The organism is Pseudomonas sp. IPO3774 (assembly GCF_013386835.1).
In the GTDB taxonomy this organism is placed as follows: Bacteria; Pseudomonadota; Gammaproteobacteria; order Pseudomonadales; family Pseudomonadaceae; genus Aquipseudomonas.
Genome location: NZ_JACAQY010000066.1, coordinates 54,448 through 109,237, shown reverse-complemented (window position 1 = coordinate 109,237; position 54,790 = coordinate 54,448). Strand labels below are relative to the sequence as shown.

At 61.0% G+C, this 54,790-nt stretch carries 56 protein-coding genes, 1 tRNA gene and 1 pseudogene (2 of these 58 running past the window's edge); 29 read left to right on the top strand and 29 right to left on the bottom strand.

The genetic code is table 11. The features are described 5' to 3' along the window. A protein-coding gene (locus HYE77_RS29400; protein WP_008437512.1) for a short-chain fatty acid transporter crosses the window boundary here: on the bottom strand, positions 1 to 1,049 show its 5' portion. It extends 370 nt beyond the left edge of the window; the window shows 1,049 of its 1,419 coding nt (coding positions 1–1,049); its start codon is at positions 1,047 to 1,049; the stop codon falls past the left edge of the window. 187 nt (positions 1,050 to 1,236) lie between these two features. On the opposite strand from HYE77_RS29400, the gene HYE77_RS29395 reads away from it, so the two are divergent. Next, the gene (locus tag HYE77_RS29395; protein WP_177070219.1) at positions 1,237 to 2,520 is read left to right on the top strand and encodes an MFS transporter; all 1,284 of its coding nucleotides are present in this window, start codon (positions 1,237 to 1,239) and stop codon (positions 2,518 to 2,520) included. A gap of 106 nt (positions 2,521 to 2,626) precedes the next feature. Here the strand turns inward: HYE77_RS29395 and HYE77_RS29390 are convergent, their stop codons facing one another. Beyond that, positions 2,627 to 3,997: a gluconate:H+ symporter gene (locus HYE77_RS29390; protein ID WP_177039573.1), complete on the bottom strand. Its 1,371-nt coding sequence runs from the start codon at positions 3,995 to 3,997 to the stop codon at positions 2,627 to 2,629. A gap of 217 nt (positions 3,998 to 4,214) precedes the next feature. Between HYE77_RS29390 and HYE77_RS29385 the strand changes: the two genes are divergently transcribed. After that, positions 4,215 to 5,120 (top strand): cation diffusion facilitator family transporter, encoded by a 906-nt coding sequence (locus HYE77_RS29385; RefSeq protein ID WP_003214407.1) that lies wholly within the window; start codon positions 4,215 to 4,217, stop codon positions 5,118 to 5,120. 3 nt (positions 5,121 to 5,123) lie between these two features. On the opposite strand, the gene HYE77_RS29380 is transcribed toward HYE77_RS29385, so the two are convergent. Beyond that, complete coding sequence (locus HYE77_RS29380; protein ID WP_102604739.1) at positions 5,124 to 5,798, bottom strand: heavy metal response regulator transcription factor; 675 nt, start codon at positions 5,796 to 5,798, stop codon at positions 5,124 to 5,126. Between the two features lie 161 nt (positions 5,799 to 5,959). On the opposite strand from HYE77_RS29380, the gene HYE77_RS29375 reads away from it, so the two are divergent. From HYE77_RS29375 to HYE77_RS29365, 3 genes are read left to right on the top strand one after another with little or no spacing between them, the layout of a single operon-like run. Then, entirely contained in the window at positions 5,960 to 7,183 is a 1,224-nt protein-coding gene (locus HYE77_RS29375; RefSeq protein ID WP_003214410.1) for a TolC family protein, read from the top strand. 18 nt (positions 7,184 to 7,201) lie between these two features. After that, a complete protein-coding gene (locus tag HYE77_RS29370) occupies positions 7,202 to 8,314 on the top strand; it encodes an efflux RND transporter periplasmic adaptor subunit (protein ID WP_177070218.1) in 1,113 nt (370 codons plus the stop codon). An 18-nt stretch (positions 8,315 to 8,332) separates the two neighbouring features. Continuing rightward, positions 8,333 to 11,494, top strand: coding sequence for a CusA/CzcA family heavy metal efflux RND transporter (locus tag HYE77_RS29365; RefSeq protein WP_177070217.1), 3,162 nt, complete (start codon positions 8,333 to 8,335; stop codon positions 11,492 to 11,494). 37 nt (positions 11,495 to 11,531) lie between these two features. Here HYE77_RS29365 and HYE77_RS29360 read toward each other — a convergent pair whose 3' ends face one another. The 4 genes from HYE77_RS29360 to HYE77_RS29345 form a co-directional block, all read right to left on the bottom strand. Then, positions 11,532 to 12,935: a heavy metal sensor histidine kinase gene (locus tag HYE77_RS29360; RefSeq protein WP_177070216.1), complete on the bottom strand. Its 1,404-nt coding sequence runs from the start codon at positions 12,933 to 12,935 to the stop codon at positions 11,532 to 11,534. Then, positions 12,932 to 13,606 (bottom strand): heavy metal response regulator transcription factor, encoded by a 675-nt coding sequence (locus HYE77_RS29355; RefSeq protein WP_177070215.1) that lies wholly within the window; start codon positions 13,604 to 13,606, stop codon positions 12,932 to 12,934. Before HYE77_RS29355 ends, HYE77_RS29360 begins: the two co-directional genes overlap by 4 nt. A gap of 219 nt (positions 13,607 to 13,825) precedes the next feature. Further along, positions 13,826 to 14,011 carry a hypothetical protein gene (locus tag HYE77_RS29350; protein WP_008437498.1) on the bottom strand — a complete coding sequence of 62 codons (186 nt, stop codon included), beginning with the start codon at positions 14,009 to 14,011 and terminating at the stop codon, positions 13,826 to 13,828. A 160-nt stretch (positions 14,012 to 14,171) separates the two neighbouring features. After that, positions 14,172 to 15,500, bottom strand: coding sequence for an OprD family porin (locus tag HYE77_RS29345; protein WP_177070214.1), 1,329 nt, complete (start codon positions 15,498 to 15,500; stop codon positions 14,172 to 14,174). Between the two features lie 238 nt (positions 15,501 to 15,738). On the opposite strand from HYE77_RS29345, the gene HYE77_RS29340 reads away from it, so the two are divergent. The 4 genes and pseudogenes from HYE77_RS29340 to HYE77_RS29330 all read left to right on the top strand — a co-directional run bounded on the left by HYE77_RS29340 (position 15,739) and on the right by HYE77_RS29330 (position 18,123). Then, on the top strand, positions 15,739 to 16,071 hold the full coding sequence (locus HYE77_RS29340) for a DUF2790 domain-containing protein (RefSeq protein ID WP_177029308.1): 333 nt from the start codon (positions 15,739 to 15,741) through the stop codon (positions 16,069 to 16,071). Between the two features lie 49 nt (positions 16,072 to 16,120). After that, positions 16,121 to 16,954: pseudogene (locus HYE77_RS33075) on the top strand (PAS domain-containing protein); the annotation flags it as partial. A 108-nt stretch (positions 16,955 to 17,062) separates the two neighbouring features. Next, positions 17,063 to 17,494: a methyl-accepting chemotaxis protein gene (locus HYE77_RS33070; RefSeq protein ID WP_371132413.1), complete on the top strand. Its 432-nt coding sequence runs from the start codon at positions 17,063 to 17,065 to the stop codon at positions 17,492 to 17,494. A gap of 53 nt (positions 17,495 to 17,547) precedes the next feature. Then, on the top strand, positions 17,548 to 18,123 hold the full coding sequence (locus HYE77_RS29330) for a flavin reductase family protein (RefSeq protein ID WP_177070212.1): 576 nt from the start codon (positions 17,548 to 17,550) through the stop codon (positions 18,121 to 18,123). 164 nt (positions 18,124 to 18,287) lie between these two features. Here HYE77_RS29330 and HYE77_RS29325 read toward each other — a convergent pair whose 3' ends face one another. Then, positions 18,288 to 19,172 (bottom strand): LysR family transcriptional regulator, encoded by an 885-nt coding sequence (locus tag HYE77_RS29325; protein ID WP_177070210.1) that lies wholly within the window; start codon positions 19,170 to 19,172, stop codon positions 18,288 to 18,290. Positions 19,173 to 19,293: 121 nt separating this feature from the next. On the opposite strand from HYE77_RS29325, the gene HYE77_RS29320 reads away from it, so the two are divergent. After that, the gene (locus tag HYE77_RS29320) at positions 19,294 to 20,664 is read left to right on the top strand and encodes an MFS transporter (RefSeq protein WP_218174619.1); all 1,371 of its coding nucleotides are present in this window, start codon (positions 19,294 to 19,296) and stop codon (positions 20,662 to 20,664) included. 122 nt (positions 20,665 to 20,786) lie between these two features. Here the strand turns inward: HYE77_RS29320 and HYE77_RS29315 are convergent, their stop codons facing one another. Beyond that, positions 20,787 to 21,590, bottom strand: a complete 804-nt coding sequence (locus tag HYE77_RS29315; RefSeq protein ID WP_076014932.1) for an AraC family transcriptional regulator — start codon at positions 21,588 to 21,590, stop codon at positions 20,787 to 20,789. 202 nt (positions 21,591 to 21,792) lie between these two features. On the opposite strand from HYE77_RS29315, the gene HYE77_RS29310 reads away from it, so the two are divergent. Genes HYE77_RS29310 through ddlA form a run of 4 tightly spaced genes read left to right on the top strand, consistent with a single transcriptional unit; the run spans position 21,793 to position 24,387 of the window. Then, complete coding sequence (locus HYE77_RS29310; RefSeq protein WP_087693784.1) at positions 21,793 to 22,347, top strand: DUF2975 domain-containing protein; 555 nt, start codon at positions 21,793 to 21,795, stop codon at positions 22,345 to 22,347. A 7-nt stretch (positions 22,348 to 22,354) separates the two neighbouring features. Next, entirely contained in the window at positions 22,355 to 22,570 is a 216-nt protein-coding gene (locus tag HYE77_RS29305; RefSeq protein WP_010177071.1) for a helix-turn-helix transcriptional regulator, read from the top strand. Between the two features lie 40 nt (positions 22,571 to 22,610). After that, positions 22,611 to 23,249 (top strand): LysE family transporter, encoded by a 639-nt coding sequence (locus tag HYE77_RS29300; protein WP_087693797.1) that lies wholly within the window; start codon positions 22,611 to 22,613, stop codon positions 23,247 to 23,249. Positions 23,250 to 23,292: 43 nt separating this feature from the next. Further along, entirely contained in the window at positions 23,293 to 24,387 is a 1,095-nt protein-coding gene (gene ddlA / locus HYE77_RS29295; RefSeq protein WP_063033162.1) for a D-alanine--D-alanine ligase, read from the top strand. 13 nt (positions 24,388 to 24,400) lie between these two features. On the opposite strand, the gene HYE77_RS29290 is transcribed toward ddlA, so the two are convergent. The 4 genes from HYE77_RS29290 to ggt form a co-directional block, all read right to left on the bottom strand. Then, positions 24,401 to 24,715, bottom strand: a complete 315-nt coding sequence (locus HYE77_RS29290; RefSeq protein WP_087693783.1) for a DNA-binding transcriptional regulator — start codon at positions 24,713 to 24,715, stop codon at positions 24,401 to 24,403. Beyond that, on the bottom strand, positions 24,702 to 25,022 hold the full coding sequence (locus tag HYE77_RS29285) for a transcriptional regulator (RefSeq protein ID WP_087693782.1): 321 nt from the start codon (positions 25,020 to 25,022) through the stop codon (positions 24,702 to 24,704). The genes HYE77_RS29290 and HYE77_RS29285 overlap by 14 nt, the downstream gene beginning before the upstream one ends. A gap of 159 nt (positions 25,023 to 25,181) precedes the next feature. Beyond that, the gene (locus HYE77_RS29280; protein ID WP_087693781.1) at positions 25,182 to 25,904 is read right to left on the bottom strand and encodes a polyphenol oxidase family protein; all 723 of its coding nucleotides are present in this window, start codon (positions 25,902 to 25,904) and stop codon (positions 25,182 to 25,184) included. Between the two features lie 23 nt (positions 25,905 to 25,927). Then, a complete protein-coding gene (gene ggt, locus HYE77_RS29275) occupies positions 25,928 to 27,754 on the bottom strand; it encodes a gamma-glutamyltransferase (RefSeq protein WP_177070206.1) in 1,827 nt (608 codons plus the stop codon). A gap of 198 nt (positions 27,755 to 27,952) precedes the next feature. Between ggt and HYE77_RS29270 the strand changes: the two genes are divergently transcribed. Next, positions 27,953 to 28,843 (top strand): bifunctional helix-turn-helix transcriptional regulator/GNAT family N-acetyltransferase, encoded by an 891-nt coding sequence (locus HYE77_RS29270; RefSeq protein ID WP_177070223.1) that lies wholly within the window; start codon positions 27,953 to 27,955, stop codon positions 28,841 to 28,843. Between the two features lie 42 nt (positions 28,844 to 28,885). On the opposite strand, the gene HYE77_RS29265 is transcribed toward HYE77_RS29270, so the two are convergent. From HYE77_RS29265 to rimJ, 4 genes are all read right to left on the bottom strand, one after another. After that, positions 28,886 to 31,294, bottom strand: coding sequence for a TonB-dependent siderophore receptor (locus HYE77_RS29265; protein WP_177070204.1), 2,409 nt, complete (start codon positions 31,292 to 31,294; stop codon positions 28,886 to 28,888). Between the two features lie 75 nt (positions 31,295 to 31,369). Then, entirely contained in the window at positions 31,370 to 32,314 is a 945-nt protein-coding gene (locus tag HYE77_RS29260; RefSeq protein WP_177070202.1) for a FecR domain-containing protein, read from the bottom strand. After that, the gene (locus tag HYE77_RS29255) at positions 32,311 to 32,826 is read right to left on the bottom strand and encodes a sigma-70 family RNA polymerase sigma factor (RefSeq protein ID WP_087693776.1); all 516 of its coding nucleotides are present in this window, start codon (positions 32,824 to 32,826) and stop codon (positions 32,311 to 32,313) included. The genes HYE77_RS29260 and HYE77_RS29255 overlap by 4 nt, the downstream gene beginning before the upstream one ends. Positions 32,827 to 32,859: 33 nt before the next feature. Continuing rightward, entirely contained in the window at positions 32,860 to 33,444 is a 585-nt protein-coding gene (rimJ, locus tag HYE77_RS29250) for a ribosomal protein S5-alanine N-acetyltransferase (RefSeq protein WP_087693775.1), read from the bottom strand. A gap of 145 nt (positions 33,445 to 33,589) precedes the next feature. Between rimJ and HYE77_RS29245 the strand changes: the two genes are divergently transcribed. Beyond that, positions 33,590 to 34,630: a DMT family transporter gene (locus tag HYE77_RS29245; protein WP_177070200.1), complete on the top strand. Its 1,041-nt coding sequence runs from the start codon at positions 33,590 to 33,592 to the stop codon at positions 34,628 to 34,630. Positions 34,631 to 34,710: 80 nt separating this feature from the next. Here the strand turns inward: HYE77_RS29245 and HYE77_RS29240 are convergent. Together HYE77_RS29240 and HYE77_RS29235 are read right to left on the bottom strand one after the other, a co-directional pair. After that, a tRNA-Met gene (locus tag HYE77_RS29240) sits at positions 34,711 to 34,787 on the bottom strand. 269 nt (positions 34,788 to 35,056) lie between these two features. Beyond that, a complete protein-coding gene (locus tag HYE77_RS29235) occupies positions 35,057 to 35,299 on the bottom strand; it encodes a DUF6124 family protein (RefSeq protein WP_087693773.1) in 243 nt (80 codons plus the stop codon). Positions 35,300 to 35,605: 306 nt separating this feature from the next. Here HYE77_RS29235 and HYE77_RS29230 point away from each other — a divergent pair, with 306 nt between their 5' ends. Then, a complete protein-coding gene (locus tag HYE77_RS29230) occupies positions 35,606 to 36,823 on the top strand; it encodes an MFS transporter (RefSeq protein ID WP_102604723.1) in 1,218 nt (405 codons plus the stop codon). Between the two features lie 114 nt (positions 36,824 to 36,937). Here the strand turns inward: HYE77_RS29230 and HYE77_RS29225 are convergent, their stop codons facing one another. Further along, on the bottom strand, positions 36,938 to 37,483 hold the full coding sequence (locus HYE77_RS29225) for an RNA polymerase sigma factor (RefSeq protein WP_003208348.1): 546 nt from the start codon (positions 37,481 to 37,483) through the stop codon (positions 36,938 to 36,940). Positions 37,484 to 37,746: 263 nt separating this feature from the next. Between HYE77_RS29225 and sctW the strand changes: the two genes are divergently transcribed. The 11 genes from sctW (at position 37,747) to sctU (ending at position 47,967) form a co-directional block, all read left to right on the top strand. Then, complete coding sequence (gene sctW / locus HYE77_RS29220) at positions 37,747 to 38,841, top strand: type III secretion system gatekeeper subunit SctW (RefSeq protein ID WP_008430704.1); 1,095 nt, start codon at positions 37,747 to 37,749, stop codon at positions 38,839 to 38,841. Next, a complete protein-coding gene (gene sctV, locus HYE77_RS29215) occupies positions 38,838 to 40,934 on the top strand; it encodes a type III secretion system export apparatus subunit SctV (protein ID WP_177070198.1) in 2,097 nt (698 codons plus the stop codon). The genes sctW and sctV overlap by 4 nt, the downstream gene beginning before the upstream one ends. 85 nt (positions 40,935 to 41,019) lie before the next feature. Next, complete coding sequence (locus HYE77_RS29210) at positions 41,020 to 41,919, top strand: FHA domain-containing protein (RefSeq protein WP_008430700.1); 900 nt, start codon at positions 41,020 to 41,022, stop codon at positions 41,917 to 41,919. Beyond that, complete coding sequence (locus tag HYE77_RS29205; RefSeq protein WP_177022689.1) at positions 41,916 to 43,274, top strand: FliI/YscN family ATPase; 1,359 nt, start codon at positions 41,916 to 41,918, stop codon at positions 43,272 to 43,274. Before HYE77_RS29210 ends, HYE77_RS29205 begins: the two co-directional genes overlap by 4 nt. Beyond that, positions 43,261 to 43,689: a YscO family type III secretion system apparatus protein gene (locus HYE77_RS29200; RefSeq protein WP_003208357.1), complete on the top strand. Its 429-nt coding sequence runs from the start codon at positions 43,261 to 43,263 to the stop codon at positions 43,687 to 43,689. The genes HYE77_RS29205 and HYE77_RS29200 overlap by 14 nt, the downstream gene beginning before the upstream one ends. Beyond that, positions 43,686 to 44,144, top strand: coding sequence for a type III secretion system HrpP C-terminal domain-containing protein (locus HYE77_RS32740; RefSeq protein WP_256347521.1), 459 nt, complete (start codon positions 43,686 to 43,688; stop codon positions 44,142 to 44,144). The genes HYE77_RS29200 and HYE77_RS32740 overlap by 4 nt, the downstream gene beginning before the upstream one ends. After that, on the top strand, positions 44,141 to 45,154 hold the full coding sequence (locus tag HYE77_RS29190) for a FliM/FliN family flagellar motor switch protein (RefSeq protein WP_008430697.1): 1,014 nt from the start codon (positions 44,141 to 44,143) through the stop codon (positions 45,152 to 45,154). Before HYE77_RS32740 ends, HYE77_RS29190 begins: the two co-directional genes overlap by 4 nt. After that, the gene (sctR, locus tag HYE77_RS29185) at positions 45,151 to 45,804 is read left to right on the top strand and encodes a type III secretion system export apparatus subunit SctR (RefSeq protein ID WP_003208361.1); all 654 of its coding nucleotides are present in this window, start codon (positions 45,151 to 45,153) and stop codon (positions 45,802 to 45,804) included. The genes HYE77_RS29190 and sctR overlap by 4 nt, the downstream gene beginning before the upstream one ends. 7 nt (positions 45,805 to 45,811) lie before the next feature. Then, positions 45,812 to 46,075, top strand: coding sequence for a type III secretion system export apparatus subunit SctS (gene sctS, locus HYE77_RS29180; protein WP_003208363.1), 264 nt, complete (start codon positions 45,812 to 45,814; stop codon positions 46,073 to 46,075). A 10-nt stretch (positions 46,076 to 46,085) separates the two neighbouring features. After that, complete coding sequence (gene sctT, locus HYE77_RS29175) at positions 46,086 to 46,877, top strand: type III secretion system export apparatus subunit SctT (protein WP_003208364.1); 792 nt, start codon at positions 46,086 to 46,088, stop codon at positions 46,875 to 46,877. After that, positions 46,870 to 47,967 carry a type III secretion system export apparatus subunit SctU gene (gene sctU / locus HYE77_RS29170; protein WP_102368119.1) on the top strand — a complete coding sequence of 366 codons (1,098 nt, stop codon included), beginning with the start codon at positions 46,870 to 46,872 and terminating at the stop codon, positions 47,965 to 47,967. Before sctT ends, sctU begins: the two co-directional genes overlap by 8 nt. On the opposite strand, the gene HYE77_RS29165 is transcribed toward sctU, so the two are convergent. From HYE77_RS29165 to sctC, 3 genes are read right to left on the bottom strand one after another with little or no spacing between them, the layout of a single operon-like run. After that, entirely contained in the window at positions 47,964 to 48,323 is a 360-nt protein-coding gene (locus HYE77_RS29165; protein ID WP_003208368.1) for a hypothetical protein, read from the bottom strand. The two genes, sctU and HYE77_RS29165, sit on opposite strands and share 4 nt — an antisense overlap. 5 nt (positions 48,324 to 48,328) lie before the next feature. Then, positions 48,329 to 48,523 (bottom strand): HrpT family type III secretion system protein, encoded by a 195-nt coding sequence (hrpT, locus tag HYE77_RS29160; protein WP_003208370.1) that lies wholly within the window; start codon positions 48,521 to 48,523, stop codon positions 48,329 to 48,331. Beyond that, positions 48,520 to 50,661 carry a type III secretion system outer membrane ring subunit SctC gene (gene sctC / locus HYE77_RS29155; protein WP_177070196.1) on the bottom strand — a complete coding sequence of 714 codons (2,142 nt, stop codon included), beginning with the start codon at positions 50,659 to 50,661 and terminating at the stop codon, positions 48,520 to 48,522. Before sctC ends, hrpT begins: the two co-directional genes overlap by 4 nt. A 72-nt stretch (positions 50,662 to 50,733) precedes the next feature. Here sctC and HYE77_RS29150 point away from each other — a divergent pair, with 72 nt between their 5' ends. Further along, entirely contained in the window at positions 50,734 to 51,060 is a 327-nt protein-coding gene (locus tag HYE77_RS29150; RefSeq protein WP_173406097.1) for a hypothetical protein, read from the top strand. A 9-nt stretch (positions 51,061 to 51,069) separates the two neighbouring features. Here the strand turns inward: HYE77_RS29150 and HYE77_RS29145 are convergent, their stop codons facing one another. The 6 genes from HYE77_RS29145 to HYE77_RS29120 form a co-directional block, all read right to left on the bottom strand. Beyond that, positions 51,070 to 51,288 carry a hypothetical protein gene (locus tag HYE77_RS29145; RefSeq protein WP_003208375.1) on the bottom strand — a complete coding sequence of 73 codons (219 nt, stop codon included), beginning with the start codon at positions 51,286 to 51,288 and terminating at the stop codon, positions 51,070 to 51,072. A 107-nt stretch (positions 51,289 to 51,395) separates the two neighbouring features. Next, positions 51,396 to 51,983 (bottom strand): type III secretion system stator protein SctL, encoded by a 588-nt coding sequence (sctL, locus tag HYE77_RS29140; protein WP_177070194.1) that lies wholly within the window; start codon positions 51,981 to 51,983, stop codon positions 51,396 to 51,398. Between the two features lie 551 nt (positions 51,984 to 52,534). Beyond that, entirely contained in the window at positions 52,535 to 53,341 is an 807-nt protein-coding gene (sctJ, locus tag HYE77_RS29135; protein ID WP_177029280.1) for a type III secretion system inner membrane ring lipoprotein SctJ, read from the bottom strand. 7 nt (positions 53,342 to 53,348) lie between these two features. Beyond that, entirely contained in the window at positions 53,349 to 53,711 is a 363-nt protein-coding gene (locus tag HYE77_RS29130) for a hypothetical protein (protein ID WP_177070192.1), read from the bottom strand. A 131-nt stretch (positions 53,712 to 53,842) separates the two neighbouring features. Continuing rightward, positions 53,843 to 54,013: a hypothetical protein gene (locus HYE77_RS29125; protein ID WP_003208379.1), complete on the bottom strand. Its 171-nt coding sequence runs from the start codon at positions 54,011 to 54,013 to the stop codon at positions 53,843 to 53,845. A 206-nt stretch (positions 54,014 to 54,219) separates the two neighbouring features. Further along, positions 54,220 to 54,790 carry the 3' portion of a sigma 54-interacting transcriptional regulator gene (locus HYE77_RS29120; RefSeq protein ID WP_177070190.1) on the bottom strand. 362 nt of this gene lie beyond the right edge of the window, so only the last 571 of its 933 coding nucleotides appear in the window; its start codon lies off the right edge, out of view; it ends in the stop codon at positions 54,220 to 54,222.

Sequence of the window (54,790 nt, the reverse complement as noted above, 5' to 3'; positions counted from 1 at the left end):
GAGATATGGTGCGCCAGGGTCGCGCCGTCGCTGCCTTTCACCACGGTCATCAGCGCGGCAATCGAGCCATACAGCGGGAACTGGATCAGCACCCCGGTGGTGGTGGGTACCGCACGGGCCACCGCATCGAGAAAGCTGCGCGGGCGCCAGTGCAGCAAGGCACCGACCATCAGGAACAGGAAGTTATAGGTGTTCAGCCCCGAGATCGCGCTGATCGCCGGCTTGGTCGAGAATTCATGGAACAACCAACCGGCGGCCAGCAACGCCAGCAGGATGGTCAGCAACGGGCTGTGCTCCAGCCACTCGCCCGGACGGGTCGGCGGTTGCGGCTTGGGCATGTTGAAGGCCGGGTCGATACCGCAAGCCTTGGCGTCACGGGCGGAGTTCGGCCCGGGCGCGGTGGCGTAGGCGATGATCAGCGACACCACGATCAGCGCCAGCAACAGCACGCCGGACTGCCACAGAAAGATGGTGTCGGTGAACGGGATCATCCCGGTGATCGACAGGATCGACGGCGGCAAACTGGCCGGGTTGGCCTGCAACTGCGCCGCCGACGACGACAGCCCCAGCGCCCAAACGGCACCCAGGCCGAGGTAGGCCGCAGCACCGGCCGCGCGGTAATCCATGCGCAAATCCGTACGCCGGGCCAGCGCACGCACCAGCAAACCACCGAACACCAGGGACAGGCCCCAGTTGAGCAACGAGGCGACCATCGAAATCAGCGCCACCCAGGCCACGGCAGAACGGCCGTTCTTCGGGATGCGCGCCAGGCGGTCGATCAATTTCACGGCGGGCGGGGAGCTGGCGACCACGTAACCGCCAATCACCACAAAGGCCATTTGCATGGTGAACGGGATCAAACTCCAGAAACCGTCACCAAACGCCTTGGCGGCCTCGGTCGGCGCGGCGCCCATGCCCAGGGTCGCCACGGCGACAATGATCACGGCGAGGGCGGCAAACACCCAGGAGTCAGGGAACCAGCGCTCGGCGAAGTTTGAACAACGCAGGGCGAATCGGGCGTAGCGGCTGTCTTCGATAGCATCGGCCACGTTCAGTACCTCTATTTGTATTTATTATGGGGCGGCAGTTTTGCTGCATGTTCCTCTACAGCTATTCATTTGGGAATGTAGTTATCTTCATTGATCAATGAGTAAAGCAAATATATCCGGCGAGATTGCCATCACCGGGCCCAGCTCATAACCTGCAGGCCATTTTGTTTGTCTGCCGAGCTTTTCCATGACTGCCACCTCTTATCCTCAGGCGCAGCGTTTCTCCCGCTCCGACTACAAAACCCTGGGCCTGGCTGCCCTGGGCGGGGCCCTGGAAATCTACGACTTCATCATCTTCGTATTTTTCGCGCTGACCCTCAGCCAGTTGTTCTTCCCGCCGGAAATGCCCGAGTGGCTGCGTCTGCTGCAAAGCTTCGGCATCTTCGTCACGGGCTACCTGGCACGCCCGCTGGGCGGAATCCTGATGGCGCACTTCGCCGATCACCTGGGGCGCAAACGGGTGTTCAGCCTGAGCATCCTGATGATGGCGCTGCCGTGCCTGCTGATCGGGATCATGCCCACCTACGCACAAATCGGTTATTTCGCGCCCTTGATCCTGCTGGCGCTGCGCATCCTCCAGGGCGCGGCAGTGGGCGGGGAAGTGCCCAGCGCCTGGGTGTTTGTCGCCGAACACGCCCCGGACAACCATCGTGGTTATGCCCTGGCCTTCCTCCAGGCCGGGCTGACCTTCGGCTACCTGCTCGGCGCGCTGACGGCGACGCTGCTGGCGCAAGTCTTCACCCCGGCCGAAATCCTCGACTACGCCTGGCGCTTCCCGTTCCTGCTCGGCGGCGTGTTCGGCGTGATCGGTGTCTGGCTGCGGCGCTGGCTCAGCGAAACCCCGGTGTTCCTGCAAATGCAGGCCCGTCGCCAGGCCGGCGCCGAACTGCCGCTGCGTACCGTCCTGCGGGAACATCGCAGCGCGCTGCTGCCGGCGATGATCCTCACCTGCGTGCTCACCTCGGCCGTCGTCGTACTGGTGGTGATCACCCCGACCATGATGCAGAAAACCTTCGGCATGAGCCCCAGCCACACCTTCGCCCTGAGCGCGTTGGGCATCGTGTTCCTGAATATCGGTTGCGTGTTGGCCGGGCTGCTGGTGGACCGCATCGGCGCCTGGCGTGCGGTGTTGGTCTATAGCCTGCTGCTGCCGGTGGGGATTGCCGTGCTCTATGCGAGCCTGATTGCCGGTGGCGTGTGGCTGGGCGCAGCGTATGCAATTGCCGGCTTGAGTTGCGGGGTGGTGGGCGCGGTGCCGTCGGTGATGGTCAACCTGTTCCCGGCGCAGGTGCGGGTGTCGGGGATTTCCTTCACCTACAACATTGCCTATGCGCTGTGGGCGAGTACCACGCCGCTGATGTTGATCGCGTTGATGCCGACCAGCCCGTGGATCTGCGTGGGGTATTGCGTGGTGATGGGCGCGGTGGGCGCAGTGAGTGCGGCGCATTTTGGCAAGCGCCAACCTACCTGATCGTTCCCACGCTCTGCGTGGGAACGCCTCCCTGGACGCTCCGCGTCCGCTTGTGTGACGCGGAGCGTCACGGGATGCATTCCCACGCGGAGCGTGGGAACGATCATTACGTCAGGAAGTGCCACATCAGCAATGTGCCCACCAGGCCCACCACCGACACAATGGTCTGCAACACCGACCACACCCAGATCGTCTGCTTTAACTGCAAGCCGAAGTACTCACGCACCATCCAGAAGCCGGCATCGTTGACGTGGCAGAAGAACACCGAGCCGGCACCAATCGCCAGGGCGACCAGTGAGCTTTGCGTCGCCGCCAATCCCGCCATCATCGGCGCCAGGATGCCCGCCGTTGTCGTGGTGGCGACGGTCGCCGACCCCGTGGCCTGACGCAGCGCCACCGCAATCAACCAGGCCAGCAACAGGTACGGCATGTGCGCGCCTTCGGCCACCTTGCTGATGGTCTGGCTCACGCCGGCATCCAGCAGGGTTTGCTTCAACCCGCCACCGGCGCCGATGGTCAGCAGCAGCACCGCGATCGGCGCCAGCGCCTTGCGCAGGGTGTTGCCGACATCGGCCCGCGGCATGCCGCTGGCCCAGCCCAGGCAAATCACCGCGGCAATCACCGCCAGGCCCAGCGCGATCAACGGCTCACCGAGGAACTTCAAGGTCAGTGCCACCGGGCTTTCCGGCGACATGGCAACCTTGGCCAGGGTGCTGCCGAGCATCAGGATTACCGGCAACAGGATGATCAGCAGCGACACAGCAAAACTCGGCTGGCGCGGCGCCTTGGGCGGTGCGCTGAACAGCGCGCCAATGTCGGCCGGCTCGTCCACGTGCATGCGCTTGGACAGCCAGTTGCCGTACAACGGGCCGGCCAGAATCACGGCCGGTACCGCCAGGCAGAAGCCCAGCAACATGGTCAGGCCCAGGTCGGCGTGCAACGCGCTGACCGCAATCAGCGGCCCCGGATGCGGTGGCATCAAGGCGTGCAGGGTGGTCATCCCCGCCAGCGCCGGAATTGCGATTTTCAGCAGCGGCTGGTTCGAACGCTTGGCCATCACGAAGATGATCGGCACCATCATCACCAGGCCCACTTCGAAGAACAGCGGCAGGCCAATCACCATCGCCACCAGCGCCATCACCCACGGCAATGACTTGCCTTTACCCAACCCCAGCAGGGTGGTGGCGATACGATCGGCAGCGCCGGATTCGGCCATCAACGCGCCGAGCATCGAGCCCAGGGCAATGATGATCCCGGCTTCACCGAGAATCGCCCCGGCGCCTTTGCTGAAGGCCTTGGCCACTTCTTCCGGCGGCAAGCCCGCGCCGACACCTGCGATAAACGTACCGATCAGGATCGACAGGAAGGGCGGCAGCTTGGTCGCGCTGATCAACACAATGATGCTGGCGATGGCCAGTAATACGCAGAACATGAGGCGGGTGTCGTGAACCATCCACGCGGCAGTCGATAACTCCAAAACGGGACTCCTTATCGAACAGGTTGGCTAATATGTTTCTTTTTGTTTCCTGCTCGAAAAGCATACCTGATACAACGGTTCCAGAGCGTTCATGTTCAATTTTGGTGCGCATGGCTTAACGCCCAGCTGACGGCGAGATGACAATTTTGCAACTCGTGCCGGTGGTGTTGGCCTATAGCTCTATGATCAACCGGACGACCACCCACGAGGATATTTCATGAGCGCAGGACACAGCCACGCCCAGGTACGCGCCGGCCACGAACGGCTGTTATGGATCGCATTGGCACTGACCGGCAGCTTTATGATCGCCGAGGTGATCGGCGCCTTTATCACCGGCAGCCTGGCGCTGTTGTCCGATGCCGCGCACATGATGACCGACGCCCTGGCGCTAGGGATTTCCCTGGTGGCGATCCAGGTCGCCAAACGCGCCGCCGACCGCAAGCGCACCTTCGGCTATGCGCGTTTCGAGATCCTGGCGGCAGCGTTTAATGCGCTGCTGCTGTTCGGCGTGGCGTTCTACATCCTGTATGAGGCGTATCAACGCTTGCAGGCGCCCGCCGAGATCCAGTCCACCGGCATGCTGGTGATCGCGGTGCTGGGGCTGATCGTCAACCTTATTTCCATGCGATTGCTGAGTGCGGCCAGCGGCGAAAGCCTGAATGTGAAGGGCGCTTACCTGGAAGTCTGGAGTGACATGCTCGGCTCCATCGGCGTGATCATCGCGGCGCTGGTGATCATGTACACCGGCTGGGGCTGGGTGGATTCGGTGGTGGCGGCAGCGATTGGCTTCTGGGTGTTGCCCCGCACCTGGACGCTGCTCAAGGAAAGCATGAACGTGCTGCTGCAAGGCGTGCCGGACGGCATCGATATCGACAAGGTGGAACAGGCAATTCGCGGCGTTCCCGGGGTCAAGGACGTGCACGACCTGCATATCTGGGCCCTCACCAGCGGCAAGAACGTGCTGAGCACTCACTTGGTGGCGGATTCTGCCCAAGGCAGCGAGCAACAGATCCTCAGCCAGGTGACGGAGTTACTGCATGAACAATTCGATATTTCCCACGCCACGATCCAGATCGAGGGCGAAGGTTTTCAGCATGACGAGCACGACGAGGTGCACGCCTGACCGTCACTCACGGTCTTCCAGCACATAACCCACGCCGCGCAAGGTATGGATCAACTTGCGCTCGAACGGGTCATCGATCTTCGCCCGCAGGCGGCGGATCGACACCTCCACCACATTGGTGTCGCAATCAAAGTTCATGTCCCACACGAACGAGATAATTTGCGTGCGCGACAGCACCACGCCGCTCTGGCGCATCAGCAGGTGCAGCAGGGCGAACTCCTTGGTGGTCAGGTCGATGCGCTGCAAACCGCGAAACGCCCGGTGGCGGCCCTGATCCAATTCCAGGTCGGCCACCCGCAACACATCCGGCACCGGCGAATGCACGCTGCGGCGCATCAAGTTGCGCACCCGCGCGAGTAATTCGGGGAACTCAAACGGCTTGACCAGGTAATCATCGGCGCCCAGGTCCAGGCCCTTGATCCGGTCGGCGAGGCGGCCCTGGGCGGTCAGCATCATGATGCGGGTGCTGCTGTTCTGGCGGATGCGTTGCAGCACGTCCCAGCCATCCATCAACGGCAAATTCACGTCGAGCATCACCAGGTCGTAGGCGTGCTGGCGAGACAAATGCAGGCCGTCGGCGCCGGTGGCGGCACAGTCGACGATATAGCCACTTTCGCTCAATCCCTGATGTAGATAATCGGCGGTTTTAGGTTCGTCTTCGATAACCAGAATACGCATGTCGAGGATCCCGCTGGGCAGTGGAAAAGTTGCCCGGAGCTTAAAGCAAAAGCCCGCGCCAGAGCCGTTGCTAACGGATTTGTAATGTTCTGGCCACTCCTCTGATAAGTACCGAAAGTTACATTGCCCACCTGTTAATTCATGGGCATGGAACTCTTGTTATGCCAACTTTTGTCCGCACGTTTATCGGCGCTTCGGTGCTGTTGCTGATGACGGTCCAGGGCGCAAACGCGCAAACCCTGACCCTCGAATCGGCCCTGCAAACCGCCTTCGCCAACAACCCCGACATGGCCGCTGCGCAGTGGGAAATCGACATCGCCCAAGGCGGTCGCCAGCAGGCCGGTTTGATCCCGAATCCGGTGGCCTCCTGGGATGCCGAAGACACCCGCCGCAACTCGCGCACCACCACCGTGAAACTGAGCCAAACCCTGGAACTGGGTGGCAAGCGCGGCGCCCGGATTGATGTCGCCACCCGTGCCCAGGAGGCGGCCGCACTCACCCTGGAACAGCGCCGCAACGGTCTGCGAGCGGAGGTCATCGACGGTTACTACGGTGCACTTCGCGCCCAGGAACGCCTCGACCTGGCCCAGCGCTCAGTGGCATTGGCCGAGCGCGGCCTGGTGGTGGCCAATGGTCGCGTCACCGCCGGCAAAACGTCCCCGGTGGAAGCCACCCGCGCCCAGGTGCAACTCTCGGAAATCCGCCTGGAATTCAACCGCGCGCAGATGGGCCTGACCGATGCCTACCGGCGTCTCGCCGCCAGTACTGGCGCGGCCAGCACCGATTTCCAGGCCGTCGCCACCCAAGCCCAGGCCGCCCCGGCATTACCGTCGCCCGCGCAGCTGCTGGCGCGCCTGGAACAGACCGCCGAACTGCGCCTGGCCGAGCTGCAAATCGTCCAAGGCGAAGCGGCCCTGGGCCTGGAAAAAGCCCAGCGCATTCCCGACCTCGACGTGTCCATCGGCAGCCAATACGACGCCAGCGTGCGCGAGCGGGTCAACGTGGTGGGCGTGTCGATGCCGATCCCGCTGTTCAACCGCAACCAGGGCAACGTGCTGGCCGCGAGTCGCCGTGCCGACCAGGCCCGCGACCTGCGCAACGCTGCCGAACTGCGCCTGCGCACCGAAACCCGCCAGGCCCTGGACCTTTGGCAAACCGCGAATACCGAAGTGCGCTCGTTCAACCAACAGATCCTGCCCGCCGCCCAAAGCGCGGTGGACAGCGCCACCCGCGGTTTCGAGATGGGCAAGTTCAACTTCCTCGACGTACTCGACGCCCAGCGCACCTTGATTGCGGCCCGCACCCAATACCTCGCGGCGACCGCCCAGGCCACCGAAGCCTGGGTGCGCATCGAACGAATTTACGGCGACCTCGCCCGGTTTTGATTTTTTCAGGAGCGTTCCATGAACAACAAACACAGGATGGCGCTGGCCGTTGCGCTGATGCTGGCGTGGCCGGCCATCAGCGGTGCGGCAGAGGCGGAAGAGGAAGGCAAGATCGAGCTGACCGAACAGCAGGTCCAGGCCGCCGGTATTCAACTGGCCCCGGCGCAAGCCCGGCAGATCAGCACTGTGCTTTCGCTGCCGGGCGAGGTGCGTTTCGACGAAGACCGCACCTCCCACATCGTGCCGCGTGCTGCCGGCGTGGTGGAGTCGGTGAAGGTCAACCTCGGCCAATCGGTGAAGAAGAGCGAGCTGCTCGCGGTGATCGCCAGCCAGCAGATTTCCGATCAGCGCAGTGAACTGGCGGCCAGTGAGCGCCGGGTGGTACTGGCCCGCACCACCTTCCAGCGCGAGCGCCAGTTGTGGCAGGACAGGATCTCCGCCGAACAGGATTACCTGCTGGCGCGCCAGGCGCTGCAAGAGGCCGAAATCGCCCTGAACAATGCCCGGCAAAAGATGAACGCCCTGAGCGGCAGCGCTGTATTGGTCGGCGGCAATCGCTACGAACTGCGGGCGCCGTTCGACGGCGTAGTAGTGGAAAAACACCTGGGTGTCGGTGAAGTGGTGAGCGAGACCAGCAACGCCTTCACCCTGTCGGATCTGTCCCAGGTGTGGGTCACCTTCGGCGTGTTCCCCAAGGATTTGAACAAGGTCCGGGTCGGCAAACCGGTGAAGGTCACCTCCTCGGAAATGGGCACCGAAGTGCTCGGCACCGTTGCCTATGTCGGCAACTTGCTGGGGGAGCAGACCCGCACGGCCACCGTGCGCGTCACGGTGCCGAACCCTGATGCTTCGTGGCGTCCAGGGCTGTTCGTTTCCGTGCAGGTCGCCACCGACACCTACCCGGCCAAGGTCACCGTCCCCCAGGAGGCGATCCAGACCGTCGAGGACAAACCCTCGGTGTTCGTGCGCACCAGCGACGGCTTCATGACCCGGCATATCGAACTGGGCGTCAGCGAAAACGGTTTCGTCGAAGTGCGCCAGGGCCTCGACGCCGGCGCGCAGGTGGCCACCGCCGGCAGCTTCATCCTCAAGTCCGAGTTGGGCAAGGCCTCGGCCGAGCACGCCCATTGATCCTGCGAGTGATTTCCCATGTTTGAGCGCCTTATCCAATTCGCCATCGAGCAGCGCATCATCGTGCTGCTGGCGGTGCTGTTGATGGCCGGTGTCGGTATCGCCAGCTATCAGAAATTGCCCATCGACGCCGTGCCGGATATCACCAACGTCCAGGTGCAGATCAACTCGGCGGCGGCGGGTTTTTCGCCGCTGGAAACCGAGCAGCGCATCACCTTTCCCATCGAGACCGCCATGGCCGGGCTGCCGGGCTTGCAGCAGACCCGCTCGCTGTCGCGCTCGGGCTTGTCCCAGGTCACGGTGATTTTCAAGGACGGCACCGACCTGTTCTTCGCGCGCCAGTTGGTCAACGAACGCTTGCAGGTGGCTCGCGAGCAACTGCCCGATGGCATCGAAAGCATGATGGGGCCGATCTCCACCGGGCTCGGGGAAATCTTCCTGTGGACCGTGGAGGCGAAAGACGGCGCGCGCAAGGAGGACGGCTCAGCCTATACGCCGACCGACCTGCGGGTGATCCAGGACTGGATCATCAAGCCGCAACTGCGCAACGTGCCGGGCGTGGCCGAGATCAACACCATCGGCGGCTTTGCCAAGGAATACCAGATCGCCCCGGACCCCAAGCGCCTGGCGGCCTACAACCTGACCTTGGGCGACCTGGTCACGGCGCTGGAGCGCAACAACGCCAACGTCGGCGCCGGCTACATCGAGCGCAGCGGCGAGCAATTGCTGATCCGTGCGCCGGGGCAAGTCGCGTCCATCGACGACATTGCCAACATCGTCATCACTACCTCCGACGGTACGCCGATTCGGGTGCGCAACGTCGCCCAGGTCGACATTGGCCGCGAGCTGCGTACCGGTGCCGCCACGGAAAATGGCCGCGAAGTGGTGCTGGGCACGGTGTTCATGTTGATCGGCGAAAACAGTCGCACGGTGTCCCTGGCGGTCGCGAAAAAACTCGAAGAGATCAACCGTTCGCTGCCTGAAGGTGTGGTGGCCGTCACCGTCTACGACCGCACCAACCTGGTGGAAAAAGCCATCAGCACCGTGAAGAAAAACCTCTTCGAAGGGGCGCTGCTGGTGGTGGCAGTGCTGTTCCTGTTCCTCGGCAATATCCGCGCTGCGCTGATCACCGCGATGGTGATTCCCCTGGCCATGTTGTTCACCTTTACCGGGATGTTTACCAACAAGGTCAGCGCCAACCTGATGAGCCTCGGCGCGCTGGATTTCGGGATTATCGTGGATGGTGCGGTGGTGATCGTCGAAAACGCCATCCGCCGCCTGGCCCACACCCAGCAGCGCCACGGGCGATTGCTGACCCGCAGCGAGCGCCTGCATGAAGTGTTTGCGGCGGCCAAGGAAGCGCGGCGCGCGCTGATCTTCGGGCAACTGATCATCATGGTGGTGTACCTGCCGATCTTCGCCCTCACCGGGGTGGCCGGGAAGATGTTCCACCCGATGGCGTTCACCGTGGTGATCGCGCTGCTGGGGGCAATGATTCTGTCCGTGACCTTCGTGCCGGCGGCCATTGCGCTGTTCGTCACCGGCAAGGTCAAGGAAGAGGAAAACCTGGTGATGCGCAGCGCACGCCGTGTCTACGCGCCGGTGCTGGATTGGGTGATGGCGCGCCGGCCGCTGGTGTTCGGCCTGGCGGTGCTGGCCATCGTTGCGTCGGGCCTGGTGGCCAGTCGCATGGGCAGCGAATTTATCCCCAGCCTCAGCGAGGGTGATTTCGCCCAACAAGCGTTGCGGGTGCCGGGCACCAGCCTGACGCAGTCGGTACAGATGCAGCAGCAACTGGAAAAGACCTTGATGGCCGAGGTGCCGGAAATCGAGCGGGTATTCGCCCGCACCGGCACCGCGGAAATCGCCTCCGACCCGATGCCGCCGAACATCTCCGACAGCTACGTGATGCTCAAGCCCAAGGACCAGTGGCCCGACCCGAAGAAGTCCCGCGAGGCAATCATCGCCGACATCCAGCGCGCCAGTGCGATTGTGCCGGGCAGCGTGTATGAACTGTCGCAACCGATCCAGTTGCGCTTCAACGAACTGATTTCCGGCGTGCGCAGTGACGTGGCGGTGAAGGTGTTTGGTGACGACATGGCGGTGCTCAACAAGACCGCCGGGGAAATCGCCGAGACCTTGCAAACCCTCAAGGGCGCCTCGGAAGTGAAGGTGGAACAGACCTCCGGCCTGCCGGTGCTGACCATCAATATCGACCGCGACAAGGCCGCGCGTTTCGGCCTGAACGTGGGCGATGTGCAAGACACGATTGCCGTCGCCGTGGGTGGGCGCCAGGCCGGGACGATGTACGAAGGCGACCGGCGTTTTGATATGGTCGTGCGTTTGTCTGATGCGCTGCGCACCGATATCGAAGGCCTGTCGCGGCTGTTGATTCCGATCCCGGCGCTGGCGAATAACGCGGCGGGGCAGTTGGGTTTTATCGCGCTGTCGGAAGTCGCCAGCCTGGACCTGGTGCTCGGCCCCAACCAGATCAGCCGCGAAAACGGCAAGCGCCTGGTGATCGTCAGCGCCAACGTGCGTGGGCGGGATATCGGCTCGTTTGTCGAGGAAGCCGGGACGGCCATCGACACTCAGGTGAAAATCCCCGCGGGCTACTGGACCACCTGGGGCGGCCAGTTCGAGCAGTTGAAGGAAGCTTCCGAGCGCTTGCGCATCGTGGTGCCGGTGGCGTTGCTGCTGGTGTTCGGATTGCTGTTCATGATGTTCAACAACCTCAAGGACGGGCTGCTGGTGTTCACCGGGATTCCCTTCGCGTTGACCGGCGGGATCATGGCGCTGTGGCTGCGGGACATTCCGTTGTCGATCTCGGCGGGCGTGGGTTTTATCGCGCTGTCGGGGGTGGCGGTGCTGAACGGGTTGGTGATGATTGCGTTCATTCGCAACCTGCGGGAAGAGGGGCGCTCATTGTCGGTGGCCATCAACGAAGGCGCCCTGACGCGCTTGCGCCCGGTGTTGATGACGGCGTTGGTGGCGTCGCTGGGGTTTATCCCCATGGCCCTGGCCACCGGCACCGGCGCCGAAGTGCAGCGCCCGTTGGCGACGGTGGTGATTGGCGGGATTATCTCGTCGACGCTGCTGACCCTGCTGGTATTGCCGGCGCTGTATCACTGGGCGCACCGGTGTGAAGAACAGGAAGACCGCCCGATGCCTGGCCAATAACCTGTGGTGAGGGAGCAAGCTCCCTCACCACAATGGTTTATTGGCAGATAGCGTTGGTATGAAGGGGAAACACCAACCGAAACACAGTGAAATCTCCGGGCTCGCTGCTGACTTCTGCCCGGCCTTGATGCAGGGCCATGATTGACCGCACGATGGCCAGCCCCAGCCCGGTCCCCCCTTCGGAGCGGGCGCGGCTGCTGTCGACGCGGTAGAAACGCTCGAACAGGTTCGGCAGGTGGTGCGCTTCAATCCCCGGGCCCGGGTTGCCCACCGAGAGCGACACCTGCTGCCCGTGGGTTTCCACCTGCAACGACACCGTGGAAGCGTGTGGCGTATGACGGATGGCATTGGACAACAAGTTGGAAATCGCCCGCTGAATCATCAGGCGGTCGCCATGCACCGAGGCATCACCGTGAAGGCTCACGCTCAGTTGCTTGTCTTCGGCACTCAACGCAAACAGTTCCATCACCCGGCGTGCTTCAGCGGCCAGGGACACGGGCGCAAACGAAACCCGCGCCGCCGGGTGGCTGACCTGTGCCAGGAACAGCATGTCGGAAACGATCCGCGCCAGCCGCTCCATTTCTTCGGTGCTGGATTCCAGTACCGCCTTGTACTCCTCGGGCGGGCGCTCCCGGGACAACGTCACCTGGGCCTTGCCCATCAAGTTGGTCAGTGGCGCGCGCAGTTCATGGGCCAGGTCATCGGAGAACTGCGACAGCTGCTGCACACCGCCATCCAGGCGCTGCAGCATGAAGTTGATGCCCTGCGCCAACTCGCCCAACTCGTTGGGCAAGTTATCCACAGCCAGGCGGTGGGTCAGATCCTGTGTGGTGACCTTGGCCGCGACGCGGCTGAACTGTTGCAGCGGTGCGAGCCCGCGTTGCACCACCCACCACGCGCCGATGCCGATCAGCAGCAACAGCAGCGGCAGGGCGATCACCGTGGAACGCAGGTAAGCACTGAGCAATGCCTGATCGTCCCTGCGGTCCAGGGACAGCAGCACCCGCACGCGTTCGCCGCTGGACAGGCGCATCAGGCTGGAGGCGCTGAGCACCTGGTTACCGTTGCTGTCGTCCCAGTTCAGGTAACCGAGGGTCTGGCGTGGTGCGAAGTCGGTCAGCAACGGTTCCTGTGGCTTGGCACCGACGCTCAGCAGCACCGCTTCATCGGGTGCGGTGCCGACGATGGTCAGGTAGAAATTGTCATGCCCCATCACCAGGTCCATCAGCGAATGCGGGCGGGCTTTTATGTCGCGGGTGTCCAGGCCGAGGGCGAGGCTGTGCTGGATCTGCTCCATCTTGCTTTCCAAGCCCTTGCGCGCCAGCTTCTCAAGCTCGTGGGTCAGCGCCAGGTAGGCCAGTGTCGCGAGCAGCACCACCAGGCCCGCGCCCATCAGGCTCACCGTCAGCCCGAGGCGCATCGACAGGCTGCTGGCTTTCATTGGCGGGCCTCCAGCACATAGCCCACGCCGCGAATGGTATGGATCAGCTTGACGTCACTCTGGTCATCGACCTTGGCCCGCAGGCGGCTGATGGAGACCTCCACCACGTTGGTGTCGCAGTCGAAATTCATGTCCCACACCAGGGAAATAATCTGCGTGCGGGTCAGCACTTCGCCAGACTGACGCATCAGCACATGCAGCAGCGCGAACTCCTTGGTAGTCAGGTCAATGCGCCGGGTGCCGCGATAGGCGCGGTGGCGGCGCGGGTCCAGTTCAAGGTCCGACACGCGGAAGACTTCCGGCACCGGTATGTGGTCGCTGCGGCGCAACAGCGTACGCACCCGGGCCAGCAATTCGGGGAATTCGAAGGGTTTGACCAGGTAATCATCGGCGCCCATGTCCAGGCCCTTGATCTTGTCAGTCAGCCGGCCACGGGCTGTGAGCATCATCACCCGTTGGTTGCTGTCGCGGCGCAGTTGCTCAAGCACTTCCCAGCCGTCCTTGGCCGGCAGGTTTACATCGAGAATCACCAGTTCATAAGCGTGTTGCCCGGCCAGGTGCAGGCCGTCCACGCCGCTGGCGGCGCAGTCGACCACGTAACCGCTTTCGGTCAGGCCCTGCTGCAGGTAGGCGGCGGTTTTTTGCTCGTCCTCAACCACAAGGATACGCATGGGGGTTTACCTTTTACTGATAGAGAGAGACTGAAATTCGAATTTTCCGAAGCCTGAAGGCTGAAGTAGCTACAGGGTCAATCAGCCAGTTTGTGACTGGTTGTTGCGTTGCAGAACGGGCGGGCAAAAAAAACGCCCCATCCGGGGCGTTAAAAATTCATCTCTTTCCAAAGGAGCTACACAAAAGCTTCAGAGATGAATGTGCTCGGTGTGCGCCGTTCAGATCGACTGCTTCTGTGCGTCGGCGGGCGCGGTCTCGGCCACGGACTGTTCACCATGGACCTGCTGCTGTTGCTGGCGGAACTCGGCGAGGAACTGCCGGGAACGGTCGGCGCCGTCGTCGGCGAATGCGAGGGTGGAAGTGGCGCCGAGAAAACTGATCAATAACAGGTGGGATGGCTTCATGACGTGTCTCCAAATAAGGCGTGTGCCGTTAGTTGTGACCAGTATATGAAGCGCAACTTAACGAGAAGGTGAGGCGCATATTACAGTTCTGACAGGCTTCAATTTGTGAACAGATGTTAGTCAACGGCAAATGAATGTAAGCATTTATCGTTGCGTTCATTTACAGAATTGCCAATGGGTATTCGACAATCAACCGAACTTCTTCCAAGTCCGACTCAAAGGCACTTGAGCGAACGGTCGCCTGGCGCAAACGCAGCGACAGGTCTTTCAAGTTACCGCCCTGCACCACGTACTTCGCCTCGATATCCCGCTCCCAGCGGCGTTGATCGGTCAGCGGGTCGCCGGCCGCGTCACGGCGCATGTACACGCTGTTGGCGTTGCTGTAGTCGGCGCCGGTACCTTTGCCATAGCGGGTCATGAAGGTCAGGCCAGGAATGCCGAAGGCCTGCATGTCGAGGTTATAGGCGAGCATCCACGAGCGTTCCCTGGGCGAGTTGAAGTCGCTGTACTGGATCGAGTTGTTGAGGAAGATCGAGTCCGACATGCGCAGGTAGTCAAAGTCGTCATCGCCGTTGTTGCGCTGGTGCGACAGGGCCAGGCTGTGGGCGCCGACCTTGACCCCAAGCCTGGCGCTCCAGATATTGTTATCGAACTCGCCAAGGCGTTTCTTGCCCTCGTCCACGGCCTTGTAATAGTTGAAGTCGCCAAACAGCGACACGTCATCGTTCAGCGGGTAGCTGGCGGCGCTGCCGAAGTAGTACTGGTCCCAGGCATCCTTCAGGCGGCTGGTGTACAGGCTGACGCTGAGGTGTTTGTTCACCTGGTAGTCGCCGCCGGCATAGCCGATCCAGGGTGAATCCACCTTGCCCGCATAAAAGGTCGCGAAGCCTTTATCCATGCCGCTCTGGGTGGGCTGGCTCATGCCGCTCAAGTGCCCGGCCTGCAAGCTCAAGCCGTCAATGCTGGTGTTTTGCGCGGTGACGCCACGGAAGCTTTCCGGCAACACCCGCGAGTCGCCGTAGGCCACCACCGGGGTCAGCGGGAACACGTCACCGGCCTTGATCACGGTATCCAGCAGACGCACTTTTACCGCGCCGCCGAGCTTGCTGTAGCCATCCTCGGGGCGGTTGTCGCTGTCTACCGGCAGTACGCCGAACGAGCCCTTGCCGCCGCTGCGGCCGGTGCCGGAGTCGAGTTTCAGGCCATACATCGCAAACGCATCGAGGCCGAAACCCACCGGACCCTGAGTGAATCCGGATTCGAACTTGCCGATAAAACCCTGGGCCCAGGCTTCGGAATAGCCATTGCCGGTGGGGCTCGACTGGCCCTTGCGGTCATCGCGGTTGAAGTAGAAGTTGCGGGCCAGCACGTTCAAGGTGCTGCCTTCGATAAACCCTTCGGGTTTTTCTTCCACGGCCATGCCTGACAGCGGGGTGAGCCCCGCCAGGGCGGCAATCATGGAGAGTGAAAATGTGCGGTTAGTGCTCATGTAGCGCTCCTCGGTAGTGGCAGCTATCAGCTTCTTATCGATGGGGCATTCTTGTTGTGATGGTGCCCGGGCAGATAGTTGCAAACACGAGATAACGGCGAGGTGGCGCACAGATTACAATTTTGGAATTTCAATAAAACATAACGGATAAGTAATCTTTCGGTGAACTTTGCGACAGGCTTGGTTAGTTATTCTTGCTCTGAACTTTTAATTCAATAAGTCAGACGAGGACGCCCTCATGAATACCCTGAAAACCACTGTCGCTGCATTGGCCCTGATCGTTTCCGCCGGCGCGATGGCCGAAGGTGGAGGCGACCGCACCTTCGCCCAATTGATGCAAAACAATGAGCAAGCCATGGCCGCCTACGCCGCCAGAAAGGGCAAGCCTGCGCCCGAGGTGCTGGTGTATCGCTACGGCATGAAGCTGGACATTGCCAGGGTGGTGAATGTCACGCCGCCGATCCGCTCGTGCAGCGCGGTGCCGTCACGCATGACCTACGAAGACTCCACCGGCAAGCTCAACACGCTCCACTACCAAGTGATGGGCATCTGCCGTAACAACGGCAGTTGAGGGGCTGAAAAAATATAGTTGGGCAATGGGCTAAAGCTCTCTTAAGAAAATGCCGGCAGCGCCGATGCAGGTCAGATCCCGCCCTCATTTGCCCACCGGTGCCTCCATGTTCAACACCCGTCTCAAGCAGGAGCTGTCTGCTCTTCGCGAAGAATTATCCAGTTTGCAGCAGGTCAAGGAGAGCCTGGAAAGCGAAATGATGGCCCTGACCCTGGATCCCGAAGGGCGCATCGAGTCCGTCAATGCCATCTTCCTTCAAGAGATGGCTTACCAGGCAAGCCAGCTGCAAGGCCGCCTGATCGAGGATCTGGTGCCGGCGCACGTCAAGCACGACACCTTTCAACTGCGCTTCACGAACGCCCTGGTGCGTGGCGAACACTTCGCCGGTTCCGTACGCCTGATGCGCGGCAACGGCAATGAGGCGTGGCTGCGCTCCATCGTGCAACCGGTGCGTGGCAGTGACGGGCGTATCAAGCATATTTCGATGTACTCCAGCGACCTGACCCGCACTATCGAGGCGTCCCGCGAGCACGAAAACCTGATCACCGCGCTGGTGCGTTCCACGGCAGTGATCGAGTTCGACCTCAACGGTAATGTGCTGACGGCCAACGACCGTTTCCTCAACGGCATGGGTTACAGCCTGGCGCAGATCCAGGGCAAACATCACCGGATATTCTGTGAGCCGCAGGATGCCGGCAGCGTCGAGTACCAGCAGTTCTGGAAGCGCCTGAACGCCGGTGAATTCGTCGCGGGGCGCTTCAAGCGGGTGGACAGCCACGGGCGGGTGGTGTGGCTGGAGGCTTCGTATAACCCGGTGCTCGACGCCAACGAGCGGCTGTACAAAGTGGTCAAGTTCGCCACGGTGATCACCGACCAGGTCAACCAGGAACAGGCCGTGGCCGACGCGGCCAACATCGCCTACAGCACCTCGCTGCACACCGACAGCAGCGCCCAGCGCGGCACCACCGTGGTCACCCAGGCGGTGGAGGTGATGCGCGACCTGGCCAAGCACATGGAGCAGGCGGGTGAGGGCATTGAAGCGCTGAACGCCCAGTCCCAGGTGATTGGCAGCATCGTCAAGACCATCAGCGGCATCGCCGAGCAGACCAACCTGCTGGCGCTCAACGCCGCCATCGAAGCCGCCCGTGCCGGTGAGCAAGGCCGTGGTTTTGCGGTGGTGGCCGATGAGGTTCGGCAACTGGCGTCGCGTACCAGCAAGGCCACCGAGGAAATCGTCGGCGTGGTGCGCCAGAACCAGGACATGGCCCGCGATGCAGTGGCGCTGATGACCGATGGCCGCCTGCAGGCCGAGCAAGGGCTGGCATTGGCGGCCGAGGCGGGCACGGTGATCGTCGAGATCCAGGACGGCGCCCAGAAAGTGGTCAGCGCTGTAGGGCAATTCGCCAATCAACTGAGCAGCTAGTCACCCGGGCTCATGCTTGAGGTATCGTAGGTTTTTTTTCGAGCCTTTCGTCCATGAGCCCTAACCATCGCCGTCCCGTCCCGCTGTCCAAGGCCTACCGCTTGCTCAACCACGGCCCGACCGTACTGGTCAGCGCCGCGCACAACGGCCAGCGCAACATCATGGCCGCGGCATGGGCGATGCCGCTGGATTTCGAGCCGCCCAAAGTCGCCGTCGTGCTGGATAAGGCCACCTGGACCCGGCAACTGCTCGAAGGCGCCGGCACTTTCGTGCTCAACGTACCGTGTGCGGCCCAGGCCGATATCGTGCAGACCGTGGGCAACACCACCGGCAGCGAGACCGACAAGTTCGCCGCATATGGCTTGCAGACGTTCAGCGGCGAACACACCGAAGCGCCGATGCTTGAAGGCTGCGTGGCGTGGCTGGAATGCCGCTTGCTGCCGGAACCGCATAACCAGCAGACCTACGATTTGTTCCTCGCCGAAGTGGTGGCCGCCCAGGCTGATGAGCGCGTATTCAGCGACGGTCGCTGGCATTTCGAAGGGCAGGATGCGCTGCGTACCTTGCACCATGTGGCGGGCGGGCATTTCCTGACGATTGGTGAGCCGATTGATGGGCGACAGCTTTAAGGCCAGTGCCAATTCTTCCGGTACAGCCTGGTTTTGTGGCGAGGGAGCTTGCTCCCGCTGGAGCGCGAAGCGGTCCCATTGTTTCCTGCCAATACACTTGGTCGGTAGATATACGACTGCTGCGCAGCCGAGCGGGAGCAAGCTCCCTCGCCACAAAGGTTGTGTTACCACTGGGTTTTGCTGAGTGCCTCGGCAAACGCCATCAACTTCGGCGAGTACTGCCTCGATGGCGGATACACCAGCGATATCGCCCGACTGCGCCCGGCAAAGTCCTCCAGCAAGGGCACCAGGCGCCCGGCCGCCAGATCTTCCCGCACCGCAAAGTCCATCACCTGGGCGATGCCGAATCCGCCCAGCGCACCGTCCACCAGCGCATCGCCGATATCAAAGATCAACCGCCCCTCGACACTCACGTCCTGCACCTTGCCATCGAGCATGAACTGCCAGTCAACCAGCCGGCTGGTGCGCAGGTTACGTACGGTCAGGCAGTTGTGGTCCTGGAGTTCATCGACGGTTTGCGGCGTACCAAAACGCGCGAGATAAGCCGGGGAGGCGACGGTGACCCAGCGCAGCGGTGGCAGTGCCCGGGCGATCAGGCGTTGGTCCTGGATGTCGCCGGTGCGCAGCAAGGCGTCAAAGCCTTCGTCGACGATGTCCACCAGGCGGTCGGTCATTACCGCTTCAATGCGCAGGTCGGGGTATTGCAGGGTCAGCTCGCCAATCACCGGCATCACCACCTTGCGGCCAAATAACGAAGGTGTGCTGATCTTCAGCAAACCGGACGGTGAGGCACGGCGGTCGAGCATTTGCCGCTCGGCTTCGGCCAGTTCCGCCAGCAGCGGCGCGCTGCGTTCATACAGCATCTGCCCGTCGGGCGTGAGGCTGACGCTGCGGGTGTTGCGTTGCAGCAGGCGCACACCCAGCTGGTTTTCCAGTCGGGAAATGGCCCGGGACAAGCCCGATTGGGTCAGCCCCAGGTCTCCGGCGGCGCGAGTGAAACTGCGGGTTTCGGCGACGCGCACCAGCAGGCGAACAGCATTCAGATCCATGATTAAAGTCATTACTGAAAGAGTGATAGGGGTATTTATCATCTGTTGGGCATGAAAGAAACTGGCGCCTCTCATTTTCAGGCAGGACACTGTGATGTCTTCTTCTCGACCCTCTGGCTGGATGCTGTTGCTGCTGGCAACCGCGCAACTGATCATCGCCCTCGACGCGACCATCGTGTTTGTCGCGCTGCCGCAAATCGGCAGCCACCTGGGTTTTTCTGCCCAGCAATTGCAGTGGGTGGTCAGTGCCTACAGCGTGGCGTTTGGTGGCTTCCTGTTGCTGGGCGGTCGGGCGGCGGACCTGTTGGGCAAGCGGCGCTTGTACATGCTTGGCCAGTCGCTGTATGCGCTGTCTTCCCTGGCGGCGGTGCTCGGTGGCAGCGCCTTGCTGCTGGTGCTGGCGCGGGCGGTGCAGGGTGTGGGCGGGGCGCTGTTGTTCCCGGCCACGCTGGCGCTGATCAACACCCACTACGCCGAAGGGCCCGCGCGTAATCGGGCGTTTGCCGTGTGGAGCGCGGCGTCTGCGGCGGGCCTGGCATTGGGCGCGTTGCTCGGCGGCGTGCTGACCCAGGCCTGGGGCTGGGAAGCGGTGTTCCTGGTGAACGTGCCGTTGGCCGGCGCCTGCGCCCTGGCGGCGCGCTACTGGATTCCCGCCGATGGCGAACGGGCCCGCGGGCGCAACTTTGATATCAGCGGCGCGTTGACCGTGACGCTGGGCGGCACCTTGCTGGTGTTCTCCCTGGTGCAGGGGCCGGTGTGGGGCTGGGCGGCGCCGTCGACCCTGGGCTGCATGGTCCTGGCGTTGGTGCTGCTCGGGTTGTTTGGGTGGGTCGAACACCGGGGCCGTGATCCGTTGATGCCGCTTCGCTTGTTGGGCTATCGCGAGTTGCGCATGGCCATGGTGTTGACGGCGGTGTTCATGAGCAGCTTTGGCGTGCAGTACTACTTTCTGGCGGTGTACTACCAGCAGGTCTACGGCTACAGCGTGTTGCAGGCGGGGTTGGCGTTTTTGCCGGCGACGCTGGTGTGCACCGCGGGTATCTGGCTGGCGGAGCGTTCATTGGCGCGGCTGGGGTTGCGCAACACCCTGGTCAGCGGCCAGTTGGCGGGCGCGGTGGGTATCGCTTTGGTATGTGTGGCGTTGCCGACGGGGGCGGGGTTCTGGTCGTTGCTGCCGGGGATTTTCATCCTGAGTATTGGCCAGGGCATGACCTGGACGGCGATGTGGGTGGCCGCCGGGCTGGGCATCCGGCCGGGCGAGCAGGGCGTGGCGGCGGGCATGGCGTCCACCAGCCAGCAGATTGGCGGTGCGTTGGGGCTGGCGTTGCTGGTGTCGTTGGCGAACGCCGGTGGGTCGACGGGCGCGGCGCAGGCGGGCGGGATTGAACTGGCGTTGTGGTGGAGCGCGGCGATTGCCCTGGCGGGGGCAGTGCTGGCGTTAGCACTTAAAGAGCGAGCCCCAGCGTCGAATACGATTTCGGCAGCGACATAGTTCAAATGTGGGAGCGGGCTTGCTCGCGAAGGCGGTGGATCAGTCAATGCATTCAGTAGCTGACACACCGCATTCGCGAGCAAGCCAGCTCCTACAGGTTGATCGCATTTCAAGGCGGGATTTCAGCGCCCGAGCATCTTCACCCAGCGCGACGGCGGCATGCCGAAAGTGCTGCGGAACTGGCGGGTCATGTGGCTCTGGTCGGTGAAACCGGCGGTCAGTGCCGCATCCACCAGTGACTGGCCCTGGCCCAGCAAACTGCGCACCAGGTCCAGGCGACGCATGGTCAGGTAGCGATAGGGGCTGGTGCCAAACAACAACCGAAAATCCCGCGACAACGCCCAGCGGTCGCGGTTGGCGTATTCCGCCATTTCATCGAGGGTAATCGGGCGGCCCAGGGCACTGTGGATAAATTCCCGTGCGCGCTCGGCGGCCCGGTAGTCGAAGGTCTTGCGATTGACCGTGATGCCCGACGCGTTATTCAGCGCCTGGGCCAGGTCAAACATCGCGTCCTGTTCCTGCAACGGATCGATCGGGCAATCCAGGCTTTGCAGCAACACTTCACTGGCGCGGTACAGCCACGGGTCGCTGGACAGTCCGCCGGGGATGAACGGCAACGGCTTGCCGCCCAGCACCTGCTGGATCAGCGCCGGCTCCACGTAAATCATCCGGTATTTGAAACCTTCCTCGCTGCCGGCCCAGCCGTCATGCACTTCATCGGGATGGATCACCATGGTCCGCCCCGGCAGGCTGTGTGTCATGCCGCCGCGATAGTGAAAGCTCTGCACGCCGAACAAGGTGCGGCCGATGGCGTAAGTGTCGTGGCGATGAGGGTCGAAGCCAAACCCGGCAAAATACGCCTCGATACGCTCCAGCCCACTGGCGTGGGGCGCGCGGTGCAGCCAGTCGAGAGAGGGTTTGATCATGGTGTCAGTCGCAGGTCGGGACGCAAATACGTTACCCCAGTGTGACCGGGCTGTCTGCTGCGGTCTTGAACGATTGTGCCACTGCTGAAATTTCGGGGGCAGTACCGGCTTTGCGTTAAGGTATCGCTAATCATTAAAAAATGATTGTTTTACGATAATTAATCGTTTATTTTTCCGCCTCAAATTTCTCAGAGGCTTATCCATGAATTCCCAACGTCTTGCCCAGCTCAGCCAGCGCATGGCATTGCTTACCCTGTTGTTGATCGTCGCCATACTGCTGCTCAATACCGCTGCGTGGCTTTACCCGGTGCAAAGCGCTTCGTTCGGGTTTGGTTTCGCCCTGAGTGGTCAACAGATCGAGGGACGGGCGGAGATCGTTGCGACGTTCCCTTGGTGGCAGACACTGGGCGGCGTCCTGCTCTCCAGCATTCCCTTGATGGCGCTGGTGTCCGGTTTGAATCATTTGCGCCAGCTGTTCCAGAACTATGCTCGTGGGGAGTATTTTTCCAGCGCCGCCGCGCAGCACTTGGGTAAAGTAGGCCGGGCCGTGGCACTGTGGGTGTTGCTGGATTTTCTGTGTGAGCCCTTGCTCAGTGTCTGGGTCACGATGAACGAGCCGGTTGGCCAGCGGCTGCTCACCTTGAGTTTTACCCCGCCCAGCATCGTGGCGCTGTTTCTCGCCGGCTGCATCTCGGTGATCGCGCGTATCCTGTGGCAGGCCAGTGAAGTGGATTCTGAAAACCGCACGTTTGTTTGAGAACAGCATGTCTATTGTGATTGAGTTGGACGTTATGCTCGCCCGGCGCAAGGTCAAGTCCAAGGACCTGGCCGCCGCCATTGGTATCACCGAACAAAACCTGTCATTGCTCAAGCAAGGCAAGGTCAAGGGCATACGGCTGGCGACCTTGGATGCAATCTGCAAGTATCTGGAGTGTCAGCCGGGCGACCTGCTGGTGCATGAACCCGAACCTGAGCTGTAAACGGCAAGGATCTTTAATTCCCTGAAGGATGGATCAACCGATGCTTTTCCCAAGCCTGCCGTACGCCGCGCCTCTTCTGTCGCTGGCCTTGCTCTGGACCGTCGCGGTCGTGACGCCAGGCCCGAACTTTTTCAATACCGCGCAGTTGGCTGCCAGTTGCTCACGTCGCCATGGCGTAGTGGCGTCCGCTGGCGTGGCCACTGGCACCGTGATGTGGGGCCTGGCCGGCGGCTTGGGGATCAAGTCATTGTTTACCGCAGCGCCGATGTTGTACCTCGCGTTCAAGATCATCGGCGGCTGCTACCTGATTTACCTGGGGTTGAAACTGTTCCGGCGCTCGGCACCGGCCATGGCCCAGAACCTGTTGCCCGACGAACCTCGGCGTTCGTTGTTTTCCGCCTGGCGCCTGGGTTTATTGGGCAACCTGTCCAACCCCAAGGCGGCGCTGTTTGTCGCGACGATCTTTGCGTCCACCATGCCCCCATCACCGTCGCCGATGCTGCTGACCCTGGCCGTGATCACCATGGCGACGCTGTCATTCAGCTGGTACACCTGCGTGGCACTGGTGTTTTCCAGTGAACGGATGGCCAACGCCTACAGCCGCTCGCGCAAGTGGCTGGACCGGTTTGCCGGTGGTTGTTATGTGCTGTTCGGCGCCACGCTGGTAGCGAATCGCTGACGGCTCATGGTAAGAAGCCTTACTTTCAAACGTGAGGCCGATCATGAGCAAGCTGCGGGTAGGGATTATTTTTGGTGGCCGTTCGGCCGAGCATGAAGTGTCGCTGCAGTCGGCGCGCAACATCGTCGATGCACTGGACCGTTCGCGCTTCGAGCCGATCCTGATCGGCATCGACAAGGCCGGCCACTGGCACCTCAACGACACCTCGGGCTTCCTGCTCAACGAAGAAAACCCGGCGCTGATCGCCCTCAATCAATCCAATCGTGAACTGGCGGTCGTGCCGGGCAAGGCCAGCCAGCAACTGGTGGAAACCGCCAGCCAGGCCTCGCTGGAACACGTCGATGTGATCTTCCCGATCGTCCACGGCACCCTCGGCGAAGACGGCTGCCTGCAAGGCCTGCTGCGCATGGCGGACCTGCCGTTTGTCGGCTCCGATGTGCTGGGTTCGGCGGTGTGCATGGACAAGGACATCAGCAAACGCCTGCTACGCGATGCCGGGATTGCCGTGACGCCGTTCATTACCCTCAACCGCAGGAATGCGGCGCGTACCACCTTCGAACACGCCCAACAGAAACTCGGATTGCCGATGTTCGTGAAACCTGCGAACCAGGGTTCGTCCGTGGGGGTGAGCAAGGTGGGCAGCGAGGCTGAATATCACGCTGCTGTAGAGCTGGCACTTGGGTTTGATGAGAAGGTGCTGGTGGAGTCGGCGGTAAAAGGCCGGGAAATTGAATGTGCCGTGTTGGGTAACGAGAACCCCATCGCCAGCGGCTGTGGCGAGATCGTGGTGCGCGACGGGTTCTATTCCTACGACAGCAAATACATCGATGACCAGGCAGCCCAAGTGGTGGTGCCGGCGGACATCAGTGTTGAAGCCAGCGAGCGCATTCGTGCGTTGGCCATCGAAGCGTTTGAAACCCTGGGCTGTGCCGGGCTGGCGCGGGTGGATGTGTTTCTGACGGATGAGGGTGAGGTGCTGATCAACGAGATCAACTCGTTGCCTGGGTTCACCCGCATCAGCATGTACCCGAAGTTGTGGCAGGCGGCAGGCATGAGCTACAGCGAGCTGGTGAGCCGCTTGATCGAGCTGGCGCTGGAGCGGCATGCGGGGCGCAAGGGGTTGAAGATTAGCCGGTAGACCAGTAACGCCATCAGGCGTTACTGAGGACTTCTCGAAAAACGTCTGGCCTGATGGCTGCTATGTGCAGCAAGGAACGTGCTGCGCCGGAAGGAGAACGGCGCCCTTGCTCCCATTCTTGAAGCGTTCGTACAGAGACCCCCAGCAGTTCGGCAAACTTGGGCTGTGACAACCCGGTCTTGCTGCGCGCCTCAGCCGCTTGGGTAATTTCGACGTGATGGACGTGACCATGACGCGCTTCCTTGACGTCGATAACGGCAGCCAGCAATTCCTCGCCGATGTTGCGCTTGGCGTCACGTTCCTTCAGCTGTTTCTCAGTGAGTGGCATGGTTCATCTCCTTGGCGATTTTGTAGAGGACATGCGCGGGAATATTCTCGGTGGCACCTTTGCCATAAATCAGCAAGGCAACTAGTGCGCCGCACGCCAATTGCGTTGTGTAAATGATCCGTACTGAGCTGCTCTTGCCCCGGCCTTCCAAGCTCCAGCGTACTTTTCGGCAACCACCAGAACCTGGAATGACAGTACCTGAATCGGGGTGGTTGGCTAGAAAAGCCATAAAAATACCCCGTTCTTCTTCGGTCCAGTAATCGGGCCATAGCTTGCTGAATAATGGTGACTCGATGATCGTTAACACGCAAAAATTCTACGTCTTTGACGTAGCCTCTGGCAAGAAGGGGCGGGGCCAGAAAATGTCAGCGGATGGAGAGGGATTCAAGAAACGTTGTTTCGCAAAAAATGACAGCCCACAGATTTTCTAAGGCTAATAGCTAAGAGAGCTGTGGGCGTCGTCCCATTACACTGCGCGAGCAACCCACGAGTACAACAACGTCTTCCTCTCCGTACTGTCATGGGTCCTTCTGCGATAACTCGCAAACGCCGGCGAGGTGCAATACGTACACACTTCGCTTACCTCAACCTGCTCACGTTTTATCCCTGCCGCCTCCAGCAAGATCAGCGCATAGCGGCTCAAATCAAACCACGCACTCAAGGCCTGCCTGGGTTCTGGCGGCTGAATCTCCGGTGCCAACAAAGGCCCCGGCTGCTCGAACGTCCACGGCGCATTTCCATCCCGCCACAAATGCCCCTGACTCGCCTGCAACTGCGCCACAAACTCGCCACTCACCTCATAACAACAAGGCTTGATCGAAGGCCCAATCGCAATCCGCAACTGATCCAGCGCCACACCCTCGGCGGTAAACCGTTGCATGGCATTGGCGATGATCCCGCCTTGCAGTCCCTTCCAGCCGCCATGAATCGCCGCGACAAAGTCCCCGTCCTCCGAGGCCATCAGCAGCGGCAGGCAGTCGGCGGTAATCACCGCAATCGGCTGCAGATCCCGGCTGAAAACCCCATCGGCTTCAACCGTATTGGCGGCGAGCTCCGGGCGCCATTCAATGGTCGTGGCGCTGTGCACCTGCTTGCAGATGAACACCTCGTCAGGCCGCAACGGATCGTCAATCGAACAAAATCCATGATCGACGCCCATCAGGGCGCCGAGGTTATTTGCCTTGTGCACGCGCAGCTCTCCAATGAGTCAACTTAATCCCCCAGTGCTTCGCCTTCACGGCGTGGATCAGCCCCGCCGATCAACGACGCTTTGCCCTGCGCATCGCGCACCCGGACGATCGCCTGGGCGCCGCTGGTCATGTCGATTTCGCTCAGGGCGTGGCCCTTGTCCTTCAGCGCCTGTTTCAACGGTGCGCTGAACAACCCGGCTTCCAGCTCGGTCGCGCCGTTGCGGCTGCCAAAGTTGGGCAGGCCGACGGCCGCTTGCGGGTCGAGGTTCCAGTCGAGCATGGCCACCAGGGATTTGCTCACATATTCGATGATCTGCGAACCGCCCGGCGAGCCAACGGTGGCCACCAGCTCGCCGCTCTGACGATCAAACACCAGGGTCGGCGCCATGGACGAACGCGGGCGCTTGCCCGGCTCGATCCGGTTGGCCACCGGCTGGCCGTTCTCTTCGGGGATGAAGGAGAAGTCGGTCATCTGGTTATTCAGCAAAAAGCCCTGGACCATCACATGAGAACCGAACGCCGCTTCCACCGTAGTGGTCATCGACACCGCGCCACCCAGGTCATCCACTGCCACCACTTGCGAGGTGGAAATGCGCAGCGGCGAGCGATCCGGCGCATAGGCCACTTCAATCCCGGCCGGCTTGCCCGGCTTGGCGACGCCCATGCTGCGCTCACCAATCAACGCAGCGCGGCTGGCCAGGTAATTCGGAGCGATCAGTCCGGCAACTGGCACCGGCACGTAGTCCGAATCGGCCACGTACTGGGCGCGGTCGGCGTAGGCCAGGCGGTCGGCCTCGGCGATCAGGTGCACCGCTTCGGGCACCGGCTCCAGGCCTGCTGGTGAGTCGCTCTTCACCGGCTTCAACGACGCGAGGGCCATGCGCGGGTCGCGGGCTTCCAGGGCCTGCAACGTGCCGAGGATCTGCGCAATGGCGATCCCGCCCGACGACGGCGGCGGCATGCCGCAGACTTTCCAGCGCTTGTAGTCGGTGCACAACGGCGCCCGCTCAACTGCGCTGTAGCCCTTGAGGTCGGTCAGCGTCAGGCTGCCGGGGTTACTGTTGCCTTGCACCTTGCGGGTGATTTCGTCGGCAATCGGGCCGTAGTACAGCGCGTCCGGCCCTTCCTTGGCGATGCGCTTGAACACGTTGGCCAGCGCCGGGTTTTTCAGCAGCGTACCGGTGGCCTTCGGGCTGCCGTCGGCATTCAGGAAGTATGCGGTCATTTCCGGCGAGCGGCTGATGTAGCGGTCAGCGGCAATCAGGCTGTGCAGGCGCGCAGAGATCGGGAAACCCTCTTCGGCCAGGCGAATGGCCGGCTCAAACAGTTTGGCCCATTGCAGGTGGCCGGTCTTTTTATGGGCCATTTCCAGGGCACGCAACACCCCCGGGGTGGCCACCGAACGCCCGCCAATCTGTGCCTGCGGGAACGACATCGGCGTGCCATCGGCGTTGAGGAACAACCGCTCGGTAGCGCCCGCCGGTGCGGTTTCGCGACCGTCGTAGGCGTGCACCTGCTTGCCGTCCCACAGCATGATGAACGCACCGCCGCCGATCCCGGAGGACTGCGGCTCCACCAGGGTCAGCACGGCCTGCATGGCAATCGCGGCGTCGATGGCCGAGCCGCCCTTGCGCAATATCTCGCGCCCGGCTTCGGCGGCCAGCGGGTTGGCGGCGGCGGCCATGTGGCGCTCGGCGTGGCGGGGGCTCATGTCGGTGCGATAGCCCGAGCCGAGCTCCGGGGCGGGCGGCAGTTCCGGCGCGGTGGCGCTGTGGCAGGCGGCGAGGGTGAGGGCGGCGGTGATCAGCGAGAGGGTGGTAAGGCGTTGGCGGTGAAAAATCGAAAACACGCGATGACTCCGTTCATTTGAGAATGATCTGTTGTCCGTGGGGAGGGAATGTACCTCAGTGGTTTGCAGGTTGGGAGATTGATCTGTATTTGGTTGTGCGGTACAACTATGTCCTTCGTCATTCGGGCAAGAGGTTTCCCCCCCGTGAACCGTTCCAAGCCAGACCTTATCGATCAGATCCGCTGTGCCTCGCGTCTTATGGTGCGAGAGCTGGGCTTCATGCAGCCGAAGTTGGCGGCCAGCAGTTACCCACCGTCATCGGTGCACACGATTGTTGAAATCGGCAAGCGTGGCGCGCTGACAGCGGCTGAACTGGTCATGTTGCTGGGGCTGGAAAAGTCGTCGGTGAGCCGCATGGTGCGCAAGCTGGTCGAGGCGGGCGAGCTGGAAGAGTTTGCCAACGAGGACGATGCCCGTTCGAAAAAGCTGCGGCTCACCACACGAGGCCAGAAGACGTTACGCGACATTGAAACGTTTGCCCGGCGCCAGGTGGGCGAGGCGATTGGCGACTTGTCCAGCGAACAGCAACAGGCCGTCAGCCGCGGGCTCGATCAGTACGCCGCAGCCCTGCAAACCCAACGTACTGGCGCCCGGCAGCCGAGGTACTACCGCATTGCCCATGGCTACCGGCCAGGCATCATCGGGCGTATCGCGCAGATCCACGCCGAGTACTACGCCCAGCATGCGAATTTTGGCCAGCCGTTTGAAAGCCTGGTGGCGGCGGACATGGCCGAGTTGATGGGGCGCCTGGCCAACCCGCGCAACCAAGTCTGGGCAGTGCTGGACGCAGAGCAGATCGTCGGTTCGATCGCGATTGATGGCGAGGGCGAAAACGGCGAGGCGATCCTGCGCTGCTTCATCCTCGACCCGTCGGCTCACGGCCAGGGCTTGGGTAAACGGTTGTTGAAAGAGGCGCTGGATTTCTGTGACGGGCACCGGTTCCCGGCGGTGCGGCTGTGGACGTTCAAGGGCCTGGATGCGGCGCGCAAGCTCTATGAAAACGCGGGCTTTGTGCTGGAGTCGGAACAGGAGGGGCAGCAGTGGGGCAAATCGGTGGTGGAGCAGTGTTTTGTGCGGCACGCTGTTTGACGCAACAGCGCCCCACGTCACGGGGCGCTGGCGCCTGGCCGGTTAGAAGTCCCAGCGCGTGGTGAGCATCACGTTGCGCGGGGTGCCGTAATAGGCCGTGTTATAGAAGCCGATGTTGGTGTAGTACTGCTTGTCGAACAGGTTGTTGACGTTCAGCGTCGCGGAAAGATGTTCGCTGACCTGATACTTGGCCATCGCGTCCACCACCCAATACGCTTCCTGCGAGAACTCTTCGTTTTGCGCCTTGGGCCGGTTGTACACCACTTGCCAGCTTCTGCTCTGCCAGCGCGCGCCGCCGCCGACGGTCAGGCGGTCCAGCGGACCCTTGAGTTTGTACGAGGTGAAGAAACTGAGCTGGTCCTCCGGCTCCCAGGTCGAAGCCTTGTCGCCATGCTCATCCCGCAGGATCTTGTGGGTGTAGCCGGCCTGGGCCTGCCAGCCCGGCGCCAGCTCGCCGGACATCTCGGCCTCGAAACCCTTGGTTTTGGCCTTGATGCCTTTCTCGGCATACCCGAGGGATGGGTTGGTCGGCGCGGCGTTGTATTCGGCGTCCGGCTCCGCACGGTTGGTTTCGTGCACTTCGAAGTAGGCCATGCTGGTGTTGAGCCGGCCCTCGAAGAACTCACCCTTGAGGCCGGTCTCGTAGTTCTTGCCTTCATCCGGTTCCAGCAATTTGTTGTTGCGGTCGCGGCTGTAGGTCGTCGGCATGAAGATGTCGGTGTAGCTGGCATACGCGGTGAAGTTGTCGTTCAGGTCGTAGGTGACCCCGGCGTAGGGCACCAGCTTGCCGGTCTCGGTGGAGTCGTCTTCGCCACGCAATTTGTAGTTGGCCACGCGGCTGCCGAGGAACAGGTTCAGGTCATCCATGAGGTTGAAACGTGCGGCCATATAGCCTGCGGATTGTCGGGTCGTGGCATCGATGATCCGTGTCGGTTCACCCCAGTTCGGCTCCGGAGCGTTGCCATCGAAGTTCCAGAAATCGATCTCGTTGTTGCCCACATAAGTGGGGGCGCCGTAGTCCTTTCCGGTCCAGTGGGAGTTCGAGGCCGACGCGCCAATCACCAATTCATGGGTACGGCCCAGCAGGCTGAACGGACCGCTGGCGTAGACATCGCCCGAGTCGGCGCGGGTGTTGCCGGTGAACTTGTTCGCGTACAGGGACGACAGTCCGGTGGCGGGGAACGGGCCACTCATGATCGAGCCCAGGGGCGCGTCGTAGCCCATGAGTTGGTGGGTGTATTGGCCCTTGATCACCCAGCCATTGTCGAAGTTGTGTTCCAGGGTGGAGAACACGCTGCGGGAGTACTGCTCCCAGCGGCTCCACTTGGCGCCGTTGTTGTAGGAGCGTTTTACATCGATGCGGTTGCCGTTGCGATCGAACAGCGCACGGCTGCCGGACCAGCCCGAGCCTTGCGGGTCGCTGTCCAGGTAATCGAAACCGACGGTGAGCAGGGTGTCGTCGGTCAGGTCGGCTTCCAGCGTGCCGAAATACACATTGGTGCTGCGCTGGTAGTGGTCCATGAACGAGTGCTTGTCCTGGTACGCCGCCACCGCACGCCCGCGCACGTTGCCGCTGCCGGTCAGCGGGCCACTCACGTCGATCTGGGAACGATAGTTGTCCCAGCTGCCGGCGCCGAGTTCGACGCTGGCCTTGAAGTCCCGCGTGGGCTTTTTGCGGATCAGGTTGATCGTCGCGCCAGGGGCGCCGGCGCCGGTCAGCAGTCCGGTGGCACCCTTGAGGATTTCCACGCGGTCATAGATCGCCATGTCGCTGAGGGTCTGGCTGGACGAGTAGGCGGAGTTGCGCAGGGTCGGGATGCCGTCGTACTGGAAGTTTTCCACCGAGAAGCCGCGGGCGTAGTAATTGTTACGCTCGCTGTCGAAGGTCGACACGGTGATGCCCGGTGTATGGCGCATCACGTCGTCGATCGAAGTGAGCGCGAAGTCATCCATATGCTGGCGCGTGATCACGGTGATCGACTGCGGGGTTTCCCGTGGGGTCAGCACCATGCGCGTGGCGGTGGCGATGGTGCCCGGGGTGTAGGAACCGCTGCCCTCAGTGATGGTGCCCAACTGATTCGCGGTGATCTCTGTGGCACCCAGCGACAGCGCGCCGCCGGCCACCGGCAGGCTTTCCAGCTGGTAGCCATCGGCATTGCCGCGTGCTGCGAAGCCGGTGCCGGCCAGCACCTGCGCGAACCCGTCCTCCACGTTGTAGCTGCCGCGCACGCCGGGGCTGTCCAACCCGGCCACTTGTTGCGACAGGAACGAGATCGGCACGCCGGCGGCCTGGGCGTAACGCGTCAGCACGTCACCGAGTTTTCCGGGGGCGATGTCGAACGCCTGTACCTGCTGCTGCGCGTAGGCCAGGCCCGGCACCGCCAGGGGCAGGCAGCCAAGCAACAGTCGACTGGCCAGCAACAGGCCGCCGCGTGTGGGGGTTGAAGACATGTTATCGGTGCTCCTTTGGATGTTGGCCAAGGAAAGGACGCGGCAAAACCGAAAACACGCAACGGTGCGTAAGAATTATCCGGCGGGGGATTTCAGGCGCACACGTGTGAGCCACGGGGTGTAGGTGCTGACTTCAATCGGCAGGGTGCGTGTGAGCAGGCGCAATGCGCGGTCGCTGTCGTCCGTCGGCAGCATCACCGTCACCCGAATGCCTTGCAGCGCCTGGCGATCGAACATCAGCACACCCGGGCGATGCCGCGCCAGGCGCTCAAGTACATCCGCCAGCGGCTCGTCGTTGGCCAGCAACTGGTGGGCCGTCCAGGCTTGCTGCTGCGCTTGCACATCAACGCTTTTCGGCGTGCCGGGCCCGCTTGCATCCAGGCGCACCTGCTCGCCGGGGCCGAGGGTAATCGTATGCCCGGCACTGTCGATGCGGGTCGAGGATTCGAGCATCTTGACCACGGTGGCGGTGTCGCTGAGTTCGACGATAAAACGCGTGCCCAGGGCGCGAATGCTGCCCTGCGGGGTGTCGACATAAAACGGGCGCTGGGTGTCCTTGGCCACTGTTACCAGAATCTCACCATGCAGCAGTTGCACGCGGCGCTGGCTGGCGTCCAGGTGCAGGTTCACCGCAGAGCTGCCTTCCAGTTGCAGGTCGCTGCCGTCGGCCAGCAGCGTCTGGCGCCATTGGCTACGGTCGGTGCTCAGGTCGGCGAACAGATAGCCACGTTGCTCGTACTGGTACGCCGGCACCCCCGCGAGCAGCAGGGCCAGGGCGAGACACTTGACCAGCGTTGCCCCTTGGCGAGGCTGCCGGGCCCGGCGCAATGCGGCACGGGCCGGGGCTTGTTTGAGAGGCAGCAAGTGGCCCTGAAGGCGGGCAATGGCTTGCGGGTGCTGCGGGTCGGCGGCCAGCCAGGTGCGAAACGCCTGTTCGCTGGCGTCGTTGCCTTCGTGATCCAGCCGCACCAGCCATTCGGCAGCCTGGCGCAGCACTGCGTGGGGCAGAGGCTGGTTCATGGCTGGGCGCACGCATCACACGCCAGCAAGGCTTCCACCAGATCGTTCTGTACCGTGCGCACCGAGACCCCGAGGCGCTGGGCGATTTGCGCCTGGTCCAGGCCTTCGAGGTAACGCAGGATGAAGGTGTCGCGTATCCGCTTGTTCATGCGCGCCAAGGCCCGATCAATCGCTTCAAGCATTTGCGCGGCTTGCAGGATCTGCTCCGGCGAAGGCGCCTGTTCAAGGTACGCGGCGCAGCGTTCGAGCTCTTCGCGGTAGGCCTGTTCCAGGCGTCGGCGGCGGCCATTGTCCATCAGCAACCGGCGCGCGATGGTGGCCAGATAAGCCCGTGGCTCACCCGGCGCCACGTAAGTACCCGATGCCAGCAAGCGTACGAAAGTGTCTTGCGCCACGTCGGCCGCCTGATGGGAGCAATGCACGCGACGCCGCAACCAGGTCAACAACCAGCCGTGGTAGCCGCGGTACAGCGCATCGAGCGTAGGAGCGTCGGTGGGCGAAGACAGCTTCATGAGAGAGAGTCGTAAGTGAGAATTAATCCCATTCTAGTGGTTTAAAACTTCGGGCTGCAATAGACGGTCGCTTGCCGGATTGATCAGTGCCGTTAACACATGGTCCGCCCAGACCCCGTTGATCCTCAGATACGCCCGCGCCTCGCCCTCTTTTTCAAACCCCAGCCGTGCCAGCAGGCGCGCACTGCGCTCATTCTCTGGGCGGTAGTTGGCCATGATTCGGTGCAGCTGCATGGCGTCGAACACATGGGCAATCGCCGCCGTCAGCGCTTCGTGCATCAAGCCTTGGCCTTGGGCGGATTTAGCCAGCGCATAACCCAAGTGGCAGGCCTGAAACGCACCGCGCACGATGTTGCTGAAGTTGCAGGCGCCGATGATTTGGTCCTGGCTGAATATCAGCAGGTGCAACGCTTCGCCGCTGGCGGTTTTGTCGGCCATGGCGTGGAGGCGTTCGGTGATGGCGTCCGGTTCAAAAAAGGCGTCGTCACGCGAAGGCTCCCAAGGCTGCAGAAAGGCGCGATTTTGCAGCAGGTACATTTGCAGGGCGCGAGCGTGGGAAGGGTGGGCGCCCAGCAGTAAGAGGCGGTCAGTGCTGATGCCGGTAGCGGGGAATGTCATGCGTCACCTTCTTGTGGTTTGCCAGCCGGGCTATCCTGCCGCTTCAGTCGTACAGAATCCAGCCAGGCTGGCATTCACATAATTCTTACCCGGGCACAGCTATGATGCTCGTCCTTATGCAATAAGCCTGACAGGGCGGCCCATTATGAATGTGAGCGTTCTCTACGCGTTGGCGGCGGCGGCGTTGTTCGGCGCCAGCACTCCGCTTGCCAAGCTCCTGGGGGTGGATACGCCGCCCATCCTGTTGGCCGGGCTGCTCTATCTGGGCAGCGGCCTGGGCCTGGCCATCGTTCGGTTTGCTCGCGACCACGGCTGGAAACGGCCCGGGCTTGCAGCCGGAGAGTGGCCCTGGTTGGTGGGCGCCATTGTCTTTGGGGGCGTGCTTGCGCCTGTGGCGCTCATGTACGGGCTCACCCGCACAGCGGGCGCCACCGCATCGCTGATGCTCAATCTTGAGTCGGTGCTCACGGCCGTGCTGGCGTGGGTCGTGTTCAAAGAGAACGCAGATCGCCGCATCGTGATCGGCATGATCGCTATTGTTCTGGGCGGGATCGTTTTGTCATGGCCGCAAGGGACGGCGACGGCACATGATTGGACGGGGCCGCTGGCCGTGGCGTTTGCCTGTTTTTGTTGGGCCATCGACAATAACCTGACCCGTAAGGTCTCTGCCTCGGATGCGCTGTTTATCGCCGGCAGCAAAGGCTTGGCGGCGGGTGTGGTGAATTGCTGTTTGGCGTTGGCCATCGGGTCGCAACTGCCAGCGGTGGCCGCGCTGGGGTCAATCTTGGTGGTTGGGCTGCTTGGGTATGGCGTGAGTCTGGTGCTGTTTGTGCTCGCTCTGCGCGGGCTTGGTAGTGCGCGCACCGGGGCTTACTTTTCCACGGCTCCCTTTCTTGGCGCGGTCATATCGATCCTGATCCTGGGCGAGTCGGTTTCGCTGATGTTCTTGCTCGCGGCCGCCTTGATGGCCATCGGGGTGTGGATTCATCTGATGGAACATCATGCGCACGAGCATCAGCACGATCCCCTCATGCACGGTCATCGCCATACACACGATGAGCACCACCAGCATGTGCATAACTTTGCGTGGGACGGTACCGAGCCACATAGTCATGCCCATGAGCACGCACCGATCCAGCACAGTCATGCGCATTTTCCCGATGTGCACCATCGGCATAAACACTGACGTCGTGGGGCAATAGGGCGGTTTACTTTTCTGCAGGCATAAAAAAACGGCCTACCTTTCGGTAAGCCGCTTTTAGTACTTGGTGGCTACACAGGGACTTGAACCCCGGACCCCAGCATTATGAATGCTATGCTCTAACCAACTGAGCTATGTAGCCAAGTGGCGCGCATTATTCGCGGAGAACGGGAATGCGTCAAGCGCTTTTTTTGAAAATTTATCTACGCTATCAACTGTTTAACGGGAAACACCGGGTTTGGTGACGAGCGGTTGGGGTTTGCGCAGGTCCCAAGGCAGCGAAGATCAAAAGGTGGGAGCGGGCTTGCTCGCGAATGCGGTGTGTCAGTCAGCAGAGGTATTGGCTGGTCCACCGCCTTCGCGAGCAAGCCCGCTCCCACATTTGATCTGCTGTGTTCTGGCGTTCGTGCGTCAGGTTTTGCGCGGGTGCAGGCACTCTATCGAGCGATCCACCATGGCTTTGGCCATTTCCAGCAGGTGCCATACGGCTTGAATTTTGGCTCGATCATGGTGTTGCATAGTGTCGCGGCAGTCGAGAGCAGTGGCGGATGCGCTGTTGAGCAGGTGTGAGGTGTAGAGCAGGGCGTCTTCGAAACTGAGGTCTTCGCTTACGACGAAGCAATCTGATGGAGGCTCGGGAAGTGATTTATCCATGGTGTAACTCCTGTTTTTACCTTAGGAAGCTGACACCTATTGATTTCAGGCTGCTAAACCCGATCACTGAAAACCAGCGACGGACCGAAGACTAGCCACCGACTCCCCCAGGCACAAGGCCGAAAGATTCTCTAGGAAACGTCCCGCAAATTAAAGGGATTCATCTTGCTGGCCCTTTACAAACCATGACCGCTGCATCGATTCATCTACTCGTTAGCCTGCTAACGGGATAGCCTTCCTGCACCCAAAAGTGGCACATTGTCGCACCTGCACCTGTGCATCAATCTGCTGTACGGAAAACCTCCCATGGCTCTGAGCAATTCCCAGCCCTCCGTGGCTACGGCGCCTGCCGCCGCGCAAACCAGCCCGTTGGTGATGCGTGTAATCGGCGCGGTGGCGCTGGCGCATTTGATCAATGACTTGATCCAGTCGGTACTGCCCTCGATCTACCCGATGCTCAAGGCCAATTACGGCCTGACGTTCACCCAGGTCGGCCTGATCACCCTCACGTTCCAGCTCACCGCGTCCCTGCTGCAGCCGTGGGTGGGTTATTACACCGATCGCCATCCCAAGCCGTACCTGTTGCCCTGCGGAATGATCTGCACGCTGGTGGGCATCCTGATGATGTCCCAGGTGGGCAGCTTCCCCCTGATCCTGCTGGCGGCGGGGTTGATCGGCATCGGCTCGTCGACCTTCCACCCGGAAGCGTCCCGCGTGGCGCGCCTGGCCTCGGGCGGGCGTTATGGTTTGGCGCAGTCGACGTTCCAGGTGGGCGGTAATGCCGGCTCGGCCTTCGGCCCGTTGCTGGCGGCGGCGATCATCATTCCGTTCGGCCAGGGCAATGTGGCCTGGTTCGGCCTGTTCGCGGTGTTTGCGTTGTTTGTGCTGTATGCGATCAGCCGCTGGTACGCCCACCACTTGAACCTGTTCAAGCTCAAGCAAGGCCAGGCGGCCACTCACGGCCTGTCCAAGGGCCGGGTGTTGAGCGCGCTGGTGGTGCTGGGCCTGCTGGTGTTTTCCAAGTACTTCTACATGGCCAGTTTCACCAGTTACTTCACCTTCTACCTGATCGAGAAGTTCGACCTGTCGGTGGCCAGTTCACAGCTGCATCTGTTCCTGTTCCTCGGCGCGGTGGCGGCGGGCACGTTCTTTGGCGGGCCGATTGGCGACAAGATCGGCCGTAAGGCGGTGATCTGGTTTTCGATCCTCGGGGTGGCGCCGTTCACCCTGATTCTGCCCCATGTGGACCTGTTCTGGACCAGCATCCTGAGCGTGGTGATCGGCTTTATCCTGGCCTCGGCGTTCTCGGCAATTGTGGTGTATGCGCAAGAGTTGGTGCCGGGCAATGTGGGGATGATCGCCGGGGTGTTCTTCGGTTTGATGTTCGGTTTTGGCGGGATCGGTGCGGCGCTGCTGGGGCACCTGGCAGACATCCACGGCATCGAGTACGTGTACACGCTGTGCTCGTTCCTGCCGCTGTTCGGGGTGTTGGCGATTCTGTTGCCGCGTACCAAAAAGGCCTGATACCAGGTCAATCGAGTCGGGCAGATATCCCTGCTGCCCAACGCTTGCGTCAAACGGGTAAATCAACTGCTCCTGCAAAGGGTGTCGGCGTTGCGCCGGTGCCCTGATTTACGCCTACAGCGGGTTGTAGGTGGCCCGCTTCAGGTGTTCGCGCGCCCGGGACAAACGTGAGCGCACGGTGCCAATGGGGATGTCCATGGCGTCGGCGGTGTCCTGGTAGCTGCCGTCGGTCTCCAGTGAGGCGTACAGCGTTTTACGCATTTCCAGCGGCAAATCCGTGATCGCCCGCAGGGTTCTTTCGAGCTTGCGGTTGACCTCGAACTGCCAGTCCAGGTTGTTGTTGTCTTCCTGCCCATGCCACAGCGCCTCATCGAACTCGCAATGCACCGGCTTGGCATACATGCGCCGAAAGTGATTGCGGATCAGGTTCTGGGCAATCCCGCACATCCACGTGCTGACGGTGGCCTGGCCGCTGAAGCGGTCTCGGCTGCGCCAGGCCTCCAGGTACGTCAGTTGCAGAATATCGTCTGCATCTTCCGGGTTGAGTACGCGTTTATGAATGAAGCGCCGGAGTTTCTTGTGGTGGTCTTCCGACAGGTTCTGGATGGAGCGGTGCGGGTCAGGTGTAAGGTGAACTAAAACATCGATAGGGATATCCATGATTTTTTCCTCAGGGTAGACACGGTCGAAATGATTTCGACGGGAACCCTCTTAGCACTGCCTGTGCCAAGGGAAAAAAATTCACAACTAATTGATTTATATAAATAAATATCTTGTTTCCAGGCTTTTTTGTGCAAGGTTTTGCACAAGTGGCTGCGGGCGCGTGCCGATCTTTTCACATGCCCGGTATCGTCGATAAACATGGAACCGTAACGGGATTGCCAGCCACACAAGGAAACGAAACTTCCTGTCCAGGCATCTCCATGAAACTTGATCCTTCTATTGATGTGCAAAAAAACCAGAGCCTGGATCAGCCTGTTCCAGCGAGTATTGATAACCCGCCAGTTCGCCAGGCACCCGCCGGGACGGCGGTCGACAATTTCGAGGCGCTGTTCGGCCTGGAGGTTGAACTCAACAGCAAGGCCTTGAGCCGGCGTATGTTGGGGCTGGGCGTGACGCCTGTGGCGCAGTTGACACAACTCTATGAGCAACTGGGCCATCCCGCTCAGGCAACACTGGCGACCATTGCGCGCTCCATCAGGGTTCAACTGTTGCTCAAGCCCAGCCTCGAGAAGTTGCTGGAGCTGACAGGAAACGACCCGGCCCGTACGTTTGTCGTACTCAAGCAGGTGGCTGCGCAGGCACAAGCTGAAGCGCGTACCTCCGAGGCGGCGCTGGCCAGCGATGCCCTGGCGCGGCTGGAGGTCCGCTTCAAGCCGCAGATCCAGGCCGGCTTGAACATCGCGCAGGCTTTGCAGGCAAGCAGTGACGACCCGAGTTTGCGGCAGGCGGTACGCAGTGTGTATTACGCCAGCGTGGTCGCCCGGCAATCGCTCGCCAGCATGATGCAGGCGCTGTTGGGGTTGTTCGGTGGCGATGAGTTTGGCCGCGGGTTGAAATTGATGCGTCGGGCCCTGGCAGACGACATTGCGGCGTATTGCCCTTCGCTCCCCACCGCCCAGCTGCGCACCTTGCTGTTGGGGTTGAGCAGTTGTGGTCAACTGGGCAGTGTGCTGGCCAGCTGCCGTGACTTGATCGATCGGCTGGCCGTATTGCACCCCGAAATTGATCGGGACACCGTAGCGCTGCTGCAGCGCATTCTCGGTTACGCGGGCACGGGCATCGCGTCTGCCGAAGTCCAGCGCCTGGCCTGCGAGTTGGGTGGGCCGGCATCATCCGTCCAGATTGTTTCGCTCAATGCCCTTTACCCCGTGCTCGGGAGCCTGCCCCTGGCGTTGTGGCGCGACAGCAAGGGCCGCCAGGAAGCGTTGCACAATTTCATGGTGGTAATGGATGAGTACGCTCGCATCGAACGAGGCTCCCGGCATGTCGGCGCGCTGCCGATAAACCACTCATGAGTGCGCTGCGGGCAGTCAACGCGATACTGCTCAAGGTTGCACAACGCGCCGAGGTGCTGGGTGCGGTCGTGATCCTGGGCATTGTGTTCATCTTTATCGTGCCGTTGCCGACCTGGCTGGTGGATATCCTGATTGCCGTCAACATTTGCATTTCGTGCCTGTTGATCGTGCTGGCGCTGTACCTGCCCGGGCCGCTTGCGTTTTCCTCGTTTCCGTCGATCCTGCTGTTGACCACCATGTTCCGCCTGGCATTGTCGATTGCGACCACGCGCCTGATCCTGCTGGAACAGGACGCCGGTGACATTGTGGAGGCCTTCGGCAACTTCGTGGTGGGGGGCAACCTAGCGGTGGGGTTGGTGATCTTCATGATCCTGACCATCGTCAACTTCCTAGTGATCACCAAGGGTTCGGAGCGTGTCGCCGAAGTGGCGGCGCGCTTCAGCCTGGATGCCATGCCCGGCAAGCAGATGTCCATCGACAGCGACTTGCGTGCCGGCCTGATCGATGGTGGACAGGCGCGCGACAAACGCGAGCAGTTGTCCCGTGAGAGCCAGCTGTTCGGGGCGATGGACGGGGCCATGAAGTTCGTCAAGGGCGATGCCGTGGCCGGGCTGATTATCGTGGTGATCAACTTGCTGGGCGGGTTCAGCACCGGCATGTTCCAGCATGGCATGAGCGCCGCCGACTCCATGGCGCTGTATTCGGTACTGACGATTGGCGATGGCCTGATTGCGCAGATTCCCGCACTGCTGATCTCCCTGACCGCCGGCATGATCATTACCCGTGTAGCACCGGCCGGGGCGAATAAAGGGGCCAATAACATGGGCGCCGAAATCGCCCGGCAAATGACCAGTGAGCCCAAGAGCTGGATCATTGCTTCGATCGGCATGCTGGCTTTTGCAGCGCTTCCGGGCATGCCGACGGTGGTCTTTATCCTCATTTCGCTGATGACGGGCTCGCTGGGTTATTACCTCATGCGTCAGCGTCAAAAGCAGGACGCGCCCGCAGATGCGGCGGCTGACGCCGTCCCGGCGGAGATCAACGGTGACGAAGACCTGCGCGCCTTTGATCCATCCCGGCCTTACTTGCTGCAGTTTTCATCGGGCCTGCAGGGCTCTGACCGAACAGCGCAAGTGGTTCATGGCATTCGCCAGGCCCGAAACCGCCTGGTTGCCCATATCGGCCTGACACTGCCGCCGTTTAACGTCGAGTTTATTCCCGCCTTATCCGACGATGAGTTTCGCTTTTGCGTGCACGAAGTCCCTGTGATCAAAGCTACCTTCGGTGATCGGGTCGCGGTGGAATCGGCGGCGCTGGGCGTCGAGCCACAAGCAGGTACCCAGGGTCTGGCGGAGCGAGACGAGCAAGACTGGTTATGGTTGGCGCCCGATGATCCGCTGCTCGACGATGCACAGCTTGAACGCCATACCGCCCATGACTTGATCATCGAGCGCATGACACGGGCGATGCTGCTCAGCGGGCCGCAGTTTCTCGGTATCCAGGAGTGCAAGTCGATTCTCAGCTGGCTCGAGTTCAACCAGCCGGAGCTGGTTCAGGAGCTGCAGCGGATCATGCCGCTTTCGCGCTTCTCTGCCGTGTTGCAGCGCCTGGCCAGCGAGGGCGTTCCGCTGCGGGCGGTGCGGTTGATTGTCGAGTCGTTGATCGAGTACGGCCAGCATGAGCGTGAAGCGGATGCCCTGGCCGACTATGCGCGAATCGCCCTCAAGTCGCAGATTCTGCACCAGTACAGCGAAGCTGATGGCCGGCACGCCTGGTTGTTGTCACCGCATACCGAGAATGTCCTGCGCGAGGCGCTGCGCCAGACCCAGACCGGGGTGTTCTTTTCCCTCGACAACGACAGCAGTGCGACGCTGGTGAGCTTGCTCAAGCAAGCCTTTACCGTGCGGGCCAAGAGCAAAAGTGTGCTGCTGGTTGCGCAAGACTTGCGCAGCCCCCTGCGGACATTGCTTGTGGAAGAGTTCAACCATGTGCCGGTGTTGTCGTTTGCCGAGTTGGGCAGTTCGTCGAAGGTCAAGGTGCTGGGGCGGTTTGACCTGAGTCATGACGATCTGCTGCGTGGGGCCGTGGCATGAGTACTGTTTTGGCGATTGCGCATTGCCTTGAAACGGACGGTGCTGCGTGGGGCCGGTTGGTCCGTGCGGCCATGAGGGCCTGACAATGTTTGAGCTACGAGTACTCGATGGTATGCACCAGGGGGCTGCGTTGCCGTTGTTCGGCGAGCAATGGAGCATTGGTGCGCACCCTGACGCTGACCTGGCGCTATACGACCCGGGCATTGCCGAGCGTCATGTGCGATTGCAGTGTGTTGACCAGCGCTGGTCGGTGCAGGCCGAGGGAGGGGTGATGCAGGATGCCGCCGGCCTGATCCTGGCGCAGATTGCCGACCTGGCACTCAACACGACATTTTCGATTGGCAACGTTCGGCTCTGCGTCACCCGCGCCGACCAGCCCTGGCCTCAGCCGACGGTGACTGCCGAACAGGCGCCCACGCCTGCGGCCGAGCCCCTCGTGCCGCTGAAGCTTTCTTCAATTTCGAGCACGCAGCAGAAACGCTTGATCAGCCTGGTCGTCGTCGTTGCGGTCATCATCACCGCGCTGGGCATGACCACTAGCGGTGACCGCGAAGCCCAGGCGTCGTTGATGTCACCGGTGATCCGCAAGAACGAGCTGGCCTCACCTTTCGAGGTGCGCCAGCAGTTGCTCAGGATGCTCAGCGAGCGCGAATTGATCAACCGTATAAGCATCCAGTTGGTCAATGACCAGGTGCTGCTCGACGGCGATGTACTCCAGGAAGACATGGAGTTGGTATCGCGCATGCTCAGCCGGTTTGGCGAACAGTTCGATACCGCGGTGCCGGTGATGAGCCGGGTCAGGACTCGCGACGGAACGTTCCCTTTCAAGATTTTGCAGATTGTCGGCGGCCCCAACGGTCACGTGGTTCTGGAGCAGGGGAACCGACTGTTTGTGGGGGATGAAGTGGACGGCTTGCGACTGGTGCTGATCGATAACACCAAAGTGGTGTTCGACGGTAAGCAACGCTTCGAGGTGCGCTGGTGAGCCAGGACCTGCAAGCCCGTCTTGAGGCCTGGGAGCAACGCCAGTCGAGTGCGCTGGTCAGCTTCGCGCCGGTGTCGGTGCGCGGTCGTATCCAGCGGGTGAACGGCATGTTGTTGCAATGCCGGCTGCCCCAGGCGCGCATCGGTGATTTGTGCCAGGTCGAAAAGTCCATCGGTGAATACATGCTGGCGGAGATCATCGGTTTCGACCAGCAGGATGCAGTGCTCAGTGCGTTGGGCAATCTTGAAGGCGTGCGCGTGGGTGCCAGTGTGCAACGCCTGGGGGTGCCACACCGGGTACGGGTCGGCGACGATTTGCTCGGCCAGGTGCTCGATGGGTTTGGCCGGCCGATTGCGGGCGATGGCCCCAGCGCCTTTGTGGAGGCCGACATCGCAGAGGCGAGCACGGTGTTGTGCGAGGCGCCGTTACCTACCGAACGCCCGAGGATCAGCCGGGCGTTGTCCACCGGCGTACGCTCGATCGATGGATTGATCACGCTGGGAGAAGGCCAGCGCGTCGGCCTGTTCGCCGGCGCGGGCTGCGGCAAGACCACCTTGTTGGCCGAGATCGCCCGAAACGTCGAGTGCGATGTGATCGTGTTCGGGTTGATTGGTGAGCGCGGCCGCGAGCTGCGGGAATTTCTCGACCATGAGCTGGATGATCAATTGCGCGCCAAGGCGGTGCTGGTGTGTGCCACCTCCGACCGCTCGAGCATGGAACGCGCCCGCGCGGCGTTCACTGCGACAGCGCTGGCCGAAGGGTTCCGGCGCAAGGGCCAGCGGGTACTGCTGCTGATTGACTCCCTGACCCGATTTGCCCGGGCCCAGCGTGAAATCGGCCTGGCCGCGGGCGAGCCCCTGGGCCGCGGCGGCTTGCCACCGTCGGTATACAGCCTGATGCCGCGCCTGGTGGAGCGGGCCGGGCTGACCCGTGACGGAGTGATTACCGCCATCTACACCGTGCTGATCGAGCAGGACTCGATGAACGATCCGGTAGCGGATGAAGTGCGCTCCCTGCTCGACGGCCACATCGTGTTGTCACGCAAGCTGGCCGAGCGTGGCCACTACCCGGCGGTGGATGTGCTGGGCAGCCTTTCGCGGATCTTGAGCAACGTCGCCACGCCCGAGCATATAAGGGCGGGCACCGCCTTGCGCCGCTTGTTGTCGGCGTACCAGCAGATCGAACTGATGCTCAAGTTGGGCGAGTACCAACCCGGCAGTGATGCCCTGACCGACCTGGCGGTGGACAGCCGCCAGGCCGTCGATGGCTTTCTGCGCCAGGACCTGCGTGAGCCGGCCGCGATGGCGATGACGCTGGACCAATTGATGGAGTTGACCACCGATGTCCCTTTCTGAAATCGATACCTTGCGGCGTTTGCGCAAGCACCGGGCTGACCGGGCGGAGCGCGCGCTGCGTGCCGCCAAAAGGCAACAGCAAGCGCTGCTGTTGCAGATCCGGCAGGCGGCGGATGCCCTTGAGCAGACCCGGCTGGACGAAGCCCGGAAAACCGCTGAGTTGCTGAGCAAGCACCAAGGGCAAGTGATCTCGTTCCAGGACATCAAGTCCTGGAATGCCCAGGAGCGCACGTTGTCCGCCGACACCCGCCGCGAAGAAGGGCAGTTACATGAGCTGCACGGCCAGCGCGATGAGCAGTTGATCCACATCGACAGCGCGCAGAAGCAGGTTACCCAGTGCTTGCGCGAGGTTGAAAAACTCCAGGAACTGTCCCTTTTGTTGGGGCAGGAAGAAGCCGTGCAGGAAGAAACATGACGCAAGTTCCAGTGAACAGTCCTGAGCGCCCGCGTCCGGGCGAGCCTCGGGATGAACGTGAACCCGGCCCGGGGGCGATAGTGCCATGGGAGCACGGACGGTTATTTGCCCAGCTGTTTGGCAACGATGATGAAGGGGGCGGTTTCGGTTCCGCCCTACCGGGAACTCCTGCATCAAGTCATGCCGCGATGATCGCGGCCATGACCGAGCAGTTGGCACCGCGGATTCACGCCGCTGTTCAGTGGCCTTTGCACGCTGTGCTTTACCTGCCGAGCCTGGGGCGGATCAACGCCAGCGTGCGCCGCGAGCAAGGTACCTGGAACGTTGAGCTGGAGGCGCAGGAAGAGCGCACCGCGCGCTGGTTGCCTGGGGTGCGCCAGCACCTTGAGGACGGGCTGGCCGGCGCGTTGGCGCAGCCTGTCACCGTACACCTGGCACATGTGGACCCGGCATGATCATGCCGTTTTTAACCTTGCCGGTGGTCAGCGGCGCCAATGTCGCGGCGCGGCGCAGGCTGGGGCGCGGCTTGCGCATGGCGTTTCAGGTCGCGGGGCAGAACGGTGAACTGTTGATGGAACCGGGCCGTGCCCCCGCAGGCGTCAAGCCGCTGTTTTTCGAGAGCGCCTGCGGGGTGCTGGCTTTCGCCGAACCAGGGCCGCTGTTCAGCCTGCTGGGGGAGTGCCCGGTGACGCTGGCAGAGGCCGACAACGATCCAGACTCGTGGTTCTGGGAACTGTTCCAGCACCACCTGAGCCCGCAGGTGCGGGGGCTGTTTGGCTTCCTGCGGTTGCTGCCGGCGCCCAGGAAATTGAACTTCGGTTGTCGCTTCACGGTGACGCTGGGGAAGTCCAGGGTCGTGGGTTACCTGTGGCTGACTCCTGAGCGCTTGCTGGCACTGTGCGAGGCCGGTCCGTGGCAGTCGATAGCGGGGCCATTGCCGGCGTCGTTCCAGTTGGCAGTGGCGATGACCCTGGGCCGCTTGAAGCTATCCATCACGCAATTGAGCGGTGTCCGTGCCGGTGACGTGGTGATGCTTGAGCAACCCTTTTTCGATGTGCAGGGCAATGGTCACCTGTATGTCGGCAAGCACCGGCTGCAAGGGTGCATTGATGATGAATCCGGGCCGTTGTGCCTGACGCTTGTTTCGATCGAGGAAACGTCCGTGGACGAGGATTTTGCAACATCGCAGTACCCGGGGGATGAGCTGGATGAACCGGTAGTGGATGTCTTTGGCCACGAGCCTTTCGATGAGTTGAACATGGCCCTGACGGTACGTTGTGGCACCCTGAACCTGACCCTGGGCGAACTGCGCAATCTCGCCCCCGGTGCGGTGTTGGGCATTGCCGGGTACGCGCCGGGCATGGCCGGGCTTTATTACGGCGACAGGCCGATAGGGCAAGGGCAGTTGGTGGAAGTAGATGGGCGCCTTGGTTTGCAGTTGTCCCGCGTGATTTTTTCGCGATGACATTTCAGGGGGTCGACCCTCTTGTCCTGGCGCTGTTTTTAGGTTCGTTGTCGCTGATGCCAATGCTGCTGATCATCTGCACATCGTTCTTGAAGATCGTGATTGTGCTGATGATCACCCGTAACGCCATCGGCGTGCAGCAGGTACCGCCGAGCATGGCCATCAACGGAATAGCGCTGGCCGCGACACTGTTCATCATGGCGCCCGTGGGGTACCAGATTGCCGAGAACGTCAAGGCCTCGCCCGTGGACACGAGTAGCGTGCAAAGCCTTCTGGAAACCGGGCAGGCGGCCATACAGCCGTTGCGTGCGTTCATGCTGCGCAACACCGATGCCGATGTGTTGACTCACCTGCTGGAAAACAGTGCGCGCATGTGGCCGCCTGAAATGGCGCAGAGCACCCAGCGCGAAGACTTGATCCTGCTGGTCCCGGCCTTCGTGCTGTCGCAACTGCAGGCGGGGTTCGAGATCGGCTTTCTGATCTACATCCCGTTCATCGTCATCGATTTGATTGTGTCCAACCTGCTGTTGGCCCTCGGTATGCAGATGGTCTCGCCCATGACCATTTCGCTGCCGCTCAAACTGCTGTTGTTCGTCATGGTTTCCGGTTGGTCGCGGCTGCTCGACAGCCTGTTCCTTTCTTACCTCTGAGTGCCCTATGGAACCGATCGTGCTGTTCAAGCAGGGCATGTTGCTGGTGGTGGTGCTGTCGGCGCCGCCGCTGATCGTGGCGGTGGTCGTCGGTGTGTTGACGTCGCTGGTGCAGGCCCTGATGCAGATACAGGACCAGACGCTGCCCTTTGGCATCAAGCTGGTTGCGGTGGGCATCACGCTGATTTTGACCGGTCGCTGGATTGGCGTGGAGCTGATCCAACTGATCAACCTGATGTTCGACATGATTGCCCGCTCGGCATTGAACTGAGGGCCTGCGTGTGCTGCTTTATCTTGAATTCCTGCCCAGCCTGCTCGTGGCCATGGCGCGCATTTATCCCTGTGCATTTCTGGTGCCTGCGTTTTGTTTCCAACATATACGCGGTATGCCCCGCCACATCATCGTGATGGTCATGGCGTTGATTCCGGCGCCCGGCATTCATGCCGTCCTGGCTGCCAAGGATTACTCCGCGCTGATGATCAGCGGGTTGGTACTCAAGGAAGCTGCCCTGGGGTTTTTGCTGGGGATTCTGTTGGCCATGCCGTTCTGGATGTTCGAGTCAGTGGGCGCACTGCTGGATAACCAGCGGGGGGCTTTGGCGGGTGGCCAACTCAACCCCTCGCTGGGGCCGGATGCGACGCCGATCGGGCACCTGTTCAAACAGTTGGTGATTTATTTGCTGATTGCCGTCCTGGGCTTGAGCGTGCTGACCCAAGTGATCTGGGACAGCTACCTGATCTGGCCGCCAACCGCCTGGTTGCCGCTGCCGGCGGTCAATGGGTTCAGTGTATTCATCGGGCTGCTGGGCGATACTTTTACCCACATGATGCTGTATGCCGCACCGTTTATTGCCGTGCTGCTGTTCCTGGAGTTCGGCTTCGCCTTGTTGGGCCTGTACAGCCCGCAATTGCAAGTCTCTACCCTGGCAACGCCGGTCAAGAGCCTGGCGGGGCTGGTTATCCTGCTGCTGTACTTCCCGCTGTTGCAGGACTTGATCGTCGGGCGCATGGCGCAGTTGGGAGACCTCAAGCATTCCCTCGGCCTGATGTTCAGGGGCTCGGGACATGAGTGATTCGGGTGAGAAAAAACACGCGGCCACGCCCAAGAAACTCAAGGATCAGCGCCAGAAAGGCCAGGTCGCCCAAAGCCAGGACGTCGGTAAGCTACTGGTGTTGACCGCCCTCAGCGAAATCGCGTTGTTCACCGCCGAAACCAGCATGCAGCGCTTCCAGCAGTTGCTGGTGATGCCCATGTCACGTTTCGGGCAGCCCTTTGTGCGGGCGCTGGAGGAAGTGCTGACGGAAGGCTTGATCGTGTTTTTTTCCTTCGCCTTGCTGATGGCCGGATTGGCGATCGCGGTGAAGTTGATCAGCGGCTGGATTCAGTTCGGTTTCCTGTTTGCGCCGGAAAGCCTGAAGCTGAATTTCAGCCGTCTCAACCCACTCAGCCAGGTCAAGCAGATGTTCTCTGCCAAGTCAGTGACGAACCTGTTGATGGGGTTGGCCAAGGCGCTACTGCTTGCGCTGATTTTGTACGTGGTGATCAGGCCGTCACTAGGGGCCTTGATCAATCTGGCCACCAGCGACCTGCAGAGTTACATCCTCGCGCTGATCATCCTGTTTCGCCATCTGCTGCACGCTTGCCTGGGATTGCTGCTGGTCCTGGCATTGATCGACATGGCGCTGCAGAAGCACTTCTTTGCCAAGAGCATGCGCATGACTCAGGTAGAGGTGGTCAAGGAATACAAGGACATGGAGGGCGACCCTCACGTCAAGGGGCAGCGCCGCGCCCTGGCCCAACAGCTGGCCCAGGAGGAGCCGAAGGTCAAGTTGCCCAAGCTGGAGGAGGCCGACATGTTGGTGGTCAACCCGACGCACTTTGCGGTCGCGCTGTACTACCGGCCGGGAAAAACGCCGCTGCCGCTGCTGGTGGATAAAGGCACGGATGCCGAGGCCCGGAAACTGATAGACCGGGCCAAGGCGGCCGACGTGCCGGTGATCCAGTGTGTATGGCTCGCGCGCACGCTGTACGAGAAGAAGCTTGGGGCGAACATTCCCCGGGAGACGTTGCAGGCGGTAGCGTTCCTCTACCGCACCCTGCGTGAGCTCAATGACGAGGCCAAGCGTGAAACGCTGGAGTTTCCGGAGCTTAAGCAACGTTAACGGTAGCGGTGCACGTCCAGCATATCGAGGCAGCCCAGCGAAAGCAGCTTGCCGATGATGTCATCTGCCTCCTCTGCACCTGCCGGCAGCGCGTGCCAGATCACCAGGGCATCCTTGGCATCGAGACAGGCAAAGCAGCCGTCAAACGCCACCGCCTGTTCAAAAAGCCGCTCCAGTACCCGTTCCAACTGTCCGGCTTCCAGCGCTCCACGGTCGACCAGCAACGCAAGCCCGGGTTTACCACCGGCCTTTAACCGGCACACGCTTATGCCCGGGCCGAGGGACAGGTGGGCGTCCTTGCCGCCCACCAGGTTATCCAGGAATACCTGGCGAGACGACGTATCGTTCGGCCCCATGGAACTTACCGTTCCAGTGAGATCGTTTGATAGTCGGAGCGCTCGCCGGCAGGGCCCGATTCGACGCGCATCTGCGGCGGCCACCAGACCACCAGCTTATCGGCGCCCGATTGCGGGCGTGAACAGGAGTCGCCCTTGCACGTCGGCGTACAACCAACGATAAGCAGGGCCAGGCCGAGGAGGGTGAGTAGGCGTTTCATGGCGCGTTCTTCCGGGGGGGGGTGATCAGGGAGGGGCGGGACACACCGATGTGTTCATCTTTGACCACGGGCCGCATGGCGATAAATACCTCCGCCTCTTCTCCCGGCTTGAGCCAGGCACGTGGCCAGACGCTGACGGCCAGGGTCTGGGAGTTGCTGCATTCTCTTTCATCGATGCGCACGTTACGGTTGAACTGATTGCGTACCACCACCACGGCCACATTGAACTGCGGGCCTGCATACCATTGGCTGCGTTCGGTGTTCAGGGCCAATAGCTCGCGGGTGCTGCACAAGGTGTCCAGGCCCAGTGGCATGGGCGCGGCCTTGAAGGCCGTGGGTACTTGCCCGCTGACGAGGTGAGCCAGGGTGCTGGTGATGTCGCTGCGCTTGATCACCGGTTGATGCTCGGCATACCGCCGGGCCAATGGCTTGAGTGCGGCCTGCAGTTCGGCTTGATCCTCCTGGGGCAAGTAGCGTGAAGGATCAGCCTGATCGCCGATCACGCGCGGCGTCAGGATAAACAGGCGTTCGCGCCGGTTGTTCTGGCGCTCGGAGGAAGAAAACAGGGCCTTGCCCAGCAGCGGAATGTCTCCCAGCAGAGGGATCTTGCTTTGTTTGTCGGTGCTTTCAGTGACATGGAAGCCACCGACCACCAGCGAACGTTTTTCCGCCATGACCGCCTGGGTGCTGACTTTGCCGCGGCGTACATCGGGGCTGGTGCGCGCGGGGTTGGACTCGTCGAAGTTACCGTCCTCGATATCCACCACCAGGTGGATCTGGTGATTGCCGCGGGTAGTGATCACCCTCGGTACCACCTGGAAGCTGGTGCCGACCGTGATGGGCAGGATGGTTGCAGTCTCGGTGCCGGCGGTGAGGTATTGGGTGCGGTTGAAATCGATCACCGCCGGCTGGTTTTCCAAAGTAAGCACCGACGGGTTGGACACCATGGTCGCCAGGCCACGTTGCTCCAATGCGCGAATATCGGCGTTGAAACGATCACGGTGCTCGATCGACAGCTGTGATGAAGACCCGGGCGCCATGTTCACGCCACCCCGGAAACGGCTGTTTTGAAAACCCCATCTAATCCCGAATTCCCGCAGTTGAGTGCGCTCGATATCAAGAATGATCGCATCGATTTCCACCAGCTTGCGGGCTACGTCGAGCTGGCTGATCAGCTCACGGTACATCGCCTGGCGCTCCGGCAGGTCGTAGATCAGGATGGCGTTGTTGCGCACATCGGCTTCGACTCGGATTTTGCTGGTGGCGACCGGTGCCCGAGGGGTGAGTGACATGCCGGTGTCCGCCGGCCCCGGGTTCATCGTCTGACCGAGCATTTGCCCCAGCATCGGGTTACTCAGGCGCGGAAATACCGGGGTTATGGGTGAGGGTTGGGAGGCAGAGGGAGGGCGTGGGCTCATGCCTGAAAGCGTCGAGGCCGTGCGAGGTTCCAGCAGCCCCCGCAGCATGCTGGCAACGCCTGGGATGGTCAGTTTCTCGCCGCGATAATCAATCTGGCGGTCCGCCGCATTGGCGAACTTCAGCGGGTAGCTGAGGACGCTCTGCTTTTCATCCGGGGACTTGCGCTGGCTGCTGAACTGCTTGATCTGTTCGATATAGCGCTTGGGCCCGGAGACCAGTACGACGCCGTCCTCAGGCAATTCGCCCCAGCCGAAGCGGCTATCGAGCAAGCCTATATCGGTGAGGGCCTGCTTGAGGTCGGCGATGGTCTCGGAGGAGACCTCCAGGCGTGCAGATTCCTGTTGGTCCAGGGTGCTGACGTACAGCGTGTTGTTGTACAGGTACCACTGGAAACGGTGCTCTACGCCGAGCCTGTCGAGAAGCGATTGTGGGGTATTGGCGCGTATCTTGCCGTTGACGTTGCCTTCGAGGAGGCCGTCGATTTGCAGTTGGGTGCCGAAGGTCTGGGCGAAGTCTTCCAGCACATCCCGCAGGGGCTTGTGTTCGGCCTCATAGGCATAGGCGGTGTTTTTCCATTCGCTGGGGACGGCGGCCAGGGTGCTTTCCAGGGGCGCCAACAACCAGGGCATGAGGATCAGGTAGCGCCAACGGGCAGGCTTTACGGCGGTGGCAGGCGAATTGACGCGCAAGCGGATGTGCTTGTCGATCTTGTTAGGCATTGAGAATTCTCTGTTTTAGTGACGCAGCGACCGAAGCGAAGTAGGCCTAAGTTTCCGGGCTGGGCTGGCAAGGTGCGCAACAATGCCCCGCCAGGTATCACGCTGGTTCAGCAGGGTTTCGAGTTTGCCAAGCAGGTGGGGCAGGGCACAGTCGCCAGGGAGTTTTTGAAGCAGCCAAAGATGACCAGTCATTGCTTCCTGCGCCAAGGCACCCTGGAAATGCCTCAGACTTTCCAGTCCGAGGCGCATCCACGCCTCCAAGGCTCTTTTGTCGACCCGATGGTGGGTCAGTTGAACACTGATCAAAAAAGCTTGTTGGTCGCGCCGCACCTTGATTTCGTCATTATCTTCAAACAACGTGATCAGCGGTTCGCTGCTACTCAACCAACGACCGAGTAACGCTTCCACTCACTGTATGCCTTCGATAACGGTCTTGGCTGTTTCGCTCATGTAATTGGTGTAGGTGGAACTGGCTGATAACGTGGCCGCGAGGAAGACTTTTTCGTCATTCATTGCCGCCAGGGCTTCGTCGTTGTTCAATCCATCGCGTTCTATCTTTTCAAAGCGCTTTTGCGAATTTTCCAGTTGCCTGTAGAGATTCGCTTGCAGGCGATAATCAAAGCTCATTGGTTTTGCTCCAGAGGATGTTACGTTCTGTGTGGCTCGACGCGTGATTCCAGTTCCACGGGTATTTCGTTAAACGTCAGCGCTCGTTGAACCGCAGCCCCTGCGTGTTATTGGGTTGAACCCGACGTGCCGGAATTCCATAGGGTTTCCACCATCGAATCCCAGTCGATCCGAAATCCACCTTCGGGCGTTTCCAGAATGAGCATTTGAGGTGCGATGTTCTCCTCGGTGCGCAGTGTCCAGGGAAGGTCTGTGTGCCTGCTCAGCCACTGGTCTACGTTTTTACGGTCCAATGGATTGCAGAGCAAAGTGGCTTCGATTCGCGGGACCTGGGTGGCCATTAATTGCTTTAGCAGGACGCTCAGGCGTTGGGGGGAGACTGTTTCCTCCAGTAGGCTACGAATGGCCAGGCTGGTGATGGAGGCGGCAATGGGTTCAATGTTGTCGCAGATAGCCTGGCGTTCAATCTCCCAGCGTTGCAACTGAGTGTTGGCGCGTTCCCAGAACTCACGGCAAGCATTTGCGTAAAGTATTTCGCGCTGCTCTTCGGCCTGGCGTAGTAGTTCGCGCGCTTCGGCTTTGGCGCGAATAAGTAATGTGCCCGCCTGAGCACAGTCGATAAGCATCTCTCGGGCAATCAGGGTTTGTGGCAGGTCCTGGCCTTTATTCAGCTCAATTTTACGTCGGCATAACATGCAGGTTGTTTGCTCCTGATCAGGGCCACGCGTGATCATTCGTGATGGCGGTAGCTCGCCAGATGACGGCTCGCCACAGAGTATCCAGCCGACCATGACGGTCGGGCAGGTTGGAATATCTCTCCAGGTCGACTACCCGTTGATTCGCAAAGCCAAGTCGTAGGCGTTGCCATACCGCAGGCTCAACCCAGGCGCGCAGGTACTGCAGAGGATCGTCTGTGTTCAGTACCCGTGAGTCCGCAGGGAGCGCTTTGGCAAGGCGCTGACACCAGAGGTATTCATCCTCCTCCAGCAAGTGGTCGCGTACAGGCTGGCAGACACTGCCGATCAGCGTCAGCATGCGATCGCGTTGTGGTGGGGAGGCTTGCACCAGGTGCAGCAAGGCAGGGGAGGGTGAGGGTGGCAGGCAGGGGGTGATGGCCAGTGCGGTGCTCACTCGTTCATGCCGGCTGCGACATAGATCGGTCGAGGCGATATATGGTCTGAGGACCTCCCAGTCACACGCTGGCGTTTCCCATGGGCGGGCCCACCATCGAACCCACGCCAGCTGATTACTCATGAACAGACGGGTTTAGTGATGCATGAGCCGGTACGACAGATGAGTCGTGTTGTTGATTCACCCCCCGTTTGCGCCAGATAAACGCGCCAGCCCCCGCAAGCGTCAATATGATGAGCAATACGATAAGACTCATGCGCCAGAAACCGAGATCGTTATCCTGAACCAGGAACGGACCAAAATAGGTCAGACGTTGCTGCTCCAGATACGCCGCGGCGGGGACAAACACTACGGTTAATTTTTGAGTGTTTTCTACAGCGGCTGCCATGCCGGGGATACTGCTGGCCACCATCCTGCGTACTCGGGGGCGGATATTATCAGGCTCAAGTCGTGGATCATGTTTGATGAACACCGAGGCTGATGCCGGTTGTACGGGTTCACCCGGGGCAATCCGTTCGGGGAGCACGACATGGACTCGAGCGACGATGACCCCGTCGATGTTCGACAAGGTTGCCTCCAGCTCCTGAGACAATGCATAGATATAGCGGGCACGTTCTTCCAGCGGTGTTGAGATAACGCCTTCTTTACGGAAGATATCGCCCAGGGTCGACCGGGCCAGTTTGGGCAGGCCAGCGGCCTCGAGCGTCCGGACCGCCCTGCTGATGTCCGACGCGTTGACGCGCACAACAACGCCGTCTTTGGCTGGCACTTTTTGGGCCCGGATTTGTTTATCCGCGAGTTCTGCAACAACCTCATTAGCCTCCTGTTCGGAAAGTCGGCTATGGAGTTCTACTTTTTCACCGCAACCGGCCAGCAGCAATGCCAATGATAAAACTAATGGGGTGGTGATCCAGCGGAGCATGACTTACCTACTGAAGGTTGGTTATTTTCTCGCAACATTGCACGGTTTTGCTGATGACCTTGACTGACATGGACAGCTCCCGATGGGCGTCTGAAAGTGACTTGGCAATTTGATGCATTTCCGTTGATTTTTTATTAAGGCTCAGGTCACGCAAACCTTTGGTCGCACGTTTTGATAGCCTCGTTAAATGAGAAGACTGTTCGGATAGCGCTTTCGTACCGACCATTGAATTTTGGCTACCCGGGGAAGACGCGCGATCAACCAGGCTGGCTTGGAAAAAATTCATGTCGGAAGCAGAGGTATCAATACCTCGTGATTCAACCGTTCGTGAAACCGGGCGTTCTGTGAAGTCGTCAGCGAGCACGCGCATGTAAACCTCCGGCAAGACGCTAGGAACGTTCTTGTTGGTTTGGGAGTAATGTTGGTTTTTTTCGACGGTTCAGCATGAGCCATGCTAGCAAACGGGTTGCTTCCTCTATGTTTAATAGAGGAAGCAAAGGTTTAAAACCTTAGTTTGCCTATGTTTTCGAGTTCTTTTGTCATTATTTCGTTTTTAACCTCCTCTATTTTTAGTCGACGCATTTCAGCTTTTTTTGCCGCTTCGATATCGGAATTGTCTCCGCCACCAAGACTGCCGGCAGTAACCCGCTCGTTAACATCGATTTTACTCATAACATCACCTCTGAGTTGCTTGATTTAAATTTTTTGTTTGTTTGTGCGTTGATGCTTAACCACGAACGTAGACCCATCGTTGCCCGTCAGGCATATGAACCAAGCACATGGCTGGCCCGATCGGCGAAGTTGCTGATCATGTAGATGGCCTTTCCTTGAGTGGTTAAATGAAGATTTCAGTTCCAGAAAAACTGCTGGTCCTGGGTTTAACCTGTTCCGCCGAGTGATATATCCAGTTGTTTCATCCTGTAGTACAGCGTGCGCTTGGCAACCCCCAATTCCCCGGCTACTACATCCACGTTGCCGCCGTGACGGCGCAGCGACTCTTCAATCAGCGATTTCTCGATTTGCTGTAGCCGCGCCTTGAGGTTCATCTCTATGTCCTGATGGTCCCTCATCGACTCTGAAAGCGGCGGAAGATCCAACACAAAGCGCTTGGCTGTCGAGCGCAGTTCGCGGACGTTGCCCGGCCAGGAATGGCATAGCAATTGTTGCAGCAGCGAGCTGGATGCCAGGGGTATCGGGTATTTAAAGTACTCGGCTTCCTGGCGGACGATGTTCAGGAACAAGGGGATAATCTGCTCGCGACGTTCGCGCAGGGGAGGGAGGCTGATGCTGATTACGTTCAGGCGAAAATACAGGTCGCGCCTGAACAATCCTTGCTCGACCATTTCGTGCAGCGAATGCTGGGCGGACGCGATAACGCGCATGTCCACCGGGATAAAGCGGGTGGAACCCAATCGCTCAACGCCCCGGGACTCCAGTACCCGCAGCAGT

What these genes read in the sequence shown, in the direction of transcription:
- HYE77_RS29395 (WP_177070219.1), top strand. Translation starts at nt 1,237, where the DNA reads ATGACTGCCACCTCTTATCCTCAGGCGCAGCGTTTCTCCCGCTCCGAC.
- HYE77_RS29385 (WP_003214407.1), top strand. Translation starts at nt 4,215, where the DNA reads ATGAGCGCAGGACACAGCCACGCCCAGGTACGCGCCGGCCACGAACGG.
- HYE77_RS29380 (WP_102604739.1), bottom strand. Translation starts at nt 5,798, where the DNA reads ATGCGTATTCTGGTTATCGAAGACGAACCTAAAACCGCCGATTATCTA.
- HYE77_RS29375 (WP_003214410.1), top strand. Translation starts at nt 5,960, where the DNA reads ATGCCAACTTTTGTCCGCACGTTTATCGGCGCTTCGGTGCTGTTGCTG.
- HYE77_RS29370 (WP_177070218.1), top strand. Translation starts at nt 7,202, where the DNA reads ATGAACAACAAACACAGGATGGCGCTGGCCGTTGCGCTGATGCTGGCG.
- HYE77_RS29365 (WP_177070217.1), top strand. Translation starts at nt 8,333, where the DNA reads ATGTTTGAGCGCCTTATCCAATTCGCCATCGAGCAGCGCATCATCGTG.
- HYE77_RS29360 (WP_177070216.1), bottom strand. Translation starts at nt 12,935, where the DNA reads ATGAAAGCCAGCAGCCTGTCGATGCGCCTCGGGCTGACGGTGAGCCTG.
- HYE77_RS29355 (WP_177070215.1), bottom strand. Translation starts at nt 13,606, where the DNA reads ATGCGTATCCTTGTGGTTGAGGACGAGCAAAAAACCGCCGCCTACCTG.
- HYE77_RS29350 (WP_008437498.1), bottom strand. Translation starts at nt 14,011, where the DNA reads ATGAAGCCATCCCACCTGTTATTGATCAGTTTTCTCGGCGCCACTTCC.
- HYE77_RS29345 (WP_177070214.1), bottom strand. Translation starts at nt 15,500, where the DNA reads ATGAGCACTAACCGCACATTTTCACTCTCCATGATTGCCGCCCTGGCG.
- HYE77_RS29340 (WP_177029308.1), top strand. Translation starts at nt 15,739, where the DNA reads ATGAATACCCTGAAAACCACTGTCGCTGCATTGGCCCTGATCGTTTCC.
- HYE77_RS33070 (WP_371132413.1), top strand. Translation starts at nt 17,063, where the DNA reads ATGCGCGACCTGGCCAAGCACATGGAGCAGGCGGGTGAGGGCATTGAA.
- HYE77_RS29330 (WP_177070212.1), top strand. Translation starts at nt 17,548, where the DNA reads ATGAGCCCTAACCATCGCCGTCCCGTCCCGCTGTCCAAGGCCTACCGC.
- HYE77_RS29325 (WP_177070210.1), bottom strand. Translation starts at nt 19,172, where the DNA reads ATGGATCTGAATGCTGTTCGCCTGCTGGTGCGCGTCGCCGAAACCCGC.
- HYE77_RS29320 (WP_218174619.1), top strand. Translation starts at nt 19,294, where the DNA reads ATGCTGTTGCTGCTGGCAACCGCGCAACTGATCATCGCCCTCGACGCG.
- HYE77_RS29315 (WP_076014932.1), bottom strand. Translation starts at nt 21,590, where the DNA reads ATGATCAAACCCTCTCTCGACTGGCTGCACCGCGCGCCCCACGCCAGT.
- HYE77_RS29310 (WP_087693784.1), top strand. Translation starts at nt 21,793, where the DNA reads ATGAATTCCCAACGTCTTGCCCAGCTCAGCCAGCGCATGGCATTGCTT.
- HYE77_RS29305 (WP_010177071.1), top strand. Translation starts at nt 22,355, where the DNA reads ATGTCTATTGTGATTGAGTTGGACGTTATGCTCGCCCGGCGCAAGGTC.
- HYE77_RS29300 (WP_087693797.1), top strand. Translation starts at nt 22,611, where the DNA reads ATGCTTTTCCCAAGCCTGCCGTACGCCGCGCCTCTTCTGTCGCTGGCC.
- ddlA (WP_063033162.1), top strand. Translation starts at nt 23,293, where the DNA reads ATGAGCAAGCTGCGGGTAGGGATTATTTTTGGTGGCCGTTCGGCCGAG.
- HYE77_RS29290 (WP_087693783.1), bottom strand. Translation starts at nt 24,715, where the DNA reads ATGCCACTCACTGAGAAACAGCTGAAGGAACGTGACGCCAAGCGCAAC.
- HYE77_RS29270 (WP_177070223.1), top strand. Translation starts at nt 27,953, where the DNA reads ATGGTGCGAGAGCTGGGCTTCATGCAGCCGAAGTTGGCGGCCAGCAGT.
- HYE77_RS29265 (WP_177070204.1), bottom strand. Translation starts at nt 31,294, where the DNA reads ATGTCTTCAACCCCCACACGCGGCGGCCTGTTGCTGGCCAGTCGACTG.
- HYE77_RS29260 (WP_177070202.1), bottom strand. Translation starts at nt 32,314, where the DNA reads ATGAACCAGCCTCTGCCCCACGCAGTGCTGCGCCAGGCTGCCGAATGG.
- HYE77_RS29255 (WP_087693776.1), bottom strand. Translation starts at nt 32,826, where the DNA reads ATGAAGCTGTCTTCGCCCACCGACGCTCCTACGCTCGATGCGCTGTAC.
- rimJ (WP_087693775.1), bottom strand. Translation starts at nt 33,444, where the DNA reads ATGACATTCCCCGCTACCGGCATCAGCACTGACCGCCTCTTACTGCTG.
- HYE77_RS29245 (WP_177070200.1), top strand. Translation starts at nt 33,590, where the DNA reads ATGAATGTGAGCGTTCTCTACGCGTTGGCGGCGGCGGCGTTGTTCGGC.
- HYE77_RS29235 (WP_087693773.1), bottom strand. Translation starts at nt 35,299, where the DNA reads ATGGATAAATCACTTCCCGAGCCTCCATCAGATTGCTTCGTCGTAAGC.
- HYE77_RS29230 (WP_102604723.1), top strand. Translation starts at nt 35,606, where the DNA reads ATGGCTCTGAGCAATTCCCAGCCCTCCGTGGCTACGGCGCCTGCCGCC.
- HYE77_RS29225 (WP_003208348.1), bottom strand. Translation starts at nt 37,483, where the DNA reads ATGGATATCCCTATCGATGTTTTAGTTCACCTTACACCTGACCCGCAC.
- sctW (WP_008430704.1), top strand. Translation starts at nt 37,747, where the DNA reads ATGAAACTTGATCCTTCTATTGATGTGCAAAAAAACCAGAGCCTGGAT.
- sctV (WP_177070198.1), top strand. Translation starts at nt 38,838, where the DNA reads ATGAGTGCGCTGCGGGCAGTCAACGCGATACTGCTCAAGGTTGCACAA.
- HYE77_RS29210 (WP_008430700.1), top strand. Translation starts at nt 41,020, where the DNA reads ATGTTTGAGCTACGAGTACTCGATGGTATGCACCAGGGGGCTGCGTTG.
- HYE77_RS29200 (WP_003208357.1), top strand. Translation starts at nt 43,261, where the DNA reads ATGTCCCTTTCTGAAATCGATACCTTGCGGCGTTTGCGCAAGCACCGG.
- HYE77_RS32740 (WP_256347521.1), top strand. Translation starts at nt 43,686, where the DNA reads ATGACGCAAGTTCCAGTGAACAGTCCTGAGCGCCCGCGTCCGGGCGAG.
- HYE77_RS29190 (WP_008430697.1), top strand. Translation starts at nt 44,141, where the DNA reads ATGATCATGCCGTTTTTAACCTTGCCGGTGGTCAGCGGCGCCAATGTC.
- sctR (WP_003208361.1), top strand. Translation starts at nt 45,151, where the DNA reads ATGACATTTCAGGGGGTCGACCCTCTTGTCCTGGCGCTGTTTTTAGGT.
- sctS (WP_003208363.1), top strand. Translation starts at nt 45,812, where the DNA reads ATGGAACCGATCGTGCTGTTCAAGCAGGGCATGTTGCTGGTGGTGGTG.
- sctU (WP_102368119.1), top strand. Translation starts at nt 46,870, where the DNA reads ATGAGTGATTCGGGTGAGAAAAAACACGCGGCCACGCCCAAGAAACTC.
- HYE77_RS29165 (WP_003208368.1), bottom strand. Translation starts at nt 48,323, where the DNA reads ATGGGGCCGAACGATACGTCGTCTCGCCAGGTATTCCTGGATAACCTG.
- hrpT (WP_003208370.1), bottom strand. Translation starts at nt 48,523, where the DNA reads ATGAAACGCCTACTCACCCTCCTCGGCCTGGCCCTGCTTATCGTTGGT.
- sctC (WP_177070196.1), bottom strand. Translation starts at nt 50,661, where the DNA reads ATGCCTAACAAGATCGACAAGCACATCCGCTTGCGCGTCAATTCGCCT.
- HYE77_RS29145 (WP_003208375.1), bottom strand. Translation starts at nt 51,288, where the DNA reads ATGAGCTTTGATTATCGCCTGCAAGCGAATCTCTACAGGCAACTGGAA.
- sctL (WP_177070194.1), bottom strand. Translation starts at nt 51,983, where the DNA reads ATGTTATGCCGACGTAAAATTGAGCTGAATAAAGGCCAGGACCTGCCA.
- sctJ (WP_177029280.1), bottom strand. Translation starts at nt 53,341, where the DNA reads ATGCTCCGCTGGATCACCACCCCATTAGTTTTATCATTGGCATTGCTG.
- HYE77_RS29130 (WP_177070192.1), bottom strand. Translation starts at nt 53,711, where the DNA reads ATGCGCGTGCTCGCTGACGACTTCACAGAACGCCCGGTTTCACGAACG.
- HYE77_RS29125 (WP_003208379.1), bottom strand. Translation starts at nt 54,013, where the DNA reads ATGAGTAAAATCGATGTTAACGAGCGGGTTACTGCCGGCAGTCTTGGT.